This window comes from Terrabacter sp. GCM10028922, assembly GCF_042666095.1.
Lineage (GTDB): Bacteria > Actinomycetota > Actinomycetes > Actinomycetales > Dermatophilaceae > Terrabacter.
The window spans coordinates 341773-399018 of the sequence record NZ_JBHTFG010000006.1 but is presented as its reverse complement, the minus strand read 5'-3'; the positions used below and the strand labels follow the sequence as shown (position 1 = coordinate 399018).

Below are 57246 nucleotides of genomic sequence, written 5' to 3'. Positions count from 1 at the left end.
GCATTCCGGTCGGCGACGCGCATGGCCGGCATGATCGAGCAGATCCTCGCCCATGCCCGGGTCGGCGCGCAGCTGCGGACGGTCCCGACCGACGTCGGGGCGGTCGTCGCGTCGGTCCTCGAGGACCTCGAGCCGACCCTGCTCGCGCGGAACGCACAGGTGACGGTCGGTGCGCTGCCGATCGTCGACTCAGACGACCAGCAGCTGTACTCCGTCCTGCTCAACCTCCTGTCCAACGCCGTCAAGTACGCCCGCCCGGGCGTCCCCCCGGTGATCGAGGTGTCGGCCGAGCGCCGCGACACCTCGTGGCGGATCTCGGTGCAGGACAACGGGATCGGCATCCCCACTGCCGAGCACGATCGGGTGTTCGGGCTCTTCAAGCGGGTCGAGACCTCGGTGGACGGCAGCGGCATCGGCCTGGCGACCGTCAAGCGCATCGTCGAAGCCCACGGCGGCAGGATCGGGATCAGCCCGGTCGACGGCCCCGGGACCACGGTGTGGTTCGAGATGCCGCACGCCCCGACACCGCGGCCCTGACCGGCCGCCGGGCCAGCCCGAGGACGACGAAGGCGACGCCGAAGGCCACCAACCCGCGCGGGTCCAGGACGAGACCGTGGATGACCAGAGCCGCAAAGCCCCACATCGCGGACCCGTCGTCGAGTCACTCGCCGAACGCCCGGGAGCCCGCGCGGGCACCGTTGTCGAGGACGTAGGCGAGCGCCGGGGACGCCACGTGGCCCACCGCGGCGATCGCCGCCCACTTCGCGCGGCGCAGCCGCGTCCGCAGCCGCGCCGTCGGGCGGTGGGGACCGGACGCGCCGGCCGCACCGTTCGCTCCGACGCCCCGTTCGACGACGGGACCGGGCGAGCGCTCCACCGGCTCGAGCCGGGGCGTGGCGAGGCCTGCCGCGAGCCCGACTGCGAAGCCGGCGACACCGACCAGTGCCGGGGACGAGACCCCCACGAGGGCGGCGTCGCCTGCGCTCTCAGGACCCTCCATCGCCCAGAGGATGATGAGCGGCACTGCCTGGACCGTGAGAAGGATCGCGCACCCACCGACGACGAACCGGTCGCGGCGGGTCACGGGATGGGCCTCGGCCAGGCCAGTGGGTCAGTCCCGAGGCTGGGACCGGTCGTGGTGCAGGCCCGTTCGTCGGCTCCCTGGACGATGCGCAGGTCGGGGCGCCCGGCCGCGACCGCGACGAGGTTGCGCGCGCTGTCGGTGCCCGCCCGGAGGTAGTCGGAGTGCCCCGAGGACGTGCGCCCGACGTCGACGAAGTCGGAGCGTGGGTGCAGGATGTGGTTGCACCCGACCCCGGGCTCCTTCGGGGCGAAGGTCGAGAGCCGCAACGCGCCGACGACGGAGGCCGGAGGGGTGCCGTGCACCATCCAGCCGTAGTTGAAGACGTCGTCGCCGATGGCCCCGAGGACGTTGAGCGCGCCCGGGTCGAGACTCGTGCGGTCGACGTCGGAGAACGGCAGCCCTGGGGCGCCGAACACGGCGAGGTCATCGATGCCGGACGTGCGCAACGAGGCGAAGCCGGCCAGGACCGCGCCGTAGGAGTGTGCCCACACCGTCTGGTGGGCGGGGCTGTCCCGAGCGGCTTCGAGACCCGTGACGAAGTCGGCCAGGGCGCCGGCGTTGTCTCGGGCCAGCCTGGCGTTCAGGACGTTGCGGTCGATCGAGCTGACGATCTCGTCGAGCTGTGGCGCGTCGTAGCCCATCCACGTGACGACCGCGAGGTCGCCGCTCGCCACCTCGATCGCCTCGGCCCTCATCCGGGCGAAGGTCGTGTCGTAGCGCGCGAGGTCGTCGCGCACCGTCGTCGTGAGGCCACCGACGAACGTCGTCAGGTGCTCGGCCCTCTCGAGGTCGCCCACCGCGACCACCGCCTTGACGTCGCGCTCGCTCGCGTCGACGAGGAGAAGGCGACGCTCGAGACCGTCTCGACGCCCGAGCACGTCACGGATCGCCCGGAGGTCGGCGACGCGTTCGTGGGCCCGGGTGCGCTCGGCCGCATGCCACGGTGCCGCCACAGCGGCGTCCACCTCGCGGGCTCGCGTGGCGGCCACCCGCTCGGCGCGAGCCAGCAGGGTCAGGTTGGCCTCGTGGCGGGCGGCCACGGGCACCCCGTCACGAGAACCGACCCACTCGGGCCGCTCCCTGACCACGCGGCGGCGTTCACCGTCCGTCAGCGACCTCCACCAGGCCGCGGACGCGAACACGGCGTCGTTGCCGGCACCCACACGCCCGGACGGCGGATCCGGGGCCGGCACCGGCATCCACCCCGCGCCTTCGGCGGCAAGGCCGCTCGTGGTGCCCCGCGCGGCCGCTAGCAGGGTGCGTGCGAGCTCCTCGTCGGTCTCGGTCGCGGCCTGTCGGGCCCTCAGGAGGCAAGCAAGCACCTCGGCACGAAGGAGCTCGTCGAGGCGGGCACGATGGGCCTGCGCAGCCGGGTCACCGACCGTGGCCCGGACGGGGAGGAAGAGCCTGCCGTCCTCGTCGACCCACGCCCCTTCAGCGGCGGCACGCCTGTCGGCTCGCCCGACCAGGTCGATGGCGCTCTGGAGCCGCCCGGCAGCCAGGCCCAGGGCCTGTCCGGCGACCGCGATGCTCTGTGCGACCTGACCGAGGCCCGCGACGACGACGCCGTAGCGGTCCGCGGCCGCCGTCGACCCCGCCCCGGACCAGCGCGGTGCGGCCGAGCGTCGCCAGAGCAGCAGCTGAGCCATGGTGACGACTCGCCGCCGCTTGTCCTCGAGCCTGCGGCCCACCGCGACGAGCGACTGGGGACGGCTCGCCCGGACGTCACGCACCGACAGGCCCGCGCCGAGCGCGGTGGCCGTCATCGCCCGCCCCCGCCGCCGCCGCGCCTCGCGCCCGTCATCGACTCACGCACGGTCTGCTCGACCGTGTCGTAGGCGTCAGCGGCTGCGGCGACCGACCGTCCGAGCTCGCCCAGCTGCCAGCGCGTTCCGGCCAGCTGGGCCTCCACGCGGTCGCCACGTGGTGCAGGCTCGATGCGGTGCGACCGCCAGGAACCGCGGCCGCGACAGGTCGCAGGTCGTCCGCGATCCCGAGCGCCCGAACCTGCGCCAGGACCTCCTCGACGGCCGCGGCGCTCTCGCGCAGCGTCCGGGTGTCGACGTCGAATCTCATCCCTGCTCCCTTCCCGAGGTCAGCAACGCTAGGTCGGCGCGGGAACCGGGGACGGGGCTCATCCACAGGCCCACCCAGTCACCGGGCGCGGCAGCCACTCGAACAGGGGACAGCAGAACGCCGCACCCCCTCCTCAGGGGTGCGGCGTCCGGGCGCGAGCGGCGGGGTCGAAGCGCCGCCGACGCCAGCCGCTGAAGGTGGAGCCAACGCGGCCGATCGGGAGGGGCGACCTGGCTGCAGCCGGGTGGACGGCATATGGCCTCGGTCGGGCCCAGGTGAGCTCGTGGCTCGGGGTTCAGCGCGTCGGGATGACGATTCGCTGGCCGGTGTGGATCTGGGTCGTGCTCAGGGCGTTGGCTATCTGGAGCTCCACGACGCCGTCGCTGATCGGCAGACCGGGCAGCTCGCGGGCTGCGATACCGGACAGCGTCTGCCCGGACTCCACCGTGACGACACGCGGCTCGCCAGAGGCGGAGGCGATCTGGCCGGCGAGACCCACGGCCAGAACCGAGACGACGACAGCAACGAGCAGGGCGACGACGAGCCGGCCGAAGCGGGTCAACCGGACCGGCGGCTGGGCGGACCCGGCCGCACCTGCCTCACGCACCGCCCATCGATCCCCCGCCTTGCCGATCGCGCGGACCGCTTCGCGCCCGGTGGGCAGGGAGACGAGGTTGGGTCGACCGGCTGGTCGTGGCCTCATGGCCTCCCGCGGGTGCGGCTGGCGAACGGCCTCGAGCACGATGGCGCTCATGGTGACCTCCCCTTGCTCCTGATCGGACGAACATGTGTTCGATAGAACGCTTGTACGAGTTGTAGCACGTATGTTCGATGAAGTCGAGACACGCATCGAACACGTGTTTGGCAACTGTGTTCGAACTGCGTAGTCTTTCCTCACACCACGAACCTCACCAGCCACCACTGACACTGGCCCCACACCGGGCGGGCAGGAGGGGGTCTGAGGAGCCGACGAAGGGGACACCATGGGCGTGACCGAGCTTCCCGACCGCGACAGCGGCGACGGCCTGACGGTGCGTCAGCGCCGCGTGCTCGAGGTGATCCGCAACTCCGTCGATCGTCGCGGCTACCCGCCGAGCATGCGTGAGATCGGCGACGCGGTCGGGCTGGCGAGCCCGTCGAGCGTGTCCCACCAGCTCAACGCGCTCGTGGCCAAGGGCTACCTGCGGCGCGACCCCAACCGTCCCCGCGCCCTCGAGGTCGTCTCCCCCGACGCGAAGGCCGAGGAGCTCGGCTACCGTGGCGGCGCCGTGACTCCGCCACGCCCCCGTGGCGACCACTACGACACCGAGACCGACTCTGGCGACGCCCGTCCCGAGGCCTCCTACGTCCCGGTCCTGGGTCAGATCGCCGCCGGCGTGCCCATCACGGCCGAGGAGGTCGTCGAGGACGTCTTCCCGCTGCCCAAGCAGCTCGTCGGCGAGGGCGACCTCTTCCTCCTCAAGGTCAACGGCGACTCCATGGTCGACGCGGCCATCTGCGACGGAGACTGGGTCGTCGTGCGCCAGCAGCAGCACGCCGAGAACGGTGACGTCGTCGCAGCCATGCTCGACAACGAGGCGACGGTCAAGACGTTCAAGCGCAAGGACGGCCACGTGTGGCTCATGCCGCACAACTCGGACTTCTCCCCGATCGACGGTGACGACGCGACCATCCTCGGCAAGGTCACCGCCGTGCTGCGCCGCATCTGAGCACCCGCCCCGCCCGACCCGGCCCGCGCGTCACGACAGTGGTGGCTCGTCCCCGAGTGCGCCGAGCCACCACGTCCCGGCGTCGCCGTAATCGGCGAGCTCCGGCGGGGTGAGCGTCGCGGTGACGCGCAGCCACGACTCGGCGCGCAGAAGACGCCCGAGATGCAGCGCCGCCGGTAGTGCCGCGCGAAGCTGCGTCCCGGGCACGACGTCGCCCCAGACCTCGAGGCCGGCGTCGGCGACCCGCCGCAGCCGCGCGTCGTCAGGTGCCGTTTCCAGGCGATGGAGCAGCACGTTGAGCGGGATGAAGAGGGCCGAGAGCGGATGGGCGAGCACGGAGTCGCCGAAGTCGAAGAAGCGCATTCCGCCCGGCGTCGCGAAGACGTTGTTGGCATGCAAGTCGTTGTGCACGAGGTTCTCGCCCAGCCCCAGCGCGTCGAGGTCCGCGGCCCACCCCGCACGTCGGGCAGCAGTCACCGGAGCCGGTCTGCGACCTCCTGCGTCATCCGCCGAGGGTCGCTGTCGGGCAGCGCCTCGAGCGAGGCGACGCGCGCCCGGACGTATGCCGTGGCCTCCGCCGGGCGCATCACCGACACGCCCGCACCGACGAGGTCGGCCTCATGACCGACCAGCTCGCGCTGGAGGTGCATCGCCTCGGCGGCGACCCGGCACCAGGCGTCCAGGTCGTCGCCGGCGACCGTCTCGGCGAAGACCGGTCCCTGGTCGGGCACGAGGTGCAGCCCGCGCTCGGTATCGGCCGCCGCCACCGGCACGACACGGTCAGGGGCGATGGCGTCGAGCACGACGAGCAGGGCCGCCTCGAACGCCTGGTGCGGGCAGTTCTGCTTGATCCAGTACCTCGACCGGTCGGCGGCGGTCGCCCGCCACAGCGTCGACCACGGCCGCTGGTGCACCGCCTCGATCGCGACGAGCCCCGTCCCCATGTCGTCGAGAGCGTGGACCACCCAGGCGCGCAGCTCCGCCTCGAACGCGTCGGAGGTCCACCGCACCGACGGGCCGGGGCCACCCTCCGGGAGGGCCGCGTACCACGGCGGCTCGGTGCTCGGCTCGTCAGTGACCGGCTTGTCAGTGGCAGGCTTGTCAGTGGCAGGCTTGTCAGTGGCAGGCTCGTCAGTGGCCGAGGGCACCGCGCAGCTCCACGAGGGTCGGGCCGAGGGGCGCGTGCAGGCGCAGCGTCGCCTCGGTGTCGCCGCGCGTGGCCGACCGGGTGACGATCGCGACGGGGACTCCGTGCTGGTGCGCACGGCGCACGAAACGATAGCCGCTCATGACTGACAGCGAGGATCCGAGGACGAGCAGGGCCCCGGCGGCCTCGACGATGCCGAAGCACCGGTCGACGAGGGCCTTGGGCACTGACTCGCCGAAGAAGACGACGTCGGGCTTGACCGTGTCGTTGCCACAGACGAGGCACCGGGGCGCGTGGAACGACTCGACGAGCGCGTCGGCGAGGACGATGTCGCCGTCCGGGCGCACCTGCTCGCCCCACTGGGACCCGACGGCGGCGGCGGCCCGCGAGAAGCGTTCCATGAACCCGGGGTTGGCCTCGGTCATCCTCTCGTGCAAACCGATTCGTGATGTGACCTCGCCGCACACGAGGCACACGGCCTGCTCGAGGGAGCCGTGCAGCTCGACGACGTCGGTCGCGCCGGACGCCTGGTGCAGGCCGTCGACGTTCTGCGTGATGATCGGCCCGACGTAGCCGGCCCGCTGCAGGTCCGTGACCACGCGGTGACCGATGTTGGGGGCCGCAGCGTTGAAACGCTGCCAGCCGATGTAGCTGCGTGCCCAGTAGCGCCGCCGGGCGTCGCTGGAACCGGCGAACTCGCCGAACGTCATCGGCTCGACCCGGCGCGTCCCGTCCGGGCCGCGGTAGTCGGGAATCCCCGACTCCGTCGAGAGGCCCGCACCGCTCAGCACGACGACGCCACCGGCGCTGACGAGGTCGACGAGGTCCTCGAAGCTGCCCAGGTCGTGCGTCTCGAGCGGTAGCGTGCGCGACGTCGACAGGCGGCTTGTGACTCCGGCGGCTCCGGTCGGCTGGTGCACCGGACCAGCCTACGACGGGGTCGAGCCATTCCTGACACGTCGAGTCCTTCAGCATTCCATAATCTGCGGTTATGATGGACGCATGATCGACGCTGCCGGCCTGCGGGTCATGAAGGCCATTGCCGACGAGGGAAGCTTCACGAGCGCGGCCAACGCCCTCGGCTTCACCCAGCCGGCCATCTCCCAGATGGTCCGCCGCCTCGAGCAGCGCACCGGCACGGTCCTCGTCGAGCGCTACGGCCGCCAGGTGCGACTCACCGAGGCCGGCCAGGTCCTCGCACGCCATGCCGTCGGCGTGCTCGCTGCGCTCGACGCCGCCGAAGAGGAGATCACCGCGATCGCCGGCCTGCGGGCCGGCCGGGTCCGCCTCCAGGCCTTCCCGAGCTCCTCGGCGACTCTCGTGCCCAAGACGCTCGCGATCCTCAAGGCGAAGCACCCCGACATCACCGTCACCTTCACCGAGGCCGAACCGCCCGAGTCGCTCGCAGCCCTGCGCAACGGGGACTGCGACGTCGCGGTCGCCTTCGCCTACGAGGGCGCCGACCTCGGCGAGCTCGAGGAGGACCTGTCGCTCCTCGTCACCCGTCGCCTCATGGACGACGAGGTACGCCTGGTGGTCCCCGGCGCCCACCCGCACGCCGGCGACGCCGCCGCCTCGCTCGCCGACTTCTCCGACGAGGAGTGGATCGCCGGGTGCCCGCGCTGTCGCGGCCACCTGCTCTCGCTCGCCGACCACGCAGGCTTCCGACCCAACGTCGCGTTCGAGACGGAGGACTACGTCGCGCAGCTCGGGCTCGTCACCGCCGGCCTCGGCGTCGCGCTCGTCCCCGACCTCATCCTCAACGCGGCCAAGCACGACGAGGTGGCGACGCTGCCTCTCTCCCCCGCCTCGCGCCGCCAGATCCTGGCCGTGACGACGCCCGACCTGCAGCGCGTTCCGGCGGTCGCGGCGGCCCTCGACGCCCTGTGCGAGGCCGCGGGCGCCGACCCGCGTACGTCCGCTGCGGAGCTCGTCGGCGCCAAGGCCTGACCGCCTTCGCCTGCGGGCGCACGCGGCGGGGCGCCACGAGCGTCCGACCGCCGGGCGGCATACGGTGTGCTCATGGGTGATGACTCGCGCGGTCCCCGACCTCCCACGCCCCACGCCGTGGCCGACGCGGCGGCCGGATCGTGACCCGGGTCGCTGTCGCGGCGACCGGCTCGGCCGCACTGGAGGCCGGCCTCGAGGCGGGCGCCGAGGGCGGCAACGCGGTCGACGCGGCCATCGCCGCTGCGCTCGCCGCCATGTGCACCGACCCCGGCGTCGTCAGCCTCATGGGCGGCGCCTTCGTCAACGTGTGGCCTGCCGGCTCCGACCCCGTCGTCATCGACGGCAACGTCGAGATGCCCGGACGCGGCCTCGATGTCTCGGCGTTCGGCAAGGGTGTCCGCCAGGTGCGCACCGACTACGGAGGAGGCGTCACCATCGGCGCCGGCCATGGGTCGGTCGCGAACTCCGGTGCGGTGCAGGCACTCTCGCTCGCCCGCGACCGCTTCGCCCTGCTCCCGTGGCGTCGGCTCGTCGAGCCGTCCGCCCGCGCCTGCCGCGACGGCTACCGGGTCGGCGCGGCCGCCGCCCTCTACCTGGGGCTCGTCCGCGACACCCTCTTCGGCGACGATCCCGAGGCCCGTGCCCTCGTCACCGGCGCCGACGGCGGCGCGGTGCAACCGGGCGAGACGTGCATCAACGCCGACCTCGCCGAGATCCTCGAGCTCCTCGGCACGCAGGGTGTCTCGTTGCTCACGACGGGGGCCGTGGGACGGGTTCTCGCGGAGGACATGGCCGCCAACGGCGGGCTCATCACCGAGGCAGACCTCGCGGCCTACGAGGCCGTCGTGCGCGCGCCGACGATGCGCGCCGTCGGCCCGTGGAGCGTCGCGCTCAACCCACCGCCCTCGGTCGGGGGTCCGATGCTCGCGGCGATGCTCGGTGAGCTGTCGCGCCACGAGAGCTGGACGTGGGCCGAGGTCATCGACATCCAACGCCGGGTGCTCGCCTACCGCCTCTCGGTGCACGACCGGTCGCGCGACCTCGACGGCGACGGCCACGCGCTGCTCGAGGCCGTCGAGCGCCACGGCCTCGCCGGCCTGCCGACGTCCGCCTCGACCGCCCACGTGTCGGCCGTCGACGAGTACGGAACCGCTTGCGCCATCACGATGTCCGCGGGCTACGGCGCCGGCATGGTGATCCCCGGCACCGGCATCCTGCTCAACAACGCCCTGGGCGAACCGGAGCTCAACCGCCTGGGGCTCCACGCCGTGCTGCCGGGCACGCGCCTCGCGTCCAACATGGCACCGACGACCGCTCGGAGCGCGACGGGGGCCGCCCTCGCCGTCGGGTCCCCCGGTGCCGACCGCATCACGACCGCCCTCATGCAGGTGCTCGGTCGGGGCCTGCTCCTCGGCGAGGACCTCCAGGACGCCATCGACGCGCCTCGCCTGCACGTCCGGTTCCTCGACGACGGCTCGCCCCGCGTCGACCATGAGCCGTCCGACGACATCGCGGCCGCCGCCGAGGCCGGCGGGCTCGAGGCCTACGGATACCCCGGCCCGCACATGTACTTCGGTGGGGTCGGCGCCGCTCGGCTCGGAGTCGACGGACTCGTCGCGGCAGGTGACGCGCGTCGTGAGGCAGCTGTCGGGGTCTCCTCCTGAGGTCCCCGTCCCACGCCCTGGCTGCAGAGACCCGCGCGTCGCCGATGGTCCGGGATCATGGAGCCATGCGCCCGCTCCTCGCCGACCTGCTGGACCTGCAGCCGCATCCCGAGGGCGGGTGGTACCGCCAGACGTGGGCCTCCCCCGAGACGGTGACCCTGCCGGACGGGCGGACTCGTGCCACCGCGACCCTCATCCACTTCCTGCTGCCCGCCGGCGAGTCGTCTGCGTGGCACCGGGTGGCCTCGGACGAGGTCTGGATCGCGCACACCGGCTCGGTCGTGCTCGAGCTCGGTGGTGACGGCGCCCGGCCGGCGTCGGTCACGAGGGTGCAGTCGGTCGTGGTCGGAGTCGACCTCGCCGGAGGCGAGGTGGCCCAGGCAGTCGTGCCGGCCCACGTGTGGCAGCGGACCGTGCCGTCGGCGGGCGACGCCCTCGTGAGCTGCCTCGTGTCCCCCGGTTTCGCGTTCGCCGACTTCGAGCTGCTCGGCGACCCCGGCGTGGAGCGGACCGCGGCGGACCTCGTCGACGCGCCCACCGACCTCGACTCGCCCACGGGCGCCGACGCGCCGGGCCATTCCGCCTGAGCGAGGCGGTGCGGCGGACGACCGTCATCGAGCGACCGCTCTGATCTCGTCGCCGTCCGAGACGATGGCGACGTCACCCTCGAGGTCGGTTCGATGCACCTCGAACCCCCTGTCCTGCAAGGCCTTCATCGTCGCCGGCGCGGGATGGCCGTAGTCGTTGTCCTCGCCGACACTGATGACCGCCAGGCGTCCGTCGACGCGGTCGAGCAGGCGGTCGTCGCGGTTGCTCGACCCGTGGTGGGCGACCTTGAGCACGTCGATGTGTCCCCAACGCGCGGGGTCGAGCTGGGACTCGTGGAGGACCTGAGCCGCCGCCTCTCGTTCGATGTCGCCGGCGAGCAGGACGGTGATGCCCCGCACGTGCATGGTGAGGACGACGGAGCCGTTGTTGGGCACGGAGCCGGCGTCGATGCGCCGGGCCGGCCACCAGACCTCGGCCGCGAGGGCCCCGACCGAGAGCCGTTGTCCGGAGCGCAGCTCACCGAGGGGCACACGCGAACCGGCCGCCAGCCGGGCCACGCGTGCAGCCTCGACCGGCGGGTCGAGCACCGGCGAGGCGCGGATCTGGGCGACCGGTCGCTCGAGGACCGCCGCCAGACCACCGACGTGGTCAGCGTGGTAGTGCGTGAGCACGACGAGGTCGACGGCTGTGGCTCCGATCCGGTCGAGGCAGGCGCGCATCAGCTCCGGCTCGGGCCCCGTGTCGATGACGACGACGTGACCGGCACCGTTGTCGGCCACGAGACCGTCACCCTGACCCACGTCGCACGCGATGAGGGCCCATCCGGGAGGTGGCCAGGCGACCGGGGCCGTCGGCGCCCCCAGCCCAGCCGTGAGGACGACGACGGCGACGGCGACCGTCGGCCGGTGGCGGGTGCGGTGCCACGCCCACGGTGCGACGGCGACGGCGGCCCCTGTCAGCAGCGCGAGGAGGACCGCCGCGGCTGCCGAGTCACCCCACCCGAGGCTGCCGAGAGGGAGGTCGGCGCCCCACCGGGCCACGGCCGCGATCGCCTCCGCCGGGGCGGCCGCACCCCACGCGAGCCAGCCGGCCCCCGTGACCCAGGCGACCGACACGAGCGCCACGACGACGCCGACGATGGTCGTCGGGGCGACGAAGGGAGCCGCGAGCAGGTTGGCGAGGACCGCGACGAGAGACACGCTGCCCTGGAGCGGGACGACGACCGGCGCGCACACGGCCTGCGCGGCGACCGGCACGGCGAGCACCGGACCGAGCGGCTTCAGGCCCGGTGGCAGGCGCCGCGCGATGGCACGCCCCCACGGCGGCGCGAGCACGAGGAGGCCGAGGGTGGCGACGCTGGACAGCGCGAAGCCGTACGACCGGGCCAGCCAGGGGTCCCACACGAGCAGTACGAGCACTGCTGCCGCGAGCGCCGGCACCCCGGCGCGACGGCGTGAGGACGAGAGGGCGAGCAGGCCCACCGTGCCCATCACTGCGGCTCGCACGACGCTGGGCTCGGGCCGGGCCAGGATGACGAAGCCGACGAGTCCCAGCAGCGCGACCGGCGGTCGCCACCGGCGCCGCACGCCCACGAGGCCGCACAGCCAGATGACCCCGCCCAGCACGAGGGTGACGTTGCTGCCCGACACGGCGCTGAGGTGGCTCAGGCCCGTGTCGAGCATCGCAGCGGTCAGGTCCGGTGGGGTCCGGGACGTGTCGCCGACGACGAGGGCAGGCACGAGCCCACGGGCGTCGGACCAGACGCCGTCAGTCGCCGCCCGGAACCTGGTGCGCACGACGTCAGCGGCCTCGAAGACCCCGCCCGCATCGGCCAGCACCCGGACCGGCCCTATGGGCGTGCCGACGGCGACGACGGCGTCTCCCGGGTCGGCCGGACCCAGCCGCACCACGGCCTCGACCTCGTCGTGCCACCGCAGTCCGGACCACTGCTGTCCTCGACCGATGACGAGAACCGGCGCTGACACCCTGGTCGTGCGGCCGCGGCCGACGACCTCACCCACCTCGAGCAGCACGACGCTCACGACCGGGCCTGCCGCTCCACCGTCCTCGGTCCTCCCTGCGGCCGGCCCGCTGGTGACCGGCCGTGGCTCGGCCGCCACGGTCGCGCGCACGGTGACGACGGCTCGCTCCACCGCGAGGGCGTCGACGGGGCCAGCAGACCGGACCGCGCGCTGACCGGCGGCCGCTGCCAGCAGGAGGGCCAGCACCCCACAGACGGCAGCGACCGCCCGCAGCACGCCGCGGTGTCGATCACACTGCACGCCGCGGCGTCGGTCACGCAGACCACCGGCCCGAACAGCTGCGACCGCGGCCAGCACACCGACGCCCAGGGCGACGAGCGTGACCAGCGCGACGAGCCAGACGGGCGCGAGCAGCCCCCAGAACGCCACGACCGGCCATGCGAGGACCACGGGCACGAGCAGTCTCAGGTCGACCCGTCGGCCGGTGCGTGGGCGCACGCGACGGACGGCGGGTCGACCGGTCAGGACGACGAGCGACGGCCCTCTCGGAGCCCGCTCACGCTGCCTGGACACGCGGGCCACCCCCTGCGGCCGAGCCCGTCACAGCGTGACCTTCGGTCGCAGCTGGGCCATGAGCTTGTCGCCGATGCCGCTGACCTCGCCGAGCTCGTCCACGGACGTGAAACGGCCGTGCTCGGTGCGCCAGTCGATGATCCGCTGCGCGAGCACGGGGCCGACGCCGGGCAGCGTGTCGAGCGCCGCCGCGTCGGCCGTGTTCAGGCTCACCATGCCGCCGGCGGTCGAGCCCGAGCCACCCGAGCCACCCGAGCCACCCGAGCCACCGCCCGCGCTGCCCCCTACGGGAGCGACCGGCAGCTCGCCCCGCTTCGGCACCCGGACCTGCTCACCGTCGACGACGAGCCGCGCGAGGTTGAGGGCGGACACGTCGGCGCCGGGCCTCGTGCCGCCGGCCGCGGTGATGGCATCCGCCACGCGCGCGCCCTGCCGGAGCCGGGCGAGACCCGGTCGCACCACCTGGCCGACGACGTGGACGACCACCGCGGCGCCTGCCGTCGACACGCCGCCCGGGGACGACGGCGACGGTGTTGGCGTCGCCCCCGCGCTGGGCACCTTCGCTGCAGAGGCCTTCTCGCCCTCGACCTGCACGCCGCGGGACGGTCCCGGCGCGATGTCCGGAACCGCCGACCGCTCGGCCCACAGCACCCGAAGGACGAACACACAGCCGACGGCGACGACGAGCGCGAGCAGCGACACGAGCGCCGCGCTGCTGATCCCACGCCGGCCATGGCGCAGCTCGTCGGGCATCGTCAGCACGCCCGGGCGGCGCGCGCGTCGTAGATCGGTGTCGAGCCGAGCCACCTCGTCGTCGTCCGGGGCGCGCTGCGCGAGGCGCCGCACGGCGGCCACGACCGGGCCCGGGCCCGGTTCGGTCACCAGCCCGGCTGCGGGCGCCGACGGCACCCACCCGGCGCTCCACTCGTGCCCGAGGACACGGGCCACCCGCTCGAGGTCAGGTGGTCTCTTGGCGGGTCGGAACGGCATACGTCGACGGTAGGAAGCACGGTCCCCGCCCGACGGGCGCCGACCGCACATTGGGGACAACCGGCCCGGCGTCCAAAGGGGTGTGGACGGCCACAGCCCGAGACGCGGCGCGCGTCGATTCACGCCCCTGCGCCCGGCTGGGCCAGACTGCTCCAATGGCTCGGCACATCATGACCCTCACCTGCGACGACCGGCCCGGCATCGTCGCGGCCGTCTCGTCGGCCCTGCTCGGCGTCGAGGCGAACATCGTCGAGAACCAGCAGTACTCCGACGAGGACACCAGCCTCTTCTTCATGCGCACGGTGTTCGACGCCGACGCGTCCAACGTCGAGCAGGTGCTCGGCGCGATCCGGCAGAGCCCGGCGATCGCCCACCAGCACCTCGCCGTGCGGCCCGAGGACGAGCACTGCCGCACGATCATCCTCGTCAGCAGGTTCGACCACTGCCTTCTCGACCTGCTCCACCGCTGGAAGTCGGGCGACCTGCCGATCGACATCGTCGGCGTCGTGTCCAACCACGAGGACTGCCGCGGGCTCGTCGAGTACTACGGCGTGCCGTTCACCGTCATCCCGGTCACGCCGGACACCAAGGCCGACGCCGAGGCGGAGCTGCTGCGGATGGTCGACACCAACGACGTCGGCCTCGTCGTCCTCGCCCGCTACATGCAGATCCTCAGCGACTCGCTGTGCAGGGCGCTCGAAGGGCGCGCGATCAACATCCACCACTCGTTCCTGCCGGGGTTCAAGGGCGCCAAGCCCTACCACCAGGCGCATGACCGCGGCGTCAAGCTCATCGGCGCGTCCGCGCACTACGTGACGGCCGATCTCGACGAGGGCCCGATCATCGAGCAGGACGTCGTCCGCGTGACGCACGCCGAGTCGCCAGAACGGCTCGTCGCCCTCGGTCGTGACGTGGAGCGCCGCGTCCTGTCGCGAGCGGTCCGCGACCACGCCGACTCACGCGTCTTCCTCTCCGGCCGCCGCACGATCGTCTTCTGACACACGACCGCCCCCGTATGCCGTGAGGTCGTCTCACGGCACACGGGAGCGGTGCGTAGTGGCCTGTGTCAGCCGATGCCGAACGCGTACAGCTTGTTGTTCGGCGTGCCGAAGCCGAAGTTGCTGTAGCCGGACCCCCAGTAGACGGTGCCGTTGGAGATGGCCGCACCCGACAGGCACGACCCACCGCTCGCGAAGCTCCACAGGACCTGGCCCGTCGCGGCGTTGAGCGCGTACATGTGCCCCTGCGCGTCGAGCGAGCATCCGAAGACCACACCGTTCGCCGTTGTCACCGGACCCGACGTGCTGCCACCGTCCGGTGGTCGGGTCTCCCAGACCCGCTGACCGGTGACCCCGTCGAGACCCGACCACACGCCGCTCGTCGAACCGTTCCATTCGATGAGGTTGCTGTTGGCGTTGGCCGTGTAGACGCGCTTTCCGTCCACCGCAGAGCCCCACTGAAGGCCACCAGCGGTGCCACCGGGGCCCGCCTGCGTCACCCAGACGACCGCACCGGTGCCCGGGTCGAGCGCCCAGTACTGGCCGCTCTTCTGGCCGGCGCCGACGAGCTCGCGCCCGTTCGCGGCCTTGAAGAGCGCAGGCGCCTGGCCGAAGTCGAAGTCGGGACCAGCGGGCTCCGGACAGTTGACCCCTTCACCCAGGAACGGGATGCAGTCGACCGTCCATGCGTCGAACGCCAGGGCCTCGAACGCCCACTTGACAGCGCCGGTACGCAGGTCGAGAGCGATGACCGAGTCGAAGTGGTCGTCCGCCGGCAGACACGCCCGCTGGGCGGTCGGGTTGCCCGCGTTGGCCGCGACGCAGTCCAGCGCACTCTGAGGTGCGTTGTAGTTGTTACCCGTGGAGACATACACCGATCCACGCTTCACGTCGATCGCGGGTGAGCTACCCCAGACCGCGTTGCCCGGGAAGTCGGTGCTCGGCGTCATGTAGGTCTTCCACAGGATCGCCCCCGTCTTGACGTCGAGCGCCGCCAAGCTGCCGCGGAAGCTGCAACAGGGGTAGTTGGGGTTCGTCGCCAGCGCCTCCTCCTGCGACGACGTCCCCACGTAGACGACGCCGTTGAAGATCGTCGCCGACTGGGTGATGATCGCGGCGGGGTGGGACTCGACCTGTGTCTTCCAGACCAGCGCTCCGGTGCCCTTGTTGATCGCCATGACGGCGCCGCCACCACCGAACGGCCCTTGGTTGCCGAGAACGATCACGTCGTCCGTGAACGCCGGGGTGGCGCGCGCCTTGTCGCCGGGGATCCCGGTGTAGCTCGTGATCGTGCGCTGCCAGACCACGGCCCCCGTGGTCCTGTTGACGGCGTAGAGGTTGCCGGCCCAGTCCGGGAAGTAGACCCGCTGGCTGTCGACGGCAGGCGTCGCGGAGACATCTCCCCCGGTCGTGACCGTCCACTTGTTCGTGAGTCCCCCGACCGTGGCGGGCGAGATCTTCGTCTCGCTCGCGGCGTACCTCGTGTTCTGCCGGTCACCGCCGGCAGAGTTCCATCCGTTTCCCCCTGGTGCGGCTACTGCCTGGCCCCCGACCAGCAGGGTCCCCACGACCCCTGCGGCCACCAGTAACCGAGCATGACGAGACATCCTGGTCATCACTGCTCCTGTGCCTGACGACCCCGAGGGGTCGTCGAGTGACCCCTGTCGGACGACTCGACGCTAGACCCGCTGCCGCGTTGTGTCCGGCGTTCCCGGCATTCGTACCGGCAGATGCTGTGGCTGCCTGGGGGCGAAGCGGACAAGCCCTCTCAGGTCGGTCAGGGCAGGCGCCGCTGGCGCCACCAACCGACGACGTTGTTCTTGTGCCGACCGAGGACGAGCAGCCCGATCGCCATGAGCCACAAGCCCGTCCAGACGTCGCCGGGGGCGTGACCGGTCCAGATGAGCACCGCCACGACCGCCATGGCGAGTGCGCCGAAGATCGACCCGGCAGCGACCCACCGCGTCAGCGCGAGACCCACGCCGAACACGATGACCACGACGAGCGCGACCCACGGGTGCACGCCGAGGATCGCGCCGAGCGTCGTCGCGACCCCCTTGCCGCCGCGGCCTCGCAGGAACGGCGACCAGATGTGCCCGAGCACCGCTGCGACACCGACGGCGTATGCCGCATAGGCGCTGAAGACCTGCCCAGCCACGACGGTCGGGACCAGCCCCTTGAGGACGTCGAGGACCCCGACCACGACGCCCCACTTGCGGCCGAGGACCCGCCCCGCGTTCGTCGCACCCGGGTTGCCCGAGCCCGAAGACGCGAGGTCCTTGCCGAGGACACGCGCGATCGTCGTCGCAGGGTTGAGGGAGCCGACGAGGAAGGCGACGACCACCCCTGCCGCCCACGCGAGCCCGGTGCCGATGCTCACGACCCAGCGCCCGCGCCCGGCGACGACGGCGCGGGCAGCAGCTCGCAGGGGCGCGGTGAGACCGCGATCGCGACGGTGCCCGGCCCGACGTGCGCGCCCACCACGGCACCCAGCTCGACGACGACCACAGCGGGTGACCCGGGCACGACGGTCCGCAGCTCGGCCGCGATCTGCTCGGCCCGCTCGGCGGCGTCGAGGTGGTGGACCGCGAGGTCGACGACGTGGCCGCCCTTGCCCACGTGCTCGACGACCATGGCGATGATGCGCGCCACCGCCCGCGACGAGGTGCGGACCTTCTCGACTGGCACGATGCGGCCCCCGCGCACGGCCAGGATCGGCTTGATGGCGAGCGCGGAGCCGAGCAGCGCTGACGCCGCGCCGATGCGTCCGCCTCGGCGCAGGTGCTCGAGGGTGTCGACGTAGAACAGGACGCCCGACGGCTCGAGACGCGAGCGCACGGCATCGAGGACCGCGCCGACCTCCGCCCCCTCGGCCGCGGTCTCGGCGGCCGTGACGACGGCGAAGCCCATCGCCATGCCGATGGTCTCGCTGTCGACCACCTCGACGGGGACGGGCGCCTCCGCCGCGGCGAGCCGCGCCGCCTCGACGGTTCCGGACATCTGCGACGACAGGTGGATCGAGACGATCGCCGTCGCGCCGTCGTCGGCGAGCCGCTGGTACGCCTCGGCGAAGACCTGCGGTGTCGGGCGTGACGTCGAGACGATCGTGTACTCGCGCAGCGCGGCTGCCACCTGCTCCGGCGTGATGTCACGGCCCTCGACGTGGTCGCGCCCGCCCACGACGACGTGCAGCGGGACGACCTCGATGCCGTGGCGTTCGACGACCTCGGCCGGCAGGTAGGCCGTCGAGTCGGTGACGATCCGTGTGGTCACGTCGCGCTCCTTCCGCAGGTCGACCCCCGGAGGTCGACCCGGAGGGTGTCCTCAACCTATCGGCGGCGCGGCTCAGACCGGTACGACGTTGACCAGCTTCGGCGCGCGCACGATGACGGTGCGGACGCCCCCTTCGGTCGCGGCCCTCACCTTGTCGCGACCGAGCGCCAGCTCGCGCAGGTCGTCCTCGGAGATGTCGGGGCTGACCTCGACGCGGTCGCGGACCTTGCCCTTGATCTGGATGACGCAGGTGACCTGCTCCTCCACGATCTTCGCGGGGTCGCTGACGGGGAACGCGGCATACGCAACCCCGCCCTCGTGACCGAGCCGCTGCCACATCTCCTCAGCGATGTGGGGGGCGACGGGGGCGAGCATGAGCACCATCGCCTCGACGACCTCGCGCGGCGGCACGTCGAGCTTCGTCACGGCGTTGTTGAGCTCGATGAGCTTGGCGATGGCCGTGTTGAAGCGCAGACCCTCGAAGTCCTCGCGGACGCCGGCGATCGTCTGGTGCAGCTGGGTCGTGAGTGCCTGGCCGACCTCGACGTCCTCGACGCGCAGCGCACCGGTCTCCTCGTCGACGACGTTGCGCCACAGGCGCTGCAGGAAGCGCTGCGACCCGACGACGGCACGGATCTCCCACGGCTTGGAGAGCTCCAGCGGACCCATCGACATCTCGTAGACGCGGAAGGTGTCGGCGCCGAACGCGTCGTACATCTCGTCAGGGCTGACGGAGTTCTTCAGCGACTTGCCGATCTTGCCGTACTCGCGGTTGACGAGCTGTCCCTGCCACGTGAAGGTCGGGTCGGCGCCGTGGCCGCCCGGGAGCTCCTCGACCTCGGACGCCGTGACGTACTGCCCACGGCTGTCGGTGTAGGCGTACGCCTGGATGTAGCCCTGCGAGAAGTACTTCCGGAACGGCTCCTCGCTGCGCACGTGGCCGAGGTCGAAGAGGACCTTGTGCCAGAAGCGCGCGTAGAGCAGGTGCAGCACGGCATGCTCGACGCCGCCGACGTAGAGGTCGACGCCGCCCGGGTCGCGCGTGCCGGCCGGGGCCCCCTCGACCGGGGTGTCGTGACGGGCCAGCCAGTACGCCTCGTTGGCCGGGTCGACGAACGCGTCGTGGTTGGCGGGGTCGAGGTAGCGCAGGTAGTACCAGCACGAGCCGGCCCAGTTGGGCATGGTGTTCGTCTCGCGGCGGAACTTGCGCAGGCCGCGGCCGTCGCCGAGGTCCTTCTCGACCTCGACCCACTCCGGGACACGGCTGAGCGGCGGCTCCGGGCTGCTCTGCGCGTCGTCGGGGTCGAACGTCTTGGGGCTGTAGTCGGGCACGTCGGGAAGGGTCAGGGGCAGCTCGTCGTCCGGCACGGCGTACGCCACGCCGTCGTCGTCGAACATGATGGGGAACGGCTCGCCCCAGTAGCGCTGGCGGCTGAAGAGCCAGTCGCGGATGCGGTAGCTGATGGTGCCCTCGCCGATGCCCTGCTGCTCGAGGAACTCGATCGTGCGGGCCTTCGCCTCGCCGACGTGCAGGCCATCGAGCGAGAGGTGCTCGTTGGACGAGTTGACCGCGACGCCGTCGCCGAGGAACGGCTGGTCGTCGGGGTGGCCCTCGGGGGGCTGGACGGTGCGCACGATCGGCAGGTCGAACCGCTCGGCGTACTCCCAGTCGCGCGTGTCCTGGCCGGGCACGGCCATGATCGCCCCCGTGCCGTAGCCCATCAGGACGTAGTCGGCCACGAAGACCGGGATGCGTTCTCCTGTCACGGGGTTCGTGGCCCACGAGCCGGTGAACACACCGGTCTTGTCCTTGCCCTCGGTCTGGCGCTCGACGTCACCCTTGCGGGACGCAGCCAGCTGGTATGCCGCCACGGCCTCCTTGGGGGTGGCGCTCGCGTCGGGGTCGCCGCCCTTCCAGGCGTCCTTGGTGCCCTCAGGCCAGTCACCCTTCGGGACGAGGGAGTCCACGAGCGGGTGCTCCGGCGCGATGACCATGAACGTCGCACCGAAGATCGTGTCGGGACGTGTCGTGAAGACGTCGATGCCGTCGTCCTCGCCAGTGCCGGTCGTCACGACCGGGAAGGTGACGCGTGCGCCCTTGGACCGGCCGATCCAGTTGCGCTGCATGAGCTTGACCTTCTCGGGCCAGTCGACGCCGTCCAGGTCGTCGGCCAGCCGGTCGGCGTATGCCGTGATGCGCATCTTCCACTGGCTCAGGTTGCGGCGGAACACCGGGAAGTTGCCGCGCTCGGAACGGCCCTCGTTGGTGACCTCTTCGTTGGAGAGCACGGTGCCGAGCCCGGGGCACCAGTTCACGGGTGCCTCCGAGGTGTACGCGAGACGATGTCCCTCGAGGACCTTCGCCTTCTCGGTCGCCGACAGCTCAGCCCACCCGCGGCCGTCGGCGTCGACGACGGCACGGCGCCCGGACTCGAACTGCTCGACGAGCTCACTGATCGGGCGCGCCCTGCCACGGCCGCCGTCCTCGCAGACCGCCTCGGTGTCGTACCAGGCGTCCCAGATCTGCAGGAAGATCCACTGCGTCCAGCGGTAGTACTCGTCGTCGATCGTCGCGAAGGTCCGACGGTTGTCGAAGCCCAGGCCGAGACGGCGCAGCTGGCGCTTCATGTTGGTCATGTTCTCCTCGGTGGTCTTCCGAGGGTGCTGGCCGGTCTGTACGGCGTACTGCTCCGCCGGCAGGCCGAACGCGTCGTAGCCGAGGGCGTGCAGGACGTTCTTGCCGAGCATCCGGTGGAAGCGGCTGTAGACGTCGGTCGCGATGTAGCCCAGGGGGTGGCCGACATGCAGGCCGACGCCCGACGGGTACGGGAACATGTCGAGGACGATGAGCTTCTCGCCGTGCGCGGCGACCTTCTCCGGCTCGGCCCAGGGCCCGGCCGGGTTGGGGGCGTTGAAGGTGCCCTCCTCCTCCCAGCGGTCCTGCCAGGCGGTCTCGATCTGCTGCGCCATCGCGGCGGTGTAGCGGAACGGGGTCTCGTTGCTCTGCTCGCTCATGTCGTCTCTCTCGTCGCTGCTCGGTCGGGCAAAAGAAAACCCCTCGCACAGGAGGGGGGCCGCGTTGATGTCGGGAGGTCCCGACCTTCGTCAACGCGGCTGCGGAAGGAGCAGCTCACCAGCCATGCGCCCAAGGTTAGCGCAGCGCACAAACGCCGTGCCGCCGCACATAGCGGTCGATCCGGCGACCCAGTTCTGCCGATCTTGCCCGCCGCCGTCCGGGCACGGTCAGGATGAGGGGTGGTCGGGGGCGTGCGAACGGAGGCCGTCATGTCCACTAGAGACCACACCTGGTCGGCGCGGATCTGGGCGGCGCTGCTCGCGCTCGCGGTCGGTGCCCTCGTGGCCGGAGCACCGGCCATCGGCGCGCCCCTGGAGCGGGAGCAGACGGTCAACCAGCCCTACGACTTCGTGAACTGGGACTGCGGCTACCCGGTGGACGTCAGCGGGACGCTCACGCACGTCTTCACCCTGCGCCAGGACCCGAAGCTCGAGAACGAAGTCCTCTTCATGGACCAGTACGTGTTCACCGAGACGTGGACGAACGCGGCCGGTGAGTCGGTCACGGCCAGCGGACGGGGCGTCGCCAAGAACCTCCCGGCCCGACGCGTCGGCGAGTCGACCTGGACCTTCAGCTTCCTGCAGGCCGGGCAGCCGTACGTCGTCCGCGACTCGTCAGGGGCGCTGGTCATGCGCGACCGGGGCGTGCTCCGCTTCGAGGCAACCGTCGACCTCTCGACCGGTGAGGAGCTGGCCTTCGACATCAGCGTGTCTGGGCCGCACCCGCTCTTCGACCAGGACATCTGCAAGGTCGTGGCGCCGCTGCTCGGCACTGAGTCCGCGAGCCACCAGAGCCCGCGCCCGCTCGGCACGACGGGCGCCGGCATGGGCTACTACGAGTACCTCCCGCCGTCGTACTCTCCCGACGGTGACCGGAGCCCGCTGCTCGTCGTGACCAACGGCTACGGCGAGAACGGCGACGGCTCCGCCGAACAGCTGAGCAACCTTCTCTTCACGGGCATCCCGCGGTTCATCGACGTCGGTGGGTGGCCCACGGACCGACCGCTCGTCGTCCTGTCGACCCAGCACGTCGAGGACCCGCCGGGATTCGACTTCTCGCCGTGCGACGGCGTCACCGAGTGGGGTGGGTCGTGTGCCATGCAGCTGCAGCACGACCGTGACCACGCGTCGCCCGCCTTCTGCACGACGCCCGACGAGATCCACGACTTCATCACGTATGCCGTCGAGCACTACAACGTGGAGCCGAGCCGGGTCTACCTGACCGGGCTCTCCTGCGGCGGCTTCGGCGCGTGGGAGTACCTCGCCGCGTACGGCGACAGCCAGGTCGCAGCGGCCGTGCCGGTCGCGGCCGACGGCAGGTACGCGTGGGCCACCGTCGGGTGCGCCCTCGGCGACGTGCCGCTCTGGGCCTTCCACGGCGGCCTCGACGACGTCATCAACCCGCTTGGCAGCATCGAGACGATGGAGAACGTCCAGGCGTGCCCGGGCGTCGATCCGGACGCGGCCCGGCTGACCGTCTACCCCGACCTCTTCCACGACGGCTGGGACCAGGCGTACAGCGGCAGCCGCGGGGACGACATCTACACGTGGATGCTCGGACACTCGAACCCCTGACGCGCTGACCGCCGACCCGCGATCTGGGGTCAGCGGAAGAGGCCGACGACGATGAGCGCCTGGGCCACGTGGTAGGTCACGATGACGGTGACCGGCGCCCACCGGCGTTCGTGCACGAAGCGGTCGTGCCCGAGCACCGCGTCGGACGCGGCGAACACGCAGCAGCCGAGCAGGACGAGCCAGTCGCCCTTGAAGGCCGCGACGAGCACGAGCGCGCTGATGACGAGCTGGTAGATGAACACCGGGCCCCGCTGCGCGCCGGAGTGCCGCACGATCTCGCGCCCGACCCGCGCGAAGAGCAGCACCAGGACGGGCACGGCGCCGAGCAGCCACCACGGGAAGCCTCCGGTGCCGGGCGTCTCCAGCAGCGCCCAGATGTAGGCGACATGCGCCGCCAGGAAGGCCCCCAGCCCGACGATGAAGCGGGTCTCGGTCGCGTTGAGCAGCGCCACATCGCCGACCAGGCAGAACGCGAGCGCCACGACGACCGGGAGCAGCGTCGGGGAGCTCGGCGCCCGCCCCTCCCAGAAGAGCGACCACGCGATGCCCATGAGCAGCAGCACGACGAGGGGCTTGGTGATGCGTTCGACGACGTACTCGCCGCGCAGCACCGATCCCCAGTTGATCAGCGCCGTCACCCCGAGCGCGACGCTGAGGACCCACAGGTGGGTGGTCACGAGGCCACGTTCCCAGCCCCGACGCGCCTTCGGGTTGAAGACACGCGGCGGGTCCCACCCACCTGTCGAGACGGGTCCGCAGACGCCCAGTTGTCTGTCAGACTCGTCCAATGCCCATGCGCAAGTTCCAGCACACGGTCACCGCCGACGACACCTCTGTCGTCGTCGGTAGCGGTGACCTCGACGTCCTCGCGACACCCCGTCTGATTACGTGGTGCGAGAACGCCTCGTTCCAGGTCTGCAAGCAGATGATCGATGCCGACCACACCACCGTCGGGACGATGATCAAGATCGAGCACGTCAAGGGCAGCCCGGTCGGTTCCGAGGTCACGGTGCTGTGCGCCGAGCCGATCAACGACGGCCGCCGCCTCGTGTGCCACGTCACGGTGCAGGACCCCGACGGCGAGGAGCTCGCCAAGGGTGAGGTGCACCGCGCGGTCGTCGACCCGGACCGCTTCATGAGCAAGTGCCAGCGCACGCTCTGAGCAGATCCGCGCGACGCTCCATCCGTCAGAGGACGTAGGCGTCCCCGGCCCGATGGAACCCGAGCTTCTCGTAGTAGGGCTCGACCATCCCCGGTGGCGTCAGCACGCGCCGGAAACCCCGGCGACGGAACGGCCCCTCCGGCCCGAACACGAACTCCCCAGGCGTCAGGTCGCGGTGGCGCGGCGTCACCCAGTCCAGAAGCAGCTGCGCCGTCTCCTCATCCGCCTCGTGCATGAGCACGACCCCGACGGTCTCGTCGCCGTGCAGCACGAGGTAGGACGGGTGACCCGTGAAGGGGTCGTGCACGAACTCCGGGTTGTAGCGACGGATGTCGGCCTCGTGCACCCGCAGCACGTGCCGCAGGTAGGTGTCGTCGCCCGCCACCTCGAGCACCGTGTAGACCCGGGGGTCGTGCTTCTCGCGGGACATCCGGGCGAGGTAGAAGACGTTGATCCCGGCGAGGACGACGTTGAGCCCCACCATCGGCCACACGTGGTTGACGGCGTTGTAGAAGATGAGGACGGCACCGCCGACGAGGTTGATGACCCGCAGGCGGTGCAGTTGCGTCTGGAGCAGCGACCAGACGAGGACCGCCGAGCCGACCCATCCGACCAGCTCGAGCCACCAGGTACCCATGAGGCGACCCTAGTGCCGCGGGCCCTCAGCGACCGGAGTCGACGGAGCCCGCGGCATCCACGGACTCAGGCGTCGGGTGCGACGAGCTCCGGCAGCTTCGCCTCGAACCACGCGTCGAGGGTGAGCGACGGGAGGATGTGACCCTGCTTCTGGGCCTGGTCCGCGACGGACGCCCCCCAGGTCGATGCACGCAGCCGCTGGTTGGGCGTGCCGTGGTGTGCGGCACTCGCGAAGCTGCAGTCACCCGCCTGGTAGAAGGACTGCTCGGCCTCGAGGACCCGCGCGGTGTTGAGCGCGAGACCCCGCTTGTGCGTCACGAAGTAGGTGCCGAAGGCGTCCGCCATGAGCTCGGTGCGACGGGTCGCCTCCGCCCCCGTGAGCGGTGAGTCGAACAGGTCCTGGTCGTACTGGACGTGGTGGGCGTACTCGTGGCCGAGGATCGCTCGCGGGCCGATGTCGCCGACCCCGATCGCGCTGAGCGCGTCGAGCATGCCATCGCCGAAGACGAGCTTGTCGGCCAGCGACGAGAGGACGGGGTCGCCCTCCCCGCTGAACGCGAACGCGTTGAGGGTGAAGAGCGGGCTGTCCCCGCCCGAGAGTCCGGGGTCGCCGGTGACGACCTCGACGACGAGCGCGGCGAGCTGGGCGGCCGTCGACTCGGGCACGCCGTAGAGGAAGCCGATGAGCGGGGTCAGCCGAGCCGGGTCGCGCATGACGTCTCCGTGCATGCCCATGAGCGCGATGTCCGAGCCGTCGGTGTCCCAGAAGCCTTGCGCCGCCCGGAAGGAGCTGGTCAGCTCGCTGCGATGCTCCTTGTCCAGCGCGAACCTCGGGTCGCCGCTCGTGCCGGAGAGGACGGCGTCGTAGCTCGGGAAGTCGAAGGCGCCGAGCATCGACAGGATCTCGACACTCGAGGGGTCGACCCCTGCGAGCAGGTCGTGGACGTACGCGTCGAGCCGGGTCGGGGCGCACTGGTACTGGCTCGGGTCGATGGCGCGATCCAGCGCGTCCCGGGCGGCGGACGCGTCGATCCCGAACCGCTCGAGCGCCGTGGCCTGACGGGCGCGCCAGTCGGCGGGCAGATGGGCTCGCGCCGACGCGAGCAGCCGGGCCGCGCGTGGGTCGCTCGCCCGCCCGGCGACGAGGTCATGGCTGTGCCCGTCCGCCGCGACGGACGCGGAAGCCGCGGTCGCCGAGGACGTGGTGGTGGCCGCCGAGGCGACCGTGGCTCCGGTGGTCCCCGAGATGGCCAGCGACGAGACGAGAGCGACCGACCAGGCCGTGGTCCTGCGCACGTGGGCTCCTTCGTGTCGTGCCCCCGACCCGCTGCCGACGGCTGGGGCCATCATGGACGCGCGTGCCGAGCCGGCGCCGTGCACCACGCCGCCGAGCTGCGAAATCAGCGAGCCCGGTTGCAGGTCAGGGCGTCCCGTCGGCCGATGGATGACCGACGAGCTTGAGGCCGACGACGGCCGCCACGATGCCGGCGAGCAGCGCCGCCTTCACGACCGAGAACGGCTCGTCTCCCGTGGTCATGGCCCACGTCACGGTCAGGGCCGCGCCCAGACCGGTCCACACGGCATACGCCGTGCCGATGGGGATGGTGCGCACGGCGTGCGCGAGCCCGACCATGCTGAGCGTGCCCGCGACGAGGAAGACAGCGGCGGGCCCGGGACGGCTCAAGCCGTCGGACGCGGCCAGGGCCGAAGCCCACACGGCCTCGAGCACGGCGCTCGCGAGCAGGAGGACCCACGGCATCACGCCACCGCCTTGAGCCCGGCGACGCAACCCACGAGGACGACGAGCAGTGCGGCGCGTGCGGCGCCGAGACGTTCCTCTCGCCGAGCGACGGCGAGCAGCACGGTCCCGACGGCACCGATCCCGACCCACACGGCGTATGCCGTGCCGGTGGGCAGTGCCGTCATCGCCCACGCCAGACCCACCGTGCTGAGCACGAGCGAGACCGCGAAGAGCGTGGTGGCCCCGGGGCGGCGGAAGCCGTCGGACGCGGCGAGCGCCGTGGCCCAGACGGCCTCGAGCGCGCCGGAGAGGATGAGAACGAGCCAGTGCACGGAGTTCCGTTCTGGCCGTCTTGTCGCTGGGCGGGTACGGCTCCCTCGTCCGCGAGTGCGGCACGCGCGCTCGGGACGATTCTACCGACACGTTGCGTCCCGGGCGAAAAGCCGTATCAGACAGGCCTGTCCGGCGTACTGTCAGTAGCAGGCACGCTCCTGCGGACAGAGGATCGCCATGAGCCGTGACTATCTCGACTTCGATGTCGCCGTCACCCGTGAGGGCCAGGGGTATGCCGCTCACGTCCTCGCCTCGCCCGCCGGCGAGGCGTCGGCACCGTTCACCCTGCCGTTCGCACCGGTCGACCTCGCGCAGTTCATGATCGCCGTCGGCCCGCCTCGCGTCGCCTCGCGGAGGCTGGCGCCGGCCGAGGCGCGCGTCGTCGACGTCAAGGAGTACGGGCGCCGCCTCGGCGACGCGCTGCTCTCGGGCGAGGTCGGGAAGGCGTTCCGAGCGAGCCTGGCCACCGCGACCGGACAGGGCAGGGACCTGCGCCTGCGGCTGCGTCTCGACGCCGTGCCCGACCTCGACCCTGTTCCTTGGGAGTACCTCTACGACAGCAGGCTCGGCCGGTTCCTCACTCTCTCGCAGGAGACGCCCATCGTGCGCCTGCTCGACTCGCTCGAGCGGCCGCCGGTCGTCAGCGTCGAGGCACCACTCAAGGTCCTCGTCATGATCTCGAGCCCGACGGACATGCCTGAGCTCGCCGTCGAACGCGAGGAGCAGCTCCTGCGGGCCACGACCGGGGACCTCGTCGCCAGTGGACGGCTCGCCGTCACCGTGCTCGAGGACGCGACCCTGACCTGTCTGCAGCGGGCCCTGCTCGACGACTACCACGTCTTCCACTTCATCGGGCACGGCGGCTTCGACCAGCAGGCCCAGGAGGGCGTCCTCGTCCTCGAGCGCGATGACGGCACCGCCCACCGGGTCTCCGGCGCGCGCCTCGGCACGCTTCTCCACGACGCCCGCACGATGCAGCTCGTCGTCCTCAACGCGTGTGAGGGGGCCCGTACGTCGGGCCGCGACGCCTTCTCCGGCGTCGGCCAGGCCCTCGTGCGACAGGGGCTGCCGGCCGTCGTCGCGATGCAGACCGAGATCTCCGACCGGGCCGCGCTCGTCTTCAGCCACGAGTTCTACTACTTCCTCACGCGCGGGCTCGGCATCGACGCCGCGATCTGCGAGGTGCGCAAGGCGATGGCCGTCTCCGACGAGGCGTCCGAGTGGGGGACGGCCGTGCTGCTGCGGTCCGGTTCTGACCAGCCGTTCAGCTTCACCGCGAGCGCCACGACGACCGCCGCCCGGCCCGAGAGTCGACTCGAGTCGCTCTACGACGCCGCGCAGGGCGCCCTCCAGGCCGGGGCCACCGCGACCGCGCTGCCGCTCCTGGAGCAGGTCGCGGCCGAGCGCCCGGACTACCAGGACGTCACCGAGCTGCTCGATCGCGTGCGCCCGTCGGCCGCGACGGAGCCGATCCCGGTGACTCGACGCCCCGAGGCGACGGGGCCGAACGGGGCGAACGGGCCGACGGGGCCGACCGGGTCCACCGGCCCGACAGCGGGCACCGGCCCGGTCACTGCCGGAGAACCGGATGTCGGCACGGACGCCCCCCTCGGGTCGGCCATCGACAGAGACACAGCACCGCCCATCGTCCGGCCGACGCCACAGCCCACCCGCGTGAGGGACCGGCCGGCCGGGCGCAGACCCGCGAGCAGGACTGCGAGGTGGCTCCGCGCCGCGGTGCTCCTCGCCCTTCTCGTGGGCGGCTGGTCCGCCTGGCGCTTCCTGCCCTCGCTGCTGCAGAAGGCCGACCCGCTCGTCGCTGCGGCCTGCGGATCAAGCGCGGCGGTCCCGGGCACGACCGACTTCACGATCGGGTGCGCGCCGATCGCCCCAACGATCGACGGCTCCTTCGACGACTGGCGGTCGGTTCCCGAGCACGACGTGGATGCGGCGGTCTTCGGCGCGGCGAACCGCCGGGCGGGCCTCACGGCGACCTGGCAGGGCCTGTGGGACGGCGACGGGCTCTACCTGCACGCCGTGGTCGTGGACCCGGTGTTGACCCCCGCCGAGGGCAAGCCGCCGCAGTGGTGGAACGGGGACGCGGTCTCGTTCGAGGTCGGCCCGGACCCACGCGGCCTCGCACGCACGGCACCGCTGCGCAAGGGCCAGGACTTCCACGTCATCCTCGCGCTCATCGCCGACACGGACCGGCGCGCGGGCGCGGACGTGAACACCGTGGGCCTCAACTCCAGGAACAAGCTCGTCTTCGCAACAGGGAGCCGGCGGTCCGCGGTCGACGTCGTGGCGCGCGTGAGCGACGGTGGCTACGAGCTCGAGGCGCGGATCCCGTGGTCCGAGGTGGGCCGCAGCGTCGCGCCCCAACGCGGCGACGTCCTCGGGATGAACGTCAACATCAGCGACGCGAAGGGGGCAGGACCGGACTGGGCCCTCCGCACGATGCTGAGCAGCAATGCGCAGCGTTCGGGCACCAACCAGAACCTGCCCGCCCGGTGGCAGACGGTCGCGCTCGGCGACTCGGGCTGACCATGGCCGGCCGCCTCTACGCCCTGCTCGTCGGGATCGACGCCTACCCCGCCCCCATCCCGCGGCTGTCCGGCTGCGTCAACGACGTCACAAGCTTCGCCGACGTGCTCCGCGAGCGGGTGGCCACGGACGCCCTCGACCTCGTCGTGCTCACCGATGCCGAGGCCACCCGGTCCGCCGTCACCGCCCGCCTCACCGAGCACCTGGGGCGTGCCGGGACCGCTGACGTGGCGCTCTTCTACTACAGCGGCCACGGCTCGCAGCAGTCGACGCCACAAGAGCTCTGGGGGATCGAGCCTGACCACCGCAACGAGACCCTCGTCTGCGTCGACAGCCGCTCGCCCGGCAGCTGGGACCTCGCCGACAAGGAGCTGGCGGGCCTGCTCGACGGCGTCTCGTCGTCCGGCTGCCACACGCTCGTCGTCCTCGACTGCTGCCATGCCGGTGACGGCACGCGCGACGCCGACGAGGTCGTCCGGCTCGCGCCCGCCGACCCGCGCCCCCGGCCGGCGAGCAGCTTCGTCGGCGTGAACGCACCGGGCAGCCCGGCACCCGCCGGCACCGCCCAGCGCAGCACGGCCCGCTGGACCCCGGTGGGCCGGCACGTCCTGCTCGCCGCCTGCCGGTCGTCCGAGAAGGCCAAGGAGGTCACCGTCATGGGGCGCCAACGCGGGGCGATGTCGGCCGCGCTCGAGGCGGCGCTCACGGGCATGGACGGGCGGCCGTCGTACCGCGACGTCCTGCGCATCGTCACGGCCGACGTCGTGAACCGCGTCCGTGACCAGCACCCACAGGTCGAGACCGCGGACGCGACCGAGCTCGACCGCCCGTTCCTCGGTGGCGCCATCCCGGCGACCCCCCGACCACTGACCCTGAGCCACCTCCCCGACGGCTGGTCCATCGACTCCGGCGCCGTCCACGGGGTCCCGGCGCCCATCGGCGACGACACGACCGAGCTCGCGGTCTACCCGCTCTCGGGTGAGACGTCCGGCTCGCCCCTCGCCACGGCCGCGGTGACCAGGGTGCTGACCGACCGCAGCCTGGTGAGCCTGACCCCCGAGCTCGACGACGCGTTCGTCTACCGCGCGGTCGTCACCTCGATCCCGCTCAAGCCGCTGCTCGTCGGGGTCGTCGGCGATGCGGCCGGCACGGCAGCACTGCGTGCGGCCGCCGACGCTGCGGACGAGACCCTCGTCGATCTGGCCGACACCGACGCAGCCACCGACGCGGACCTGCTCGTCGAGGCCACTGCCGACGGTTTCGTCATCACCAGGCCGGGCGTCACGCGCCCGCTCGTGCCCGTCGTCGCCGGGGAGGGCCGCGAGGAGCGCACCATCCACGCGCTCGAACGCGTCGCCCGCTGGCTGCGGCTCGGCGCCCTGACCAACCCTGGCACCCGCCTGCCCAGCGACGCGGTGCACGTCGAGGTCGACGCGGGCACCGGCCCGGTCGGCGCCGGAGGCACGCTCACCATCTCGTATGCCGGCCCCGACCCGCCGCGCTTCACCGTGCGCCTCGCGAACACCACCTCCACCCCGCTCTGGGCGGCGCTGCTCGACCTGACGGAGACGTACGGCATCTTCACCGACGCGTTTCCCGCCGGCTCGGTCGCTCTCGGCCCCGGCGAGTCGACGAGCGTCGACCTGGTCGGCCAGGTCTCCGACGCGCTGTGGCAGGCGGGGACGGTGTCGCTGCGCGACCAGCTCATGGTCGTCACCAGCACCCTGGAGTTCGACCCGCGGTCGCTCGAGCAGGAGGAGCTCGACGTCAGCGCGGTGCCGGGTACGAGCGGCCTGCCCGTCCGCAGCGCCGACCTGCCCAACGCCCTGCGCTCGAACCTCGAACGCGCCCTCGGCGGCACCCGCACGCGACGGCTGGGCCCGAGCGCGGCCGCCGCGGCAGTGGCCGACTGGCGGACCGACTCCGTCTTCGTGGTCACCTCCCGGCCCCGCGAGTAGCACGATCGGCGGTGCACGGAAAATCTCCTCCCGTCTGCCGGTTGACACCTCCGCCCCCGCAGGCGTGGGCTGAGAGGCTATGACCGAGGGTTGGGTGTTCAACGGGCCGCCGTCAGCGGGAGCGACCTCGCAGGTCACGCTCGTCGAGGGCCGCAGCTTCTGCATCTCCGATGCCTGCGGTGACATGGATCCCGCCCGGGCCCAGGGGCTCATCGTCAAGGACACCCGCTTCCTCGCGAGCTTCCAGCTGTGCGTGGACGGGGAGCCCCTGGAGTGCCTGGACGTCCAGCGCATCGATCCGCACTCGGCGGCGTACGTCACCCGGACGCGGCCGCGGAACGGTGTGGCCGACAGCACCCTCCTCGTCGTGCGTCGCCGGTACGTGGGCAACGGCATGGTGGAGGAGATCTCTGTCGCCAACCTCGGGCGCGAGACGACGGCACTGAGGCTGACCCTCTCTGCCGGGACGGACTTCGCGGGGCTCTTCGAGGTCAAGGACGGCCATCCCCAGCACCCGGCGGCGATCACCACGTCGGTCACCGAGAGCACCTGGTCACAGAGCCAGCAGCGTGGGGCGGAGTCGCGCTCGGTGAACGTGACCGGATCGGGCAGTCCCGACGTCGGGCCGGGCCTGCATACGTGGGATCTCGTCGTCGGCACCCGCGAGACCACCACCGTCACGGTCCATGTCGTGCCATCCTTCGACGGCGTCCCGCTCACCACGCCGTACCAGCCGGGCGAGCCACACCACGACAGCCCGCCGGCCATCCGTCACGCTCGCTGGCGGCAACGCAGCCCGTCGGTCCGCTCGCCGGACATCCACCTCGTCCGACTCGTGCGCAACAGCACCGACGACCTCGCCGGCCTGCGGATCGACGACCCGGAGCACCCGAGCAGGATCGTGATGGCGGCCGGCGCGCCCTGGTTCATGACGATCTTCGGCCGAGACTCCCTGCTGACGAGCTGGATGCTCCTGCCGGTCGACTGCCGCGTGGCACGCGGCACGCTCGAGACGTTGGCGGAGCACCAGGGCACGACGCTGCACCCCACGCGTGAGGAGGAGCCCGGCCGGATCCTCCACGAGATCAGGTCAGGCCTCGACAGCGGGCAGGCGCCCGGGACCGACGACGTCTACTACGGAACCATCGACGCGACCCCGTTGTTCGTCATGCTCCTCGGGGAGCTGCACCGGTGGGGTGCACCGATCGCTGATCTCGAACCCCTGCTCCCCCACGCGGACCGCGCGCTCGACTGGGTCGACGCGTACGGCGATCGTGACGGGGACGGGTTCGTCGAGTACCGTCGCGCCACCGACCGCGGGCTGCTCAACCAGGGCTGGAAGGACTCCTTCGACGGGATCACCTTCGCGTCCGGCCTGCCTGCCGAGCCGCCGATCGCGCTCGCCGAGGTGCAGGGCTACGTGTATGCCGCGTGGCTCGCGCGCGCGAGGCTGGCGCGCGCGATGGGCCAGGAGGACCGGGCGCGTCACTGCGAGGAGCGCGCGGCGCAGCTGGCGCGCCGGTTCCACGAGGCGTTCTGGCTCCCGCGGCAGGGGTACTACGCCCTCGCGCTCGACTGCGACAAGCGACCCGTCGACAGCCTCGCCTCCAACATGGGCCACTGCCTGTGGACCGGGATCGCCGACCGCGAGCACGCCGGCTCCGTCGCGGCTGCCCTGCTGAGCGAGGAGATGTTCACCGGCTTCGGCGTGCGCACGCTCGGATCGAGCATGGGGGCCTACAACCCCATGAGCTACCACAACGGGTCGGTGTGGCCGCACGACAACGCGATCGTGGTCGCCGGCCTGCGCCGGTACGGCTTCGTCGACGAGGCCCAGCGGGTGGCACTCGGACTCGTCGACGCCGCCGCGAGCTTCGACGACCGCCTTCCCGAGCTCTTCTGCGGGTTCGGCAGGGACGAGTTCCCCGAGCCGGTGCCGTACCCGACGTCGTGCGCGCCACAGGCCTGGGCCGCTGCGACCCCCTTCTCGCTCCTGCGCTCATTGCTCGGGCTCGAGCCGGACCTGCCCGCGACGGGGATCGACTGCGAACCGGCTCTTCCCGCAAGGTTCCTGCCGTTCTCGATCGACCAGATGCATGTCGGGACCGAGTCGATCAGGATCGAGGTCGACGCGGCCGGCCACGCGGTCGTCGACGCGCCCGCCCACGCCAGCGCCGATGGGGGATCGGGACTGATCTCACCCGCTTGGGGTGCAGGCCCCGGGGTACGTGCAGGGTGGTCGTCCTGGGCGACGGTGTGGGGCCGTCGGACGTGCCGTGGGGGGCAGTATGTCGACATCGACCTCGAATGCCGTACGGCGGATCGTCGTCGCGCCGCGTCCACTTCGCATCGCGGTCGTCGCGCCGCCGTACTTCTCGGTCCCGCCGCATGCCTACGGCGGTGTCGAGGCCGTCGTGGCCGGCCTCGTCGACACGCTCGTCTCGCACGGCCACCACGTCACCCTGGTCGCGGCAGGACGCAACGGCACACGAGCCCAGGAGTTCGTCCAGACCTGGGCCGACCCGCCCGCACACCTCCTCGGTGGAAGCATCGGCGAAGTCATCAACGCGGCACGGGTGCTGGCCGGGCTGCGGCTCGACAGTGTCGACCTCGTCCATGACCACACCCTCGCCGGGCCGCTGCTCGCCGCGTCGCGCCGGGTGCCCACGGTCGTGACCGTCCACGGCCCGCTCGACGAGCTGGCCGACGTCTACCGTCCGCTGGGGCGCACCGTGCAGCTCGTGGCCATCTCGCGCGCCCAGACGCGGCAGGCACCCGAGCTGAACTGGGTGGGCGCCGTGCCCAACGGCATCGACGTGGACAGCTTCCCCTTCCGGTCCCGCAAGGACGACTACGTGCTGTTCCTCGGTCGGCACCACCCGACCAAGGCGCCTCATCTCGCCATCGCCGCCGCGAAGGCCGCCGGCGTGCGCATCCTGCTCGCCGCCAAGTGCAACGAGAAGGTCGAGCACGAGTACTACGAGCGCGAGATCCGGCCCCGGCTCGGCGACGACGTCATCGACGTCGGGGTCGCGGACGCTGCACGGAAGCGCCGGCTCCTCGCCGGGGCCCGGTGCCTCGTCTTCCCGGTGTGCTGGGACAAGCCGTTCGGTCTCGTCATGACCGAGGCCATGGCGTGCGGCACCCCGGTCGTCGCGCTCGCGCGCGGCGCCGTCCCGGAGGTGGTCGCTCACGGCCGGACCGGATTCGTCGTGGACAGGCCCGACGAGCTGGCCGCGGCGATCCTGCGGACGCACGAGCTGGACCCTGCGGAATGCCGGGCCTGGGTCGGTGAGCGCTTCAGCCTCGAGGCGATGAGCCGCGGCTACGAACGCGTCTACCGCACGGTCCTCGGCGCCGGGGTGACGGCCTCGTTGTCCGGGCTCCCGGTGGCCGGAGCTGACGGGAGCCGGAGCTGAGGCGCCGGGAGCTGAGGGGAGCCGTCGGCTCCGCTGCCCTCCGCCTCCTCCCGAGTCCCCCCATACACACCCAGAAAGCGAAGAAGGACCAGACGGAAAAGCGTGTCTGATCCTTCTTCGCTTGTGGAGCTGAGGGGACTCGAACCCCTGACCCCCTGCATGCCATGCAGGTGCGCTACCAGCTGCGCCACAGCCCCGTGCGGGTGTCACCTCGTGAAGCGACTGCGTAACCATAGCGGGTCCGCAGCCCTTCGCCAAAATCGGCGGCGGCCTTCCATGTCAGACGTTCCAGGGCCCCAGGTTCCAGCCGCTGATGCGCCAGCGGGTCGCCTCCGAGAAGCTCTTGCGGGCCTCGACGAGCTCGATCCAGTGGCAGTTGTCGAGTCCCCTGAAGACGTCGTCGGACACCTCCTGGTCGAGCCCCACGAGCTCGCTCGCGGCGACCCGGCTCGACACACCGTGTGCGACGACGACGGCCGTCTCACCGGGCAGCAGCTCTCGCGCGACCTCCCGAAGGCAGGCCCCGGCGCGTTCAGCCACCTGCGCCCGCGTCTCGCCCGTGACACCACGCGGAGCGTCCTCGCCGCGGTCGAGCGCGGCCACGAGCTCGGGGTAGCGCTCGCGCACGTCGTCGGCGTGCATGCCCTGCCACTCCCCCACGTGCACCTCGCGCAGACGGGCGTCGAGGCGCACCTCGACGCCCGTGAGAACCGCGATGGCATCGGCCGTCGACGCCGCCCGCTGCAGGTCGCTCGACACGATGAGAGCCGGAGCGTATGCCGCGAGGTGCGGCGCCGCGGCAGCCACCTGCTCGCGGCCCCGGTCCGACAGCGCCGTGTCCTTGTGGCCCTGCCAGACCCGGGCGGCGTTGTCGACGGTCTCGGCGTGCCGCACGAGGACGATCCGCCGGGCGCCGCCGCCCTTCGCGGAGCCGGCCGTCACGCCCCGTCGACCTCGTCGGCCTTCGCGACGGCCGCATCACCGGTCCGGGCCGCGGCGTCGACGGTCGAGAGGTCGATCTCGGGGCAGTCCTTCCAGAGGCGCTCGAGCGCGTAGTACTCGCGCTCCTCCTCGTGCTGGACGTGCACGATGATGTCGCCGAAGTCGATGAGGACCCACCGGCCCTCGCGCTCGCCCTCGCGGCGCACGGGCTTGCTGCCGAGCTCACGCAACCGGTCCTCGACCTCGTCGACGATGGCGCCGACCTGTCGCTCCGACGGTGCGGACGCGATGACGAAGACGTCGGTCAGCGGCATCTGCTCGCTGACGTCGATGGCCAGGACCTTCTCGGCGAGCTTCTCCTCGGCGGCGAGGCCTGCGGCCTTGGCGAGCTGGAGCGAACGGTCTGCTGCGGTCACGAATCTCCTTGTGGCAGTGCGTCGGTCAGGGCGTGCTGGGGCCCCGGCTGGGACGGCGCGCTGCCTGTGGTCGCCGGGTCGGCGGCATACAGGTGGTACTTGTTGATGTACTGGACGACCCCGTCGGGCACGAGGTACCAGACCGGCTCGCCGTCGGCGACCCGCGCGCGACAGTCCGTGGAGCTGATCGCCATGGCCGGCACCTCCTGGAGCGTGACCCGGTCCTCGGGCAGGCCCGTGTCGGACAGCTCGTGCCCGGGACGGGTGACCCCGATGAAGTGCGCGAGCTGCCAGAGGTGCTCGGCGTCCTTCCACGAGAGGATCTCGGCCAGCGCATCGGCACCGGTGATGAAGAAGAGCTCGTCGTCGGGCCGGTCGGCCCGGATGTCGCGCAACGTGTCGATCGTGAACGTCGGCCCGGGTCGGTCGATGTCGACCCGGCTGACGGTGAAGCGCGGGTTGGACGCCGTCGCGATGACGGTCATGAGGTAGCGGTCCTCGGCGGGCGATACGTGCCGGTCGGCCTTCTGCCACGGCTGGCCGGTGGGGACGAAGACGACCTCGTCGAGGTCGAAGAGCGACTGGACCTCGCTCGCGGCCACGAGGTGACCGTGGTGGATCGGGTCGAACGTCCCACCCATGACGCCGAGGCGCATGGTCAGTGGTGGGCTCCGTCGGATCCGCTCGCCGGGCCGTGCGTGCCCTCACCGTGGCGGGGCGCCTGCACCTTGTAGGCGGTGTTGCGGAAGCTCCACGTGACACCCAGGGCGACGAGGAAGAGCGCGAAGGTGATGAAGAAGTAGGCGATCACCGGCATCGGAAGCTGGCGAGCGGCTTCCTCCCCCTCGGTGACGAGTGCGAGGACACGATCAGACATACGGCCAGCCTAGCGCCCGCACCCTCCGGCCGACGCAGCGCGTGCCGCGAGCGTGGTCCGGGGGATGGTGCGGAGGGGTCCAGAGACGACACGGCGTGCGTACGCCGTCCCGCCGGGTCAGGCGCCGGCCGTGTCCCCGAGCACCGGCTCTGCGGCGTCGGCGCGGCGCAGCCACTCGTGCCCGACGGACCCGAACGGCTCCTCCGCCGCCGCGACGGCGGCCAGGACGAGGTCGCGCCACCGCTCCGCCAGCGCGACGACCTCGGGCGGGTAACCGAGCTGCACCCGGTGCTCCGCGAACTCGTCCTCGTCGTCGACGAAGAGGTCCCCCTCACACGTCAGGACGACGTCGAGGTCGAGGTCGACCATCGTGACCTCCCACTCCGGCCCGCCGTCGGAGTCGTCGCGACGCTGCCACACCGGCTCGGTCGTCATGTCGACGTAGACGCTCACCTGCCTGCCCTGCGGGTAGAAGCCCACGGCATACGCCCCGACGTGGGGCACGAGAGAGACCCAGCCGTCCTCCTCGACGAACTCCATGCCCGGTCGCGAGCAGCGGGTGCCCGCCGGCGAGTACCACCAGTGCCCGTGCTCGTCGACGCCGAGGTAACGGCCCACCCACTCCCAGTGCCGGCCCCCACCCCACTTCGTGAATCGCGCCGCCACCGGGGTGCCGTGCGCGAGGCCACCGGACGGCATGCCCCGCCCGGCCCGTGGAAGGTCGTCGGTCCCTGGGCTCACCCGCCGCACGCTACCGCCTGGCACAGCCGGACCACAGGCACGTGACAGTGGTGACCCATGGGCGGCCGTAGGCTAGAACCCATGGTTCCCGAGCTGTCCGTGGTCATCCCGATGTACAACGAGGAGGAGGTGCTCCCCCTCCTCGTCGAGCGCCTGCGTCCCCTCCTCGACGGCCTGGGCACCACCTACGAGGTCGTGGGGGTCGACGACGGCAGCACGGACCTCACCGCCGCGCTCCTGCAGCGCTACCACCGCGAGTGGCCGCAGCTGCGTGTCGTGCGCCTGCGCGCCAACGCCGGGCACCAGGCGGCCATCTCGGCCGGCCTGGTCAGCGCCCTCGGCGACTACGTCGTCACGCTCGACGCCGACCTGCAGGACCCGCCCGAGATCATCCCCGAGATGTTGACGGCCGCCAAGGACGACGGCGTCGACGTCGTCTACGGCGTCCGCAACGACCGCTCGACCGACACGTGGTTCAAGCGGGCCTCGGCCCAGGCGTTCTACCGGCTCATCGGCCTCATGTCGCAGACCTCCGCGCACGCCGACGCGGGTGACTACCGCCTGATGTCGCGCGCGACGGTCGACGCCATCAACAGCCTCCCCGAGCACAACCGCGTGCTGCGGTTCATCGTGCCGGCGCTCAACTTCCCGTCCGACACGGTCGCGTACCGGCGCGATGAGCGCGCGGCCGGGACCTCGAAGTACCCGCTCCTGAAGATGATCAAGCTCTCGCTCGACTCGCTGACCGGCTTCTCGACCGCGCCGCTGCGGCTCGCGACGTTCGCCGGGTTCGGTGGCGCTGTCCTGGCGGTGCTCCTGGTCCTCTACACGCTCATCTCGCGCTCACAGGGGCACACCGTGGCCGGCTGGACCTCGACCGTCGCGATCGTCGCCGGCGTCGGCGCCGTGCAGCTCGTCTGCGTCGGCATCCTCGGCGAGTACATCGGCCGGATGTACGCCCACATGCAGGGCCGCCCGACCTACTTCATCGCCTACGACTCGCTCACCGCCGACACGGGCTCGCACGGCCCGACCGACACACCCCTGCCCGCGCAGCCGAACGAGTCGACGATCCGCCCGGTCGCCGAGGCAGAGCCGGTCGCCGAGGCAGAGCCGGCGGCCGAGCCCGCACCGGTGGCCGAGCACTCCCCCGCGCCCGCTCCGCGACCCGAGCAGGTCGACGAGTCCGCGCGGCAGCGCACTCAGCTGCGCGGCTGAGCCCGCACGAGGAGGCTGACGCCCGGCAGGCCCCCCACCGGGAGGTAACGCTCGGCCGTGATGATCGTGCGCAGCCCGAAGTTGACGACGGGGTGCAGGTCATCGAGGTCCGACCCGGAGCTCGTCTTGCGCCGCATCGCGACCACGGGCCGCAGCAGGACGTTCCACGAGCGGACGTCGCGGACGTCGAACCCACCGCGGTCGAGCAGGTCGAGCAGTGCCTCTCGCGTGTAGCGGCGCACGTGGTCGACGGCCTCGTCGTGGCTCGACCAGAGCCGCGGGTCGGCCGGGACGGCGACGAGGTAGGTGCCGGTCGGCTTGAGGACCCGGCGCACCTCCGCGACAGCGGCGTCGTCGTCGTGCAGGTGCTCGAGCAGGTCGAAGGCGACGACGAGGTCGAGCGAGTCGTCGGCGAGTGGGAGCCGCGTCGCGTCACCGCGCAGGGTCGCGAGACCACGCCCGTGCGCGACCTCGGCGCCGTCGGCGCCGTACTCGAGCGCCACCGCGTCCCAGCCGTGCTGGCGCAGGACCCGGGTGTTGCCACCGCCGGCCGCGCCGATGTCGATGGCGCGTCCGGGTACCAGCCCCGAGATCGCCTTGGCCAGCAGGTGGCGCCGCTCGCGGTACCACCAGTGGTCGTCCTCGAGCTCAGCGAGCTTGCGGACCTCGGTGCCTTCCATGGTCGGACATCATGCCATCCGGCCCGGGCAGACGCTGTGGCGCCCGTCAGCGCACGTGGCCGTCTCCTTCGACGACCCACTTCGTGGTCGTCAGCTCAGGCAGCGCCATCGGCCCGCGCGCGTGCAGCTTCTGCGTCGAGATGCCGATCTCGGCGCCGAAGCCGAACTCGCCGCCGTCGGTGAACCGGGTGCTCGCGTTGACCATGACCGCGGCAGCGTCGACCTCCGCGGTGAAGCGCCGGGCCGCGCCGCGGTCCTCGGTGACGATGGCCTCCGTGTGCCCGGTGCCGAAGCGCCGGATGCGCTCCATCGCCTCGTCGAGGTCGCCGACCACGGCGACGCTCATCTCGAGTCCGTGCCACTCGGTGCCGAAGTCGGACTCCGTGGCGAGGTCGTATGCCGCGCCGGCGGCGTCGGCGTACTGCGTGACCTCGGGCGCCACGTGCAGCCGCACACCCGCGCCGGCGAGATCGGTGAGGGTCTTGGGCAGGAAGTCGGCCGCGACGTCGCGGTGGACGAGGAGCGACTCGGCCGCGTTGCAGACACTCGGACGGTGGGTCTTGGCGTTGAGCGTGATGGCCAGCGCCTTGTCGAGGTCAGCCGCGCGGTCGACGTAGACGTGACACACCCCGACGCCGGTCTCGATGACGGGCACCGTCGACTCGCGCACGACGGTCTGGATGAGGTCGGCACCGCCGCGGGGGATCACGAGGTCGACGTAGCCCCGTGCCGTCATGAGGGCACGGGCGGCGTCACGCCCGCCCTCCTCGAGCAGGGTGATGGCGGCGACCGGAAGCCCTTGCGCCGCAAGAGAACCACGCATCGCCTCGACGAGGGCATGGTTGCTGCTCGCGGCAGCGGAGCCGCCACGGAGGATGACCGCGTTGCCGGACTTGAGGGCCAGGCCGGCGGCGTCGACGGTGACGTTGGGACGCGCCTCGTAGATCATCCCGACGACACCCATCGGCACGCGGACCTGCCGGATCTGCAGGCCGTTGGCGAGAGTCGAGCCGCGCACGATCTCGCCGACCGGGTCGGGCAGCGCGGCGACGTCGCGCAGCGCCTGCGCGACCGCCGCGACGCGGGACTCGTCGAGCCGGAGGCGGTCCTGCAGGCTCTCACTCATGCCACCGGCCCGGCCGCGCTCGAGGTCCTCGGCGTTGGCCGCGATGACGGTCGCGGCGGCGGCGTCGACCGCGTCGGCGAGGTGCAGCAGGGCGGCGTCCTTCTCGGCACGCGGCATCAGGGCGAGGCGACGCGAGGCGACGCGGGCCTTCTCGGCAAGGGCGTTGACGTGCTCGACGACGGCGGGATCGATCGCTTGCGACATGCATCAAGGGTAGGTCGTTCGGACGAACACGGGTCGCCCGTCCCAGGCCAGGGCCCCCGGAGAGCCGCCCGGCACCGGCTCCCGGCCGGACGGCGGACCCGCTGACCTCAGTCGAAGATGCCGCTGTAGGCGTTGAGCGCCGGCTGCCCGCCGAGGTGGGCATAGAGGACCGTGGAGTCGCGCCCGATCTCGCCGGAGGTGACCAGGTCGATCACCCCTGCCATGGACTTGCCCTCGTAGACGGGGTCGATGATCATCCCCTCGAGCCGTCCTGACAGCAGGATGGCTTCGACGGTCGACTCGACGGGGATGCCGTAGAGGTCGCCGGCCCAGCCCTCGAGGACGGTGACCTCGTCGTCGCGCAGGTCACGGTCGAGCCCGATCAGCGCAGCGGTGTTGCGAGAGATGCGCGCCACCTGGTCGCGAGTCTTGTCGATGGTTGCCGACGCATCGATGCCGAGCACGCGACGTGGGCGCCCGCCGGCGTCCTCCAGCGCGGCGAACCCGGCGATCATGCCCGCGTGGGTCGAGCCCGTCACGGTGCACACGACGATCGTGTCGAAGAAGACGCCGAGCTCCCTCTCCTGCTCGGCCACCTCGTACGCCCAGTTGGCGAATCCGAGCCCGCCCAGCTCGTGCTCGGACGCGCCCGCAGGTATGCCGTACGGCCGGCCGCCGGACTCCTCGACCTCGCGCATCGCGTTCGCCCAGGACGACCGGATGCCGATGTCGAAGCCGGCGGGGTCCAGCCGTACGTCGGCACCCATGATCCGCGACAGGAGGATGTTGCCGACCTTGTCGTTGACCGGGTCGTCCCAGTCGACCCACTTCTCCTGGACCAGCCGACACTTCATGCCGAGCTTCGCCGCGACGGCGGCGACCTGCCGCGTGTGGTTCGACTGGAATCCGCCGATCGACACGAGTGTGTCGGCGCCCTGGGCGAGCGCGTCGGGGACGATGTACTCGAGCTTGCGGGTCTTGTTGCCGCCGAAGGCGAGACCGGAGCTCACGTCCTCACGCTTTGCCCAGACGCGAGCGCCGCCGAGGTGCTGGGTCAGCCGGTCGAGGGGATGGACGGGGCTCGGTCCGAAGGTCAGCGGGTAGCGCTCGAAGTCGTGGATGGACATGTGAGTCTCCTTGTCTGGGTGAGTGATTCGCATCGTTGTCGGCTGGCCGTCCGCCGTCAGCCCGCCGGGTGCTCGTGCGACGGTTCCTCGGCGTCGGCGTCGGCCAGCGTGTCGAGGAGCGGCTTGAGCGTCTGCCACGTCTGGTGCGACACCGACGCGGCCGCCTCGGCGTCCCCGGCCTCGCACAGGTCGACGAGCCGGGCGTGGAGGTCGACCGATGCCCGGCCGGCGAGGGAGGAGAAGCGCAGCCGCTCGACCCGGCGCAGCACGGGTGTGAACTGGTCGAGGACCGCCTCGACGGCGCCGTTGGCGGCGGCTCGGACGGGGACGCCGTGGAAGGCGTCGTCGGCGGCGATCGCCGCGTCGGCGTCGCCCCGGCGGACTGCAGCGGCGAACCGCTCGTTGGCCTCGCGCATCTCGTCGAGGTCGGCCGCGTCGAGCTGCCCCACCGCCAGCTCCACCGCGAGACGGTGCATGGCCGCGACGACCGCCTGGGCGTCACGGATCGCCCGGGCGTCGAGCGTCGCGACGGTGGTCGACCGGCCGGGTGCAGCGTGGACGAGGCCTGTCTGGGCGAGGCGCAGCAGCGCCTCGCGCACCGGTGTGCGGCTCACCCCGAGCCAGGTCGCGAGCTCCTGGTCGCGCAGCTTCTCCCCCGGGGCCAGCGTCCCGTCGACGATCGCGTCGCGGAGGCGCAGGTGGACGTCGTCGCGGAGCAGGTTTCGTCGGTGGTTCTCGCGATACTCCGGAATCGGCATGCAATATATTGAACATCACTTGGTGGTTTCGTCAACGCGCGGACGGTCCCTGGACACGGTGCCGATGCGGCGGCATACGGCCCGCCCGTGGTGAGAGGTACCTCGGGATGCCGGCCCGAAGGGCACGGGCTATGGTGATGGCGTCCTTCACGGGAGTCCGGCGCACCGGGCTGAGAGGGGGCTGACGCGGCCCTGACCGTCCACACCTGATCCGGATCATGCCGGCGCAGGGACCAAGGAGTCGCGTTGACGCATCGAGCCGCACCGAGTGCCCCCACCGTCCACCCCGGCACGCTGCGCCACGTGCCTGCCCTGCACGTCGTGACCGACACCCGCGCCGGCCGGGACCCCCTGCCCGACGTGCGGGCAGCCGTGGCGACCGGCCCCTGCGCCGTCCAGGTCCGTTCCAAGGAGCTGACCGACCGCGACGTGCTCCAGCTGACGCTGCAGGTGCTCGAGATCGCCCGGCCGGCCGGGGCCCTCGTCCTCGTCGACGACCGCGTCGACGTCGCGCTCGCCGCCGGCGCGGACGGTGTCCACCTGGGCGTCACCGACCTTCCCGTCGACCGCGTCCGCGCGCTCGCGCCACCCGGATTCGTCATCGGCGCGACGGCGCGCGATGCCGTCTCGGCGCGCGCGGCCGAGATGTCGGGGGCGACGTACCTCGGCGTCGGACCCGCGTACGCCACGACGACGAAGGTGGGGCTGCCCGAGCCTCTCGGGCCTGACGGTGTCGCCGCCGTCGTCGCCGCCACGCGGCTGCCCGTCGTCGCGATCGGCGGGGTCACCGCCGATCGTGTGGCGCTGCTCCGCGCCGCGGGAGCCCACGGAGTGGCCGTCGTCACCGCGCTGAGCGAGGCAGACGACCCCCGCTCGACCGCCGCCGCACTCGCTGCGGCGCTCGCGGGCCATCCACCAGCGATGCCCCCGGCGCCTCGGGCGTCGGGGTCGGAGACCGGGACGACCACCGACCATCAGTGACCGCCGTCATGCGGGCGGCGGACCGACGGCAGGTCGCCGTCATCGGCGCGGGCATCATCGGGCTCGCGTGCGCGTGGCGGCTGAGCCGCTCCGGCCATGCCGTGACGGTCCTCGACCCGGCGGCGGGCTCCGGAGCGACCCACGCAGCGGCGGGCATGATCGCGCCGGCCAGCGAGGCCGTCTTCGGCCAGGACGCGCTGCTCTCCACGAGCCTGGCCTCGGCGCGGTTGTGGCCTGACTTCGCGGCAGAGCTCGCCCGTGACGTCGGCCGGCCCGTGGAGCTGGCGCCGCGTGGGACGTTGCTCGTCGCGCTCGACGCCGACGACGAGGCGTCGCTCGCACGCCACGCCCGCCACCTCGAACGCCGCCGGTGCCACGTCGAGCGGCTGACCTCGCGAGCGGCCCGCCGGCTCGAGCCGGCCCTGTCCCCCCGCGTGACCGGCGCCGTGCGGCTCGAGGAGACGGCCGTCGACCCGCGGGCCGTCTCCGCCGCGCTCGAGGACGCGTTCGTGGCGCGCGGAGGCACGCTGCTGCCTGTCCTCGCAGAACCCGTCGTACGCGATGGCCGTGTCGCGGGCGCCCGCCCCGTCGGCGACGGCTGGGCCACGGTGGACGCCGTGGTCGACGCCGACGTCGTCGTCGTTGCCACGGGCTGGAGCTCCCCGCGTGTGCTGGCGGCGCTCGGCCACCCGGTGCCCATCCGGCCCCTCAAGGGCCAGGTGATCCGGCTCGCTGCAGCCCCCGACACGCTCACGCACACCGTCCGTGCGACGGTGCGTGGGCGCGAGGTCTACACCGTCCCCCGCCCGGGCGGCGAGATCGTCGTGGGGGCCACGAGCGAGGACGTCGGGGAGGACGTCTCGGTGACGGCCGGCGCGGTGCACGATCTGCTGCACGACGCGATCGAGGTCGTGCCGGAGCTCGCCGAGGCGACCTTCCGAGAAGCCACCGCGAGACTCCGCCCCGCGACCACCGACAACCTCCCGCTCGTGGGCCCGACCTGTGTCGAGGGACTCGTGCTCGCCTCGGGCCACGGACGCGACGGCGTCCTGCTCGCCCCGCTCACGGCCGAGGCCGTCACCGCACACGTCGACGGCCGGCCACCACCGCGCTGCGTCGAACCCCTTGCCGCACAACGACTCTGCCCATCGAAGGAGCGCTCGTGAACATCAACCTGAACGGCGAGGAGCGCATCGTGCGCCCCGGCGCCACGATCAGCGACCTCGTCGAGGAGCTCGGCGCGCCGACGCGAGGCGTCGCGGTCGCCCTCGACCACGTCATCGTGCCGCGCTCCGCGTGGGCCCGCACGGTCGTGGCCGTCGGCGCGCGCGTCGACGTCGTCACTGCGATGCAGGGAGGGTGACGTGTCGAGCTCACCGAGTGTGGAGCCTAACCACCCCGACCCGCTGGTCCTCGCCGGACGCAGCCTGGCCTCCCGGCTCGTTCTCGGCACCGGCGGAGCGACGAGCCACGCCTCCCTCGAGGCGGCGGTGCGCGCCTCCGGCACCGGCATCGTCACGGTGGCGATGCGCCGGGTCCCACAGGCGGGGGCGGGTGGCCTGCTGGACGTGCTCGACCGGTGCGAGGTCGCCCTCCTTCCCAACACCGCCGGGTGCCGCACCGCGCGCGAAGCGGTGCTCACCGCCCGGCTCGCCCGGGAGGCCCTCGGGACGAGCTGGGTCAAGCTGGAGGTCGTCGCCGACGACCGGACGCTCCTGCCCGACGTCGTCGAGCTCGTGGACGCCGCGGAACAGCTCGTGCGCGACGGCTTCGTCGTGCTCCCGTACACGACCGACGACCCCGTCGTGGCACGTCGACTCGTCGACGTCGGATGCGCCGCCGTCATGCCGCTGGGTTCCCCGATCGGCAGCGGCCTGGGCATCCGCAACCCGCACGCCATCGAGCTCGTCCGCGACGCCGTCGACGTGCCGGTCATCCTCGACGCCGGCATCGGCACCGCGTCCGACGCCGCACTCGCGATGGAACTCGGCTGTGACGCCGTGCTGCTCGCGTCCGCCGTGACCCGCGCGGAGGACCCGGCCGCGATGGCCGGGGCGATGCGTCACGCCGTCATCGCGGGACGCCTGGCCTACCGTGCCGGCCGTATCCCGGTCCGGCGCCTCGCGCTTGCCTCGTCCTCTACGACCGGGCTGGTCGGCTCATGACCCCCGCCCCTCCGCAACCGAACGACTCGTTCGGTGCCGAACCCGCCGGTGCACCACCCCGTTCGGGACCGAACGCGGCGTTCGGTCGCGAGGGGGGGGCTGTCGTCGTGGTGACGGACCGAACCCAGGTGCCCGATGACCGTGACCTGCTCGACGTCGTCGGCGCCGCGCTCGACGGCGGGGCCGGCGGTGTCCTCGTGCGCGAGCGCGACCTCCCGGCCGACGAGCGCGCTGCCCTGGTCGACGCGGTCGGACGCCTCTGCACGGCCCATGACGCACTCCTCGTCGTCGCCGCTCCGCTGCTCGGCCGCTCGCGGCCCGAACAGTCACCACGCGCCCCGCGGCCACTCGCTGGTGCAGGAGTGCACCTCCGCAGCGTCGACGTCGACCTCGACCTCGTCTCCGCATCGGTCGTCGGTCGATCGTGCCACGGTGCCGCGGATCTCGTCCGCGCCGCCGACGACGGCCTCGACTACGTCACGCTCTCGCCTGTGGCCGCGAGCGCGTCCAAGCCCGGTTACGGCCCCGCACTGGGCTACGCAGGGCTGCGCAGGACGATCACGACCGCGCGCCGAGCCCGTCGGTCGCTGCCCGCGGTGCTGGCTCTCGGTGGCGTCGAGCCCCACGACGCTGGTCGCTGGGTCGAGGCCGGCGCCGACGGCGTCGCCGTCATGGGAGCGGTCATGCGCTCCACCGACCCGCGCGCCACGACCCGGGCCCTCGTCGCCGCCGTCGACGCGGCGCTGGCCCAGCGACCGCCGCAGCGACCACGCCGCGGGCCGAGGGCGGTGACGACGTGAACAGTCCGCCCGTCGCCCTCACGATCGCCGGCTCGGACAGCGGCGGAGGAGCCGGTGTCCAGGCCGACCTCACCACGTTCGCCGCGCACGGCGTCCACGGCGCCAGTGCCGTTACGGCGGTCACCGTGCAGGACACCACCGGCGTCCACGGCATCCACCTCGTCCCCTCCGACGTCGTCCTCGCCCAGATCCGTGCCGTCCTCGCCGACCTGCGTCCCGCGGCGGTGAAGACCGGCATGCTCGGCGGGGCCGCGACGACGAACGCCGTCGCGGCCCTCGCGTGCGACGGCCTGCTTCCCTGTCTCGTCGTCGACCCCGTGCTGGTCTCCACGTCGGGGCACTCACTCGCCGGCGACGGCGTGACGGTCGCGATGCGAGAGCACCTGCTGCCGCACGCGACCGTCGTCACGCCCAACACCGACGAGGCCGCCGCCCTCCTCGGCGCGGCACCGGCGGCGAGCCTCCGCGAGCAGGTGGACCAGGCGCGCGCGCTGCTCGACCTGGGCTGTCGCACCGTCGTCGTCACGGGCGGCTCGTTCGAGCGCCCCGGTGGCGCGGGCGGGCCGGTTCGGGTCGACGTGGTGGCCACCCCCGAAGGGGCGCGCACCTTCACCTCGCCCGAGGTGGCGACCACGAACGACCACGGCACCGGGTGCACCTTCGCCTCGGCGATCGCTGCAGGACTGGCCCACGGCCAGCCGGCCTCGGCCGCCGTCGAGACGGCGCGCGCGTTCGTGCGGACCGCCCTGCTCGACGCCGCAGCCTGGCGGATCGGCAGCGGACGCGGACCCGTGAGCCACGTCCACCCCGCCCCCCGGACCCGCACCGAGACCGCCACCCAGACCCCCACCCAGACCCCCACCCAGACCGTCACCCAGACCCAGACCCGCCCACCACGAGGAGAGAACCCATGAGCGAGACCGCCACCACGCCCGACGCAACGACCTCCACCGACTCCCCGGCCCCCGCCCGACGCAAGGTCCACGTGCCGAGCGCATCGAGCGGCATACCCGTGCCGTTCACGGAGGTGACGCTCTCGGAAGGCAACCCGCCGTTCCGGCTCTACGACACGTCCGGCCCCGGCAGCGAGCCAGAGGCCGGCCTCCCTCCCCTCCGCGACGACTGGATCGCAGCGCGTGGCGACGTGGAGACGTACACCGGCCGTGAGCGCCGGCTCGCCGACGACGGGCGGTCCGCCCAGCGCCGTGGGGCTGCGTCGGAGGAGTGGCGAGGCCAGGCCCGGGCTCCCCTGCGGGGCAAGGACGGCCACCGCGTGACGCAGATGGCGTACGCCCGCGCCGGCATCGTCACGAAGGAGATGGAGTTCGTCGCCACCCGGGAGCGCTGCGACGTCGAGCTCGTCCGGTCCGAGGTCGCGGCCGGGCGCGCCATCATCCCCAACAACGTCAACCACCCCGAGAGCGAGCCGATGGTCATCGGCCGCGCCTTCCTCGTCAAGGTCAACGCGAACATCGGCAACTCGGCGGTCACGAGCTCCATCGCCGAGGAGGTGGAGAAGCTGACGTGGGCGACCCGCTGGGGTGCCGACACCGTCATGGACCTCTCGACCGGTGACGACATCCACACGACCCGCGAGTGGATCGTGCGCAACTCCCCCGTCCCGATCGGCACGGTCCCGATCTACCAGGCGCTCGAGAAGGTCGACGGCGACGCGTCACGCCTGTCGTGGGAGGTGTTCCGCGACACCGTCATCGAGCAGTGCGAGCAGGGCGTCGACTACATGACCATCCACGCCGGCGTGCTCCTGCGCTATGTGCCCCTCACGGCGGAGCGGATCACCGGCATCGTGAGCAGAGGCGGCTCGATCATGGCCGGCTGGTGCCTGGCCCACCACGAGGAGAACTTCCTCTACACGCACTTCGACGAGCTGTGCGAGATCTTCGCGCGCTACGACGTCGCGTTCAGCCTCGGGGACGGGCTGCGTCCCGGCTGCACCGCCGACGCGAACGACGAGGCGCAGCTGTCCGAGCTGCGTACCCTCGCCGAGCTCACTTCTCGCGCCTGGGAGTTCGACGTCCAGGTCATGGTCGAGGGACCCGGGCACGTGCCGCTCGACCTCGTCAAGGAGAACGTCGACCTCCAGCAGGACTGGTGCCAGGGCGCCCCGTTCTACACGCTCGGCCCGCTCGCGACCGACGTCGCGCCCGGCTACGACCACATCACGTCGGCCATCGGCGCGAGCCACATCGCCTGGCACGGCACCGCCATGCTCTGCTATGTCACGCCGAAGGAACACCTCGGCCTGCCCAACCGCGACGACGTCAAGACGGGGGTCATCACGTACAAGCTCGCCGCGCACGCGGCCGACGTCGCCAAGCGGCACCCGTACGCCCGTGACTGGGACGACGCGCTGTCGAAGGCCCGGTTCGAGTTCCGGTGGGAGGACCAGTTCAACCTCTCGCTCGACCCCGACACGGCACGTGCCTTCCATGACGAGACGCTGCCGGCGGAGCCCGCCAAGACGGCGCACTTCTGCTCCATGTGCGGACCGAAGTTCTGCTCGATGCGGATCAGCCAGGACGTCCGGAGGTATGCCGCCGAGCGGGGTCTGAGCACTGACGGTGCTGCCCGTGAGGGCATGGCGGACAAGAGCCGCGAGTTCGTCGAGCTGGGTGCGTCGGTCTACGTCCAGGCGCCCTGACCGGACGACGGGGGAACTCGGTGGTCACGGTCCACGGTGGACCGTGGCCACCGACGCGAGGAGAACCGTGACCGCTGCCCAGCTGACCCCCTCCGCCCTCATGACGCCCGCCGACATCGACCTCGAGCTCGACCGCCAGCTCGGCCGGATCCAGGCAGCCGGCCTGCTCCACCACGTCGGATGGACACCCACGCAGGCCATGGCATACCAAAGACCTGCGAGAACCCTTGAGGGAGAAAGCGGCCGGGCTCCCGGGACCGATCCGCGAGCGCGCGCCGTTCGTGCTCGTCATGGCGTCGCTGCCATCCTCCCTCGCCATCACGACCCAGCGGCACGGCAGCAGGTCCGGCTTCCTCTCCGGCGACACCAGCGAAATCGACGAGTTCCGCCCCATCGACGGACTCGACACACCGGACGGGCTGTATGCCGCCGTGGACGTCCGGCGCGGGGAGGAGCATCTGGGCCGCACACCCGACAAGAGCGCCCCGAAGCTCGGCTTCTGCTGGGCGGGGAACCGGCACACCTGGCTGGGCATCGCGTCCTGCGCCGCCCGCGTCGGCGCCTGACCCGACGCGCGCCACCGACGAGACGAGACGGCTGCGGCCGTCCCGTCTCACTACAGTGCTGGGTGTGTCGCCCCACTCCGTCATCAGCACCGCCCGGCGCCTGGTCGTCAAGGTGGGCTCCAGCTCGCTGACAGGCATCGACGGAGGCATCGACCACGACCGCCTCGTCGCGCTGTCCGACGCGCTGTCGCGCAAGCACCTCGACGGGACGCAGATCGTGCTCGTCAGCTCCGGCGCCATCGCAGCCGGCATCCATCCGCTGGGTCTCACCGTGCGCCCGCGCGACCTCGCGACGCAGCAGGCTGCCGCCTCGGTGGGGCAGGGAGCCCTGCTCGCCGCCTACACCCAGGCCTTCGCCGTCCACGACATCACGGTCGGCCAGGTGCTGCTGACCGCCGACGACGTGACCCGGCGGACCCACTACGCCAACGCCCGGCGCACCCTCGAGCGCCTGCTCGACCTCGGCGTGCTGCCGATCGTCAACGAGAACGACACCGTCGCGACGAGCGAGATCCGTTTCGGCGACAACGACCGGCTCGCCGCGCTCGTCGCCCACCTCATCGACGCCGACGCCCTCGTGCTGCTGTCCGACGTCGACGCGCTCTACGACGGGCCGCCGAGCCGCCCAGGCGCACAGCGCATTCCCCTCGTCCGCGGCCCGCACGACCTCGTCGGGGTCGAGATCGGCGGCAGCGGGTCGAAGATCGGCACCGGTGGCATGACGACGAAGATCGAGGCCGCGCGGATCGCCACGGCCGCCGGGGTCGTCACGAGCGTGACGGCCGCCGACCGGGTGAACGAGGTCCTCGCGGGCAACGACGTCGGGACCGTCTTCCTGCCGATCGGCGTCCGCGGCCGGTCACGCCGGCTGTGGCTCCAGCACGCGACGACCGCCCGCGGCCGGCTGCTCGTCGACGACGGCGCCGTGGCCGCTCTCGTCCATCGCAAGAAGTCCCTGCTGCCCGCCGGCATCACCGCCGTCGAGGGCACGTTCCACGACGGCGACCCCGTCGACGTCTGCGCCCCTGACGGCGCGGTCGTCGCCCGCGGTCTCGTCAACTACAGCTCGGCCGAGCTGCCCGCGCTCCTCGGGCGGTCCACGAAAGAGCTGGCCCGCGACCTCGGCCCGGAGTACGAACGCGAGGTCATCCACCGCGACGACCTGGTCGTGCTCTGACGCCCCGACCGCGCCCACCGGCGACGAAAGGGCCCCGACGGCAGCTGCCGTCGGGGCCCTTCGTGCACGTGCCTCAGTGGTGGGTCGCCGCCTCGGCACCGTGGCCAGTGAGCGAGCGGACCTCCATCTCGGCGTACTTCGCCGCGTTGTACTCCCGGCTCGTCACCGTCCCGATGTAGCCGAGCAGGAAGCCGAGCGGGATCGAGACGATGCCCGGGTTGTCGAGCGGGAACCAGTGGAAGTCGACCCCCTGGAGCATCGAGGGACTCTTCTTGGTGACCGGGTCGATCGCCTTGCCCGACACGACCGGACTGAAGACGATCAGCGTGATGGCGCTGACGAGGCCGCCGTAGATGCTCCACAGGGCACCCCGCGTGTTGAACCGCTTCCAGAAGAGCGAGTACAGGATCGTCGGCAGGTTCGCACTCGCCGCGATGGCGAAGGCGAGGGCCACGAGGAACGCGATGTTCTGGCCGAGGGCGAAGATGCCGCCGACGATGGCGATCGCACCCAGCACGAGCGCCGCTATCCGGGCCACCTTGACCTCCTCCTCGGGCGTCGCCTTCCCGTCCCTGACGACGGTGTTGTAGATGTCGTGCGACAGGGAGGCGCTCGCGGTGATCGTCAGGCCGGCGACCACGGCGAGGATCGTCGCGAACGCGACGGCCGAGATGACACCGAGGAGGATCTCGCCGCCCAGCTTGAACGCGAGCAGTGGCGCTGCGGAGTTCACCGCGCCGGGGGCGTTCTTGATCTCGGAGGCACCGACGAGCTCAGCCGCACCGAAGCCCAGGACGAGCGTGAACAGGTAGAAGATGCCGATCAGCCAGATCGCCCACACGACCGAGCGACGGGCCTCTCGCGACGTCGGCACGGTGTAGAACCGCATGAGCACGTGGGGCAGGCCGGCCGTGCCGAGCACGAGCGCCATCGACAGGGAGATGAAGTCGATCGGGTTCTTGTACTGCAGGCCGGGCTGGAGCAGGTCCTTGCCGCCGGCATCCTGCGACGCCGCGGTCGCCTCGCCGAGCAGCGTCGACAGGTTGAGGCCGAACTTTCCGAGCACCCAGAGCGTCATGACCCCGGCACCGATGATGAGCAGGACGGCCTTGATGATCTGCACCCAGGTGGTGCCTTTCATCCCGCCGTAGATGACGTAGAAGATCATGATGACGCCGACGACGGCGATCACGATGCGCTGGCCGGCCGCGCCCTCGACACCGAGCAGGAGCGCGACGAGACCTCCGGCACCGGCCATCTGTGCCAGCAGGTAGAAGAACGAGACCACCAGGGTCGAGGTCGCGGCCGCGATGCGCACGGGCCGCTGCCGCAGCCGGAAGCTGAGGACGTCGGCCATCGTGTACTTGCCGACGTTGCGCAGCAGCTCGGCGACGAGCAGGAGGGCGACCAGCCATGCCACGAGGAAGCCGATGGAGTAGAGGAAGCCGTCGTAGCCGTTGAGCGCGATGGCGCCTGCGATGCCGAGGAACGAGGCCGCAGAGAGGTAGTCGCCGGCGATGGCGATGCCGTTCTGCCGCCCGGTGAACGCGCGACCGCCGGCGTAGTACTCGGCAGCACTGCGGTTGTTGCGCGAGGCGCGGATGACGATGGCGAGAGTCACGACGACGAAGAGCGCGAAGATGCCGATGTTGATGGCCGGGTTGCCGACGGTCGTGGCCGCGGGGACGAGGGTGGGTGCGATGGCGCTCATTTGTGGTGCCCTCCCATCTTCTGGGCGAGGGCTTCGGCCCGCGGGTCGAACTCGCGGTCGGCCCAGCGCGCGTAGTACATCGTGATCGCGAAGGTGGACACGAACTGCAGGAGCCCGAAGATCAGGCCCCACGTGACGTTCCCGAGCACTCGGGTGCCCATGAAGTCCTTCGCGAAGACGGACAGCAGGACGTAGAGGAAGTACCACGCGAGGAACAGCGCGGTCAGCGGGAAGACGAATCGGCGGAACCTGCGGCGCAGGTCGGCGAAGTCGTCGGAGTTCTGCATGGCGACGTTCGGGTCGTCCACCACGCGGTCTGGAGCGTCTTTGCTCACTTGGGCCACCTCCGGGGCGGTTGGTCGTGCGTGATCTCCTGATCGGTCCACGCGGTGGTGCCGCCGCCGACGCCCCCCGCCCTGCGGTGGTGGGTCGACTCCCCTGCGGCTCCGCGCTGCCGGCCACGTGGCCGGTTCAGACCAACGTAGGAGGCGTGCCGGTCGCCCGGCAGTCGCAGCGCTCCGGGCATCGCCCAGTGGCGCCGACCACTCGCCGTGCGCGGGCGCGACTGCGACGAGCGGTCGCCGGCGCGCGACGAACGGTCGGCCCCCAGCCGCCCCAGCGACGACGCGGCAACCGGAGTCACGGTCGCTGGCCAGTTGCGTCGGTGTCGTGCGCGGCAGCCCCGGCCATGACCGGTCGACGGGACCAGCGCTCGGGGTGGAACGACCCGCGGTTGAGGTCGATGTGCTCAGGGGCGTGCAGCCTCACCATCGTCTGGGCGACGTGTTCCGGCGCACGTGTGCGCGTGGCGACAGAGGCAAGCACCATCGTGGCGAAGGCGAGCGGCACGCTGACGGCGGCGGGCTGGGTCATGACGACACCGAGCCACCCGTCCGTCGCGACGCCGAAGGTCGTCGAGAGGACAGCCCCCATCGACAGCCCTCCGCCGACGAGGAGCCCGGCGATGGCGCCGGCCGCGGTGAGCCCCCGCCACCAGATCCCGAGCAGCAGCATCGGGCAGAACGTCGACGCTGCCACCGCGAACGCGAGCTCGACGGCGTGGGCGACCGGGACCCGGGCCGATGCGAAGGTCAGGACGAGCGCGACGGAGACGGCGATGACCGTCGAGAGCCGGAAGGCGCGGATCCCGTGACGGTGACCGGAGCCCCAGCGGACGAGGTCCTGGCTGAGGACGCCGGCGACCGATACGACGAGACCCGTGGACGTCGAGAGGAACGCCGCGAAGGCCCCGGCCGCGAGCAACGCCGTCAGGCCCTCGGCCAGGGGCCCGTCGAGGACGCGGCTGGGCAGCTCGAGGACGACCGAGTCGGCGCGACCGGCCGCGACGAGGTCGGATGCGACGTAGCGGCCGAGCACGCCGTAGAGCACGGGCAGCAGGTAGAAGCCGGAAAGGAGGACGAGAACGGCGAGCGTCGTGCGCCGCGCGGCCCGGCCGTCGCGGTTGGTGTAGAAGCGGACGACGACGTGGGGCAGGCCCATCGTGCCGAAGAAGGTGGCCAGGACGAGCGAGTAGGTCAGGTAGAGGGCGTTGTCCCCGCCGAGCGGCTCGACCCAGTCGGCGACATGGACGGCCCCGACCGACGGGTTGGTGGTGCCTGAGCCGAAGGCGCCGAGCAGGAAGAACAGGGGCGTCAGCAGGGCGAGCAGCTTGAGCCAGTAGTGGAAGGCCTGCACGAGCGTGACGCTGCGCATGCCACCCGGCAGGACGTTGAGGCACACGACGAGCGCGACGGCGACCTGTCCGACCCACGACGGAGCGCCGGTCAGGGTGCGCAGGGTCAGTCCTGCGCCCTGGAACTGCGGGATGAGGTAGAGCAGGCCGATGGCGACGACGAGCAGGCTCGAGGCCCGTCGCGCGACGAGCGACTCCAGCCGCAGCTGGGCGAAGTCGGGCAGCGTGTAGGCACCTGAACGGCGCAGCGGTGCGGCGACGAACACGAGGAGCAGCAGGTAGCCGGCGGTCCAGCCGACAGGCAGCCAGAGCATGTCGACACCGCGGGCGAGGATGAGCCCGGCGACACCGAGGAAGGAGGCGGCGGAGAGGTACTCGCCGCTGATCGCTGACGCGTTGAGCACCGGGCTGACCCCGCGGGACGCGACGTAGAAGTCGCTCATCGTGCGCGAGAGGCGCAGGCCGAACGCCCCGACGCCGAGGGAGGCGATGGAGACGAGGATGACGGCGACGATGCTCGCTGCGTTGCTCACGGGTGGGTCACCGTCGTCACCGCCCGTCCAGCAGGTCGCTGAAGTCGGCCTCGTTGCGCTCGGCCTGGCGCACGTAGAACCAGCCGAGCGCGACGATCTCGCTGAACGCCACGACTGTGAGCAGGATCCACGGGAGCGGGACGCCGAGCACCGCGAACCGGCCGACCTCCGGGACGACGGCGAAGAGCAGGGGCAGCAACCCGAGGGTCGAGGCGAGCGCGACGAGGACGCTGAGGGCCAGCCGCAGCTGGCTGCGCATGAGCGAGGTGATGTAGACCTCGCCGAGCCGCGTCTGCTCGTCGATCTCCGAGGCGATCGAGACAGTGCGGGTGCGGGCGGCGGAGGTCCGCGGGCTCGTGACCCGGACGCGGGCCCGGGTCCGGGGCTCCCCCGCCGCATGCGGCTCCCCCGCCGCGCGCGGCTCCCCTGCCGGACCCGGCTCCCCGCCCGGATGCGGCTCTCCCGCTGCATGCGGCTCCTCCGCCGGCCGCGGCACGGGGCCGGGGCGCGGCGCGTCACCGGACGGCATACGGCCGGTTGCCGTGGGGTCGGGACCGGTCACGACCCGCCCCGGCCGAGGGGCTGTGCGCGGCGGACGAGCAGGTCCCGTAGGGCGCGGGTGTGGCGGCGGCTCACGACGAGCTCGTGCCCACCGACGACGACGGTCGTACGCCCGCCCTCGGTCCGCCACTCGGAGATGTGCCCGAGGGCCACGAGCGACGAACGGTGGATCCGCACGAACCCAGCCTCGCGCCACTGGTCCGCCAGGGTCGTGAGGGGGACGCGTACGAGGTGGCTCTCGGTCGTGGTGTGCAGGCGCGCGTAGTCGCCCTGCGCCTCGACGAAGAGCACGTCGGAGCGTGCGACGAGGCGGCTCACTCCGGCCAGCTCGACGACGATGCTCTCGTCGGCGCTGACCGGCGCCGGCTCCCGGCCATGGAGCTGGCGCACGACCCGGCGGACGGCCTGGTCGAGCCGCTCGTCTCGGACCGGCTTGAGGACGTAGTCGACAACGTTGAGCTCGAAGGCGTCGACGGCGTGCTGCTCGTGGGCGGTGACAAAGACGACGGGGGGCTGGGTGGTGAAGCGCGACAGCACGCGCGCGAGGTCGAGCCCGCTGAGGCCGGGCATCTGGACGTCCATGAAGATCGCGTCGACCTGCTCCTCGTGGAGCACTCGCAGGGCCGCCTCACCCGAGCCGGCTGGCACGACCTGACCCACGCAGTCGTGACGCGAGAGCATCCAGACGAGGTCGTCGAGCGCTGGGGCCTCGTCGTCGACGGCGAGCACCCGCAGCAGCGGCGCGCCCTCCACCTGTGCAGCGGTCTCGCCGGTCACACGTGCACCCCCGGCCGGAACTTCGGCAGCCGCACGACGACCTTCGTGCCGGCGCCCGGGGCGGTCTCGACGACGAGCCCGTAGTCGTCCCCGAACGCGGCCCGCAGCCGCTCGTCGACGTTGGCCAGGCCCACGGAGTCGCTGCCCGGGTCGCCGCCGAGGACGCGACGGACCCTCTCGGGGTCCTCGCCGACGCCGTTGTCCTCGATCGTCACGACGCACTCGTGGTCGGCGTCCTGGGCCAGGATGCTGATCTCCCCGTCACCTGCACGACCCTCGAGGCCGTGCCGGACGGCGTTCTCGACGAGCGGCTGGAGGCAGAGGAACGGCACGACGACGGGCAGCACCTCCGGTGCCACGCGCAGGGTCACGGTGAGCCGGTCGCCGAAGCGCGCCTTCTCGATGACGAGATAGGCCTCGATCGAGCGCAGCTCCTCGGCCAGCGTGGTGAACTCGCCGTGCCGGCGGAACGAGTAGCGGGTGAACTCCGCGAGGTCGACGAGCAGCTCGCGCGCCCGGTCCGGGTCGGTGCGGGTGAAGGAGGCGATCGCGGTCAACGAGTTGTAGATGAAGTGCGGACTGATCTGCGCGCGCAGGGCCCGGACCTCAGCCTCCATGAGGCGGGTGCGCGACGCGTCGAGCTCGGCCAGCTCGAGCTGGCCGGACACCCAGCGAGCCACCTCGTTCGTCGCGCGCACGAGCCCGGCGGAGGCCCGGCCCGTGAAGACCTGGAGGGTGCCGACGACCTTCTCGTCGACGTCGAGAGGGGCGACGATCGCCTGACGCACGACGCAGGACGGCTCGGAGCAGGCGACGTCCGGGCCGTCGACGACGGTCGTCCGGCCGTGACCGAGGGTCCCGGCGCAGATGACGGCGGGCTGGTGCGAGTGGTGGGTCTTCCCGCCCTCCCAGGCGAGCAGCGCGCTCGTGTCGGTCATGGCGACGGCGGGGGCCCCGAGGAGCGAGCGCAGGTGCTTCAGCGAGCGCTCCGCCGCGGCGGGCGTGAGCCCCATGCGCAGCGGCGGGGAGGCGAGCAGCGCCGTGTGCAGGGTGCGGTACGTCGCACGGTCGGCCTCCGTGCCGAGGTGACCGC

At 72.0% G+C, this 57246-nt stretch carries 54 protein-coding genes, 1 tRNA gene, 1 pseudogene and 2 riboswitches (1 of these 58 only partly in view); of the genes and pseudogenes, 22 read left to right on the top strand and 34 right to left on the bottom strand.

Going from position 1 to position 57246, the window contains the following annotated elements; all coding sequences use genetic code 11:
- Positions 1-537 carry the end of an ATP-binding protein gene (locus tag ACFQU3_RS06745; RefSeq protein ID WP_385907991.1) on the top strand. The gene continues 708 nt to the left of window position 1, outside the view, so the window shows 537 of its 1245 coding nt (coding positions 709-1245); the start codon falls outside the window, past its left edge; its stop codon occupies positions 535-537.
- Positions 538-661: 124 nt separating this feature from the next.
- On the opposite strand, the gene ACFQU3_RS06740 is transcribed toward ACFQU3_RS06745, so the two are convergent.
- The 4 genes from ACFQU3_RS06740 to ACFQU3_RS06725 all read right to left on the bottom strand — a co-directional run bounded on the left by ACFQU3_RS06740 (position 662) and on the right by ACFQU3_RS06725 (position 3914).
- A complete protein-coding gene (locus tag ACFQU3_RS06740) occupies positions 662-1084 on the bottom strand; it encodes a hypothetical protein (RefSeq protein ID WP_385907989.1) in 423 nt (140 codons plus the stop codon).
- Entirely contained in the window at positions 1081-2850 is a 1770-nt protein-coding gene (locus ACFQU3_RS06735; protein ID WP_385907988.1) for an alpha/beta hydrolase, read from the bottom strand. Before ACFQU3_RS06735 ends, ACFQU3_RS06740 begins: the two co-directional genes overlap by 4 nt.
- Positions 2847-2996 carry a hypothetical protein gene (locus ACFQU3_RS06730; RefSeq protein ID WP_385907986.1) on the bottom strand — a complete coding sequence of 50 codons (150 nt, stop codon included), beginning with the start codon at positions 2994-2996 and terminating at the stop codon, positions 2847-2849. Before ACFQU3_RS06730 ends, ACFQU3_RS06735 begins: the two co-directional genes overlap by 4 nt.
- Positions 2997-3455: 459 nt before the next feature.
- A complete protein-coding gene (locus ACFQU3_RS06725; RefSeq protein WP_385907984.1) occupies positions 3456-3914 on the bottom strand; it encodes a LysM peptidoglycan-binding domain-containing protein in 459 nt (152 codons plus the stop codon).
- A 229-nt stretch (positions 3915-4143) separates the two neighbouring features.
- Here ACFQU3_RS06725 and lexA point away from each other — a divergent pair, with 229 nt between their 5' ends.
- A complete protein-coding gene (gene lexA, locus ACFQU3_RS06720; RefSeq protein WP_385907982.1) occupies positions 4144-4869 on the top strand; it encodes a transcriptional repressor LexA in 726 nt (241 codons plus the stop codon).
- A gap of 30 nt (positions 4870-4899) precedes the next feature.
- Here the strand turns inward: lexA and ACFQU3_RS06715 are convergent, their stop codons facing one another.
- The 3 genes from ACFQU3_RS06715 to ACFQU3_RS06705 are packed head-to-tail and all read right to left on the bottom strand — an operon-like array spanning position 4900 to position 6936.
- On the bottom strand, positions 4900-5433 hold the full coding sequence (locus ACFQU3_RS06715; RefSeq protein ID WP_385908286.1) for a phosphotransferase: 534 nt from the start codon (positions 5431-5433) through the stop codon (positions 4900-4902).
- Complete coding sequence (locus ACFQU3_RS06710) at positions 5343-6017, bottom strand: hypothetical protein (protein WP_385907980.1); 675 nt, start codon at positions 6015-6017, stop codon at positions 5343-5345. Before ACFQU3_RS06710 ends, ACFQU3_RS06715 begins: the two co-directional genes overlap by 91 nt.
- Positions 6001-6936 (bottom strand): Sir2 family NAD-dependent protein deacetylase, encoded by a 936-nt coding sequence (locus tag ACFQU3_RS06705; protein ID WP_385907978.1) that lies wholly within the window; start codon positions 6934-6936, stop codon positions 6001-6003. The genes ACFQU3_RS06710 and ACFQU3_RS06705 overlap by 17 nt, the downstream gene beginning before the upstream one ends.
- An 82-nt stretch (positions 6937-7018) precedes the next feature.
- Between ACFQU3_RS06705 and ACFQU3_RS06700 the strand changes: the two genes are divergently transcribed.
- The 3 genes from ACFQU3_RS06700 (at position 7019) to ACFQU3_RS06690 (ending at position 10217) form a co-directional block, all read left to right on the top strand.
- Entirely contained in the window at positions 7019-7966 is a 948-nt protein-coding gene (locus ACFQU3_RS06700; RefSeq protein ID WP_385907976.1) for a LysR family transcriptional regulator, read from the top strand.
- 140 nt (positions 7967-8106) lie between these two features.
- The gene (locus tag ACFQU3_RS06695) at positions 8107-9630 is read left to right on the top strand and encodes a gamma-glutamyltransferase (protein WP_385907974.1); all 1524 of its coding nucleotides are present in this window, start codon (positions 8107-8109) and stop codon (positions 9628-9630) included.
- 65 nt (positions 9631-9695) lie between these two features.
- Positions 9696-10217, top strand: a complete 522-nt coding sequence (locus ACFQU3_RS06690) for a cupin domain-containing protein (RefSeq protein WP_385907972.1) — start codon at positions 9696-9698, stop codon at positions 10215-10217.
- Between the two features lie 24 nt (positions 10218-10241).
- Here the strand turns inward: ACFQU3_RS06690 and ACFQU3_RS06685 are convergent, their stop codons facing one another.
- Positions 10242-12734 (bottom strand): ComEC/Rec2 family competence protein, encoded by a 2493-nt coding sequence (locus tag ACFQU3_RS06685; protein WP_385907971.1) that lies wholly within the window; start codon positions 12732-12734, stop codon positions 10242-10244.
- Positions 12735-12761: 27 nt separating this feature from the next.
- Positions 12762-13724, bottom strand: coding sequence for a helix-hairpin-helix domain-containing protein (locus tag ACFQU3_RS06680; RefSeq protein ID WP_385907969.1), 963 nt, complete (start codon positions 13722-13724; stop codon positions 12762-12764).
- 155 nt (positions 13725-13879) lie between these two features.
- On the opposite strand from ACFQU3_RS06680, the gene purU reads away from it, so the two are divergent.
- Positions 13880-14722, top strand: coding sequence for a formyltetrahydrofolate deformylase (purU, locus tag ACFQU3_RS06675; RefSeq protein WP_385907967.1), 843 nt, complete (start codon positions 13880-13882; stop codon positions 14720-14722).
- 68 nt (positions 14723-14790) lie between these two features.
- Here the strand turns inward: purU and ACFQU3_RS06670 are convergent, their stop codons facing one another.
- The 4 genes from ACFQU3_RS06670 to leuS all read right to left on the bottom strand — a co-directional run bounded on the left by ACFQU3_RS06670 (position 14791) and on the right by leuS (position 21010).
- Entirely contained in the window at positions 14791-16305 is a 1515-nt protein-coding gene (locus tag ACFQU3_RS06670; RefSeq protein ID WP_385907966.1) for a PQQ-binding-like beta-propeller repeat protein, read from the bottom strand.
- 194 nt (positions 16306-16499) lie between these two features.
- On the bottom strand, positions 16500-17102 hold the full coding sequence (locus tag ACFQU3_RS06665) for a glycerol-3-phosphate acyltransferase (protein WP_385907965.1): 603 nt from the start codon (positions 17100-17102) through the stop codon (positions 16500-16502).
- On the bottom strand, positions 17099-17995 hold the full coding sequence (locus tag ACFQU3_RS06660; RefSeq protein WP_385907963.1) for a DegV family protein: 897 nt from the start codon (positions 17993-17995) through the stop codon (positions 17099-17101). The genes ACFQU3_RS06665 and ACFQU3_RS06660 overlap by 4 nt, the downstream gene beginning before the upstream one ends.
- 72 nt (positions 17996-18067) lie before the next feature.
- Positions 18068-21010 carry a leucine--tRNA ligase gene (leuS, locus tag ACFQU3_RS06655; protein ID WP_385907961.1) on the bottom strand — a complete coding sequence of 981 codons (2943 nt, stop codon included), beginning with the start codon at positions 21008-21010 and terminating at the stop codon, positions 18068-18070.
- Positions 21011-21280: 270 nt separating this feature from the next.
- On the opposite strand from leuS, the gene ACFQU3_RS06650 reads away from it, so the two are divergent.
- On the top strand, positions 21281-22645 hold the full coding sequence (locus ACFQU3_RS06650; protein WP_385907959.1) for a hypothetical protein: 1365 nt from the start codon (positions 21281-21283) through the stop codon (positions 22643-22645).
- A gap of 29 nt (positions 22646-22674) precedes the next feature.
- Here ACFQU3_RS06650 and ACFQU3_RS06645 read toward each other — a convergent pair whose 3' ends face one another.
- A complete protein-coding gene (locus ACFQU3_RS06645) occupies positions 22675-23322 on the bottom strand; it encodes a lysoplasmalogenase (protein ID WP_385907958.1) in 648 nt (215 codons plus the stop codon).
- Positions 23323-23432: 110 nt separating this feature from the next.
- Between ACFQU3_RS06645 and ACFQU3_RS06640 the strand changes: the two genes are divergently transcribed.
- Positions 23433-23807 carry a thioesterase family protein gene (locus tag ACFQU3_RS06640; protein WP_385907956.1) on the top strand — a complete coding sequence of 125 codons (375 nt, stop codon included), beginning with the start codon at positions 23433-23435 and terminating at the stop codon, positions 23805-23807.
- A 25-nt stretch (positions 23808-23832) separates the two neighbouring features.
- Here ACFQU3_RS06640 and ACFQU3_RS06635 read toward each other — a convergent pair whose 3' ends face one another.
- From ACFQU3_RS06635 to ACFQU3_RS06620, 4 genes are all read right to left on the bottom strand, one after another.
- Positions 23833-24444 (bottom strand): hypothetical protein, encoded by a 612-nt coding sequence (locus ACFQU3_RS06635; protein ID WP_385907954.1) that lies wholly within the window; start codon positions 24442-24444, stop codon positions 23833-23835.
- Positions 24445-24509: 65 nt separating this feature from the next.
- Positions 24510-25739 (bottom strand): hypothetical protein, encoded by a 1230-nt coding sequence (locus ACFQU3_RS06630; RefSeq protein WP_385907952.1) that lies wholly within the window; start codon positions 25737-25739, stop codon positions 24510-24512.
- Positions 25740-25863: 124 nt separating this feature from the next.
- Complete coding sequence (locus ACFQU3_RS06625; RefSeq protein ID WP_385907950.1) at positions 25864-26202, bottom strand: DMT family transporter; 339 nt, start codon at positions 26200-26202, stop codon at positions 25864-25866.
- Positions 26202-26516 carry a DMT family transporter gene (locus tag ACFQU3_RS06620; protein ID WP_385907948.1) on the bottom strand — a complete coding sequence of 105 codons (315 nt, stop codon included), beginning with the start codon at positions 26514-26516 and terminating at the stop codon, positions 26202-26204. The genes ACFQU3_RS06625 and ACFQU3_RS06620 overlap by 1 nt, the downstream gene beginning before the upstream one ends.
- Before the next feature lie 10 nt (positions 26517-26526).
- A riboswitch (guanidine-III (ykkC-III) riboswitch) is annotated at positions 26527-26591 on the bottom strand.
- A gap of 103 nt (positions 26592-26694) precedes the next feature.
- Here ACFQU3_RS06620 and ACFQU3_RS06615 point away from each other — a divergent pair.
- The 4 genes and pseudogenes from ACFQU3_RS06615 to ACFQU3_RS06600 all read left to right on the top strand — a co-directional run bounded on the left by ACFQU3_RS06615 (position 26695) and on the right by ACFQU3_RS06600 (position 34438).
- The gene (locus ACFQU3_RS06615; RefSeq protein ID WP_385907947.1) at positions 26695-29061 is read left to right on the top strand and encodes a CHAT domain-containing protein; all 2367 of its coding nucleotides are present in this window, start codon (positions 26695-26697) and stop codon (positions 29059-29061) included.
- Complete coding sequence (locus tag ACFQU3_RS06610) at positions 29028-31019, top strand: caspase family protein (protein ID WP_385907946.1); 1992 nt, start codon at positions 29028-29030, stop codon at positions 31017-31019. Before ACFQU3_RS06615 ends, ACFQU3_RS06610 begins: the two co-directional genes overlap by 34 nt.
- 79 nt (positions 31020-31098) lie before the next feature.
- Positions 31099-32985 (top strand): annotated as a pseudogene (locus ACFQU3_RS06605) (glycogen debranching N-terminal domain-containing protein); the annotation flags it as partial.
- A gap of 322 nt (positions 32986-33307) precedes the next feature.
- On the top strand, positions 33308-34438 hold the full coding sequence (locus ACFQU3_RS06600) for a glycosyltransferase family 4 protein (protein WP_385907944.1): 1131 nt from the start codon (positions 33308-33310) through the stop codon (positions 34436-34438).
- 124 nt (positions 34439-34562) lie between these two features.
- Here the strand turns inward: ACFQU3_RS06600 and ACFQU3_RS06595 are convergent.
- The 6 genes from ACFQU3_RS06595 to ACFQU3_RS06570 form a co-directional block, all read right to left on the bottom strand.
- Positions 34563-34635, bottom strand: a tRNA-Ala gene (locus ACFQU3_RS06595).
- An 82-nt stretch (positions 34636-34717) separates the two neighbouring features.
- The gene (locus ACFQU3_RS06590) at positions 34718-35380 is read right to left on the bottom strand and encodes a histidine phosphatase family protein (protein WP_385907942.1); all 663 of its coding nucleotides are present in this window, start codon (positions 35378-35380) and stop codon (positions 34718-34720) included.
- Positions 35377-35796: a ribosome silencing factor gene (rsfS, locus tag ACFQU3_RS06585; RefSeq protein ID WP_385907940.1), complete on the bottom strand. Its 420-nt coding sequence runs from the start codon at positions 35794-35796 to the stop codon at positions 35377-35379. The genes ACFQU3_RS06590 and rsfS overlap by 4 nt, the downstream gene beginning before the upstream one ends.
- Complete coding sequence (gene nadD, locus ACFQU3_RS06580; protein WP_385907938.1) at positions 35793-36452, bottom strand: nicotinate-nucleotide adenylyltransferase; 660 nt, start codon at positions 36450-36452, stop codon at positions 35793-35795. Before nadD ends, rsfS begins: the two co-directional genes overlap by 4 nt.
- Before the next feature lie 2 nt (positions 36453-36454).
- Positions 36455-36673, bottom strand: coding sequence for a hypothetical protein (locus tag ACFQU3_RS06575; protein WP_385907936.1), 219 nt, complete (start codon positions 36671-36673; stop codon positions 36455-36457).
- A gap of 117 nt (positions 36674-36790) precedes the next feature.
- Positions 36791-37414 (bottom strand): DUF402 domain-containing protein, encoded by a 624-nt coding sequence (locus ACFQU3_RS06570; RefSeq protein WP_385907934.1) that lies wholly within the window; start codon positions 37412-37414, stop codon positions 36791-36793.
- An 81-nt stretch (positions 37415-37495) separates the two neighbouring features.
- On the opposite strand from ACFQU3_RS06570, the gene ACFQU3_RS06565 reads away from it, so the two are divergent.
- The gene (locus ACFQU3_RS06565; protein WP_385907932.1) at positions 37496-38632 is read left to right on the top strand and encodes a glycosyltransferase family 2 protein; all 1137 of its coding nucleotides are present in this window, start codon (positions 37496-37498) and stop codon (positions 38630-38632) included.
- Here the strand turns inward: ACFQU3_RS06565 and ACFQU3_RS06560 are convergent.
- The 4 genes from ACFQU3_RS06560 to ACFQU3_RS06545 form a co-directional block, all read right to left on the bottom strand.
- Positions 38617-39312, bottom strand: coding sequence for a class I SAM-dependent methyltransferase (locus tag ACFQU3_RS06560; RefSeq protein ID WP_385907930.1), 696 nt, complete (start codon positions 39310-39312; stop codon positions 38617-38619). The genes ACFQU3_RS06565 and ACFQU3_RS06560 overlap by 16 nt on opposite strands.
- A gap of 46 nt (positions 39313-39358) precedes the next feature.
- Positions 39359-40642 carry a glutamate-5-semialdehyde dehydrogenase gene (locus tag ACFQU3_RS06555; protein ID WP_385907928.1) on the bottom strand — a complete coding sequence of 428 codons (1284 nt, stop codon included), beginning with the start codon at positions 40640-40642 and terminating at the stop codon, positions 39359-39361.
- A gap of 107 nt (positions 40643-40749) precedes the next feature.
- Positions 40750-41769: a 1-aminocyclopropane-1-carboxylate deaminase gene (locus tag ACFQU3_RS06550; protein ID WP_385907926.1), complete on the bottom strand. Its 1020-nt coding sequence runs from the start codon at positions 41767-41769 to the stop codon at positions 40750-40752.
- A 56-nt stretch (positions 41770-41825) separates the two neighbouring features.
- The gene (locus tag ACFQU3_RS06545) at positions 41826-42527 is read right to left on the bottom strand and encodes a GntR family transcriptional regulator (RefSeq protein WP_385907924.1); all 702 of its coding nucleotides are present in this window, start codon (positions 42525-42527) and stop codon (positions 41826-41828) included.
- A gap of 139 nt (positions 42528-42666) precedes the next feature.
- Positions 42667-42778, top strand: a riboswitch (TPP riboswitch).
- On the opposite strand from ACFQU3_RS06545, the gene thiE reads away from it, so the two are divergent.
- The 9 genes from thiE (at position 42774) to proB (ending at position 50878) form a co-directional block, all read left to right on the top strand.
- Complete coding sequence (gene thiE / locus ACFQU3_RS06540; protein ID WP_385907922.1) at positions 42774-43508, top strand: thiamine phosphate synthase; 735 nt, start codon at positions 42774-42776, stop codon at positions 43506-43508. It overlaps the preceding riboswitch by 5 nt.
- Positions 43505-44674 carry a glycine oxidase ThiO gene (gene thiO / locus ACFQU3_RS06535; RefSeq protein ID WP_385907920.1) on the top strand — a complete coding sequence of 390 codons (1170 nt, stop codon included), beginning with the start codon at positions 43505-43507 and terminating at the stop codon, positions 44672-44674. Before thiE ends, thiO begins: the two co-directional genes overlap by 4 nt.
- The gene (gene thiS, locus ACFQU3_RS06530; RefSeq protein ID WP_385907918.1) at positions 44671-44871 is read left to right on the top strand and encodes a sulfur carrier protein ThiS; all 201 of its coding nucleotides are present in this window, start codon (positions 44671-44673) and stop codon (positions 44869-44871) included. The genes thiO and thiS overlap by 4 nt, the downstream gene beginning before the upstream one ends.
- Position 44872: 1 nt before the next feature.
- Positions 44873-45673, top strand: coding sequence for a thiazole synthase (locus tag ACFQU3_RS06525; protein ID WP_385907916.1), 801 nt, complete (start codon positions 44873-44875; stop codon positions 45671-45673).
- Between the two features lie 107 nt (positions 45674-45780).
- Entirely contained in the window at positions 45781-46473 is a 693-nt protein-coding gene (locus ACFQU3_RS06520) for a thiamine phosphate synthase (RefSeq protein WP_385907914.1), read from the top strand.
- Entirely contained in the window at positions 46470-47387 is a 918-nt protein-coding gene (gene thiD / locus ACFQU3_RS06515; protein WP_385907912.1) for a bifunctional hydroxymethylpyrimidine kinase/phosphomethylpyrimidine kinase, read from the top strand. The genes ACFQU3_RS06520 and thiD overlap by 4 nt, the downstream gene beginning before the upstream one ends.
- On the top strand, positions 47384-49135 hold the full coding sequence (thiC, locus tag ACFQU3_RS06510) for a phosphomethylpyrimidine synthase ThiC (RefSeq protein WP_385907910.1): 1752 nt from the start codon (positions 47384-47386) through the stop codon (positions 49133-49135). Before thiD ends, thiC begins: the two co-directional genes overlap by 4 nt.
- Positions 49136-49362: 227 nt before the next feature.
- On the top strand, positions 49363-49701 hold the full coding sequence (locus ACFQU3_RS06505; protein WP_385907908.1) for a DUF5701 family protein: 339 nt from the start codon (positions 49363-49365) through the stop codon (positions 49699-49701).
- 64 nt (positions 49702-49765) lie between these two features.
- A complete protein-coding gene (proB, locus tag ACFQU3_RS06500) occupies positions 49766-50878 on the top strand; it encodes a glutamate 5-kinase (RefSeq protein ID WP_385907906.1) in 1113 nt (370 codons plus the stop codon).
- A gap of 73 nt (positions 50879-50951) precedes the next feature.
- Here the strand turns inward: proB and ACFQU3_RS06495 are convergent, their stop codons facing one another.
- The 6 genes from ACFQU3_RS06495 to ACFQU3_RS06470 all read right to left on the bottom strand — a co-directional run.
- Positions 50952-52589 carry a cation acetate symporter gene (locus ACFQU3_RS06495; RefSeq protein WP_385907904.1) on the bottom strand — a complete coding sequence of 546 codons (1638 nt, stop codon included), beginning with the start codon at positions 52587-52589 and terminating at the stop codon, positions 50952-50954.
- The gene (locus tag ACFQU3_RS06490; protein WP_385907902.1) at positions 52586-52924 is read right to left on the bottom strand and encodes a DUF485 domain-containing protein; all 339 of its coding nucleotides are present in this window, start codon (positions 52922-52924) and stop codon (positions 52586-52588) included. The genes ACFQU3_RS06495 and ACFQU3_RS06490 overlap by 4 nt, the downstream gene beginning before the upstream one ends.
- A gap of 304 nt (positions 52925-53228) precedes the next feature.
- Positions 53229-54815, bottom strand: coding sequence for a cation acetate symporter (locus ACFQU3_RS06485; protein WP_385907900.1), 1587 nt, complete (start codon positions 54813-54815; stop codon positions 53229-53231).
- Positions 54816-54831: 16 nt separating this feature from the next.
- The gene (locus ACFQU3_RS06480; protein ID WP_385907898.1) at positions 54832-55377 is read right to left on the bottom strand and encodes a hypothetical protein; all 546 of its coding nucleotides are present in this window, start codon (positions 55375-55377) and stop codon (positions 54832-54834) included.
- The gene (locus tag ACFQU3_RS06475; protein WP_385907896.1) at positions 55374-56153 is read right to left on the bottom strand and encodes a LytR/AlgR family response regulator transcription factor; all 780 of its coding nucleotides are present in this window, start codon (positions 56151-56153) and stop codon (positions 55374-55376) included. Before ACFQU3_RS06475 ends, ACFQU3_RS06480 begins: the two co-directional genes overlap by 4 nt.
- Positions 56150-57246, bottom strand: a 1097-nt coding sequence (locus ACFQU3_RS06470) for a sensor histidine kinase (protein ID WP_385907894.1), incomplete at its 5' end; no start/stop codon positions are given. The genes ACFQU3_RS06475 and ACFQU3_RS06470, both read right to left, overlap by 4 nt.

What these genes read in the sequence shown, in the direction of transcription:
- ACFQU3_RS06735 (WP_385907988.1), bottom strand. Translation starts at nt 2,850, where the DNA reads ATGACGGCCACCGCGCTCGGCGCGGGCCTGTCGGTGCGTGACGTCCGG.
- ACFQU3_RS06725 (WP_385907984.1), bottom strand. Translation starts at nt 3,914, where the DNA reads ATGAGCGCCATCGTGCTCGAGGCCGTTCGCCAGCCGCACCCGCGGGAG.
- lexA (WP_385907982.1), top strand. Translation starts at nt 4,144, where the DNA reads ATGGGCGTGACCGAGCTTCCCGACCGCGACAGCGGCGACGGCCTGACG.
- ACFQU3_RS06700 (WP_385907976.1), top strand. Translation starts at nt 7,019, where the DNA reads ATGATCGACGCTGCCGGCCTGCGGGTCATGAAGGCCATTGCCGACGAG.
- ACFQU3_RS06690 (WP_385907972.1), top strand. Translation starts at nt 9,696, where the DNA reads ATGCGCCCGCTCCTCGCCGACCTGCTGGACCTGCAGCCGCATCCCGAG.
- ACFQU3_RS06680 (WP_385907969.1), bottom strand. Translation starts at nt 13,724, where the DNA reads ATGCCGTTCCGACCCGCCAAGAGACCACCTGACCTCGAGCGGGTGGCC.
- purU (WP_385907967.1), top strand. Translation starts at nt 13,880, where the DNA reads ATGGCTCGGCACATCATGACCCTCACCTGCGACGACCGGCCCGGCATC.
- leuS (WP_385907961.1), bottom strand. Translation starts at nt 21,010, where the DNA reads ATGAGCGAGCAGAGCAACGAGACCCCGTTCCGCTACACCGCCGCGATG.
- ACFQU3_RS06650 (WP_385907959.1), top strand. Translation starts at nt 21,281, where the DNA reads ATGTCCACTAGAGACCACACCTGGTCGGCGCGGATCTGGGCGGCGCTG.
- ACFQU3_RS06640 (WP_385907956.1), top strand. Translation starts at nt 23,433, where the DNA reads ATGCCCATGCGCAAGTTCCAGCACACGGTCACCGCCGACGACACCTCT.
- ACFQU3_RS06635 (WP_385907954.1), bottom strand. Translation starts at nt 24,444, where the DNA reads ATGGGTACCTGGTGGCTCGAGCTGGTCGGATGGGTCGGCTCGGCGGTC.
- ACFQU3_RS06625 (WP_385907950.1), bottom strand. Translation starts at nt 26,202, where the DNA reads ATGCCGTGGGTCCTCCTGCTCGCGAGCGCCGTGCTCGAGGCCGTGTGG.
- ACFQU3_RS06615 (WP_385907947.1), top strand. Translation starts at nt 26,695, where the DNA reads ATGAGCCGTGACTATCTCGACTTCGATGTCGCCGTCACCCGTGAGGGC.
- ACFQU3_RS06600 (WP_385907944.1), top strand. Translation starts at nt 33,308, where the DNA reads ATGTCGACATCGACCTCGAATGCCGTACGGCGGATCGTCGTCGCGCCG.
- nadD (WP_385907938.1), bottom strand. Translation starts at nt 36,452, where the DNA reads ATGCGCCTCGGCGTCATGGGTGGGACGTTCGACCCGATCCACCACGGT.
- ACFQU3_RS06575 (WP_385907936.1), bottom strand. Translation starts at nt 36,673, where the DNA reads ATGTCTGATCGTGTCCTCGCACTCGTCACCGAGGGGGAGGAAGCCGCT.
- ACFQU3_RS06565 (WP_385907932.1), top strand. Translation starts at nt 37,496, where the DNA reads ATGGTTCCCGAGCTGTCCGTGGTCATCCCGATGTACAACGAGGAGGAG.
- ACFQU3_RS06560 (WP_385907930.1), bottom strand. Translation starts at nt 39,312, where the DNA reads ATGGAAGGCACCGAGGTCCGCAAGCTCGCTGAGCTCGAGGACGACCAC.
- ACFQU3_RS06555 (WP_385907928.1), bottom strand. Translation starts at nt 40,642, where the DNA reads ATGTCGCAAGCGATCGATCCCGCCGTCGTCGAGCACGTCAACGCCCTT.
- ACFQU3_RS06550 (WP_385907926.1), bottom strand. Translation starts at nt 41,769, where the DNA reads ATGTCCATCCACGACTTCGAGCGCTACCCGCTGACCTTCGGACCGAGC.
- ACFQU3_RS06545 (WP_385907924.1), bottom strand. Translation starts at nt 42,527, where the DNA reads ATGCCGATTCCGGAGTATCGCGAGAACCACCGACGAAACCTGCTCCGC.
- thiC (WP_385907910.1), top strand. Translation starts at nt 47,384, where the DNA reads ATGAGCGAGACCGCCACCACGCCCGACGCAACGACCTCCACCGACTCC.
- ACFQU3_RS06495 (WP_385907904.1), bottom strand. Translation starts at nt 52,589, where the DNA reads ATGAGCGCCATCGCACCCACCCTCGTCCCCGCGGCCACGACCGTCGGC.